This window comes from Plantactinospora sp. CA-290183 (genome assembly GCF_050936375.1).
Taxonomy (GTDB): Bacteria; Actinomycetota; Actinomycetes; order Mycobacteriales; family Micromonosporaceae; genus Plantactinospora.
This window is the reverse complement of sequence record NZ_JBNJMX010000021.1, coordinates 1-57,671: the sequence shown is the minus strand read 5'-3', so window position 1 is coordinate 57,671 and position 57,671 is coordinate 1. Positions and strand designations below refer to the sequence as shown.

Here is a 57,671-nt window from a genome sequence, read left to right as displayed (position 1 = left end):
TGGCCGCTTCGCTGGCCACCGGCTGCGTGACGAGCGGCGGCGACGACACACCAGCCGCCGCCAAGGGCGAGACCAGCCCGGAGAACCCGCTGGGCGCACCCGAGGCGCTGCTGGAGCCCGCCGAGGTCATCTTCGGCGCGGCATGCTGATGCCGGTACGCCAGGCACGCCGAGACGCTCTACCAGCAGCGCTTCCCCGGCTCGAAGATCGACCACAAGGCGATCCAGAAGGTCGGTGAGGCGCTCCAGCCAAGGTTCGTGGCGGACAACCCGCCGGACGTCGTCGACAACACCGGCGCCGGCCGACTCGACCTCGCCACCCTGGTCGGCGCGGGCAAGCTCGGCGACCTGACCGAACTGCTCGACGCGCCGTCGCTGCACGACCCGGCCAAGCGGGTACGCGACACCCTCCTGCCCGGAGTCGTGGCGGACGCGTGGCACTTCCTTCGATCGGCGGCGGCGTGGTCACATCGCCCAACTTCACCTCCACACCGTCTGGGCGTCAGGCATTCGAAACCAAAGCCTTCGACCTGGGCACGGCCGACCTGGCCCCGACCACCTGGGACGCGATGCTGGCGCTCTGCGCCGAGATCAAGCGGGCCGGCGTCGCGCCCTGGACGTACCAGGGCAAGTATCCGGAGTACCTGAACGATCCGCTGCTCGCCATGGCGGCCAAGGCCGGCGGCGCCGACCTGGTCACGGCGGTGGACAACCTGGAACCGGGCGCCTGGAAGCAGCAACCGCTGCTGGACGCGGCCAGCGCCATCCACCAGCTCGCCGGCGAGGGCTACCTGCTGCCGGGCTCGGCGGCGCTGTCACACACCGAGGCACAGGCCGCCTGGTCGCGGGGGAAGGCGGCGCTGATCCCGTGCGGCTCCTGGCTGGAGGCGGAGCAGAAGGGGGTCACCCCGGACGGGTTCGACATGGTGATGGGGCCGGTGCCCTCCCTCGGCCCGGGCGACAAACTGCCGTACGGTGCGATCCAGGCCGCCAGCAGCGAGTCGTTCCTCGTACCGGCGAGAGCCCGCAACCCGCGCGGCGGCCTGGAGTTCCTGCGGGTGCTCTTCTCCCAACCCGCCGCCCGGCGGTTCGCCGAACTCAACAGCACGCTGCCCAGCGTCGTCGGGGCGACCGACGGACTGACCCTGAGCAGCGGACTCGGCTCGGTGCGGGCAGCGGTCACCGCCGCCGGCCCGAACACCTTCACCTACCGCTTCCGGACCTGGTACGCCCCGCTCGCCAAGGCGGTCGACGACGCCACCGGTGAACTCGGCACCGGCCGGATCAACCCCACGGTCTGGGCGGACCGGATCCAGAAGGCCGCCGACGCCCTCGCGACCGACTCCAGCGTCACAAAGTACCGCCGGTAACCGTCATGACGGCCCTGCGGCACGGCAAGTACGGCTTCCTCGCCGGCGCGATCCTGCCGGCGCTGCTGGTCTACGCGGTGTTCGTCCTCTCCCCCTACGCGCAGGCGTTCTACCTGTCGCTCACCGACTGGACCGGGGTGTCGGGCGACGTCACGTTCGTCGGGCTGGAGAACTACCAGCGGCTCGCCTCGGACGAGTCGTTCCGGGCGGCGCTGCGCAACAACGGCCTGATGCTGCTCGTCGTGCCGCTGGGCACCATCGTGATCGGGCTGCTGCTCGCGGCACTGGTCAACTTCGGTGGACGCCGGGACAGCACGATGCTCTCCGGGGTCCGTGGCGGCGAGTTCTACAAGGTCGCCTTCTTCTTCCCCCAACTGCTCTCGCTGCCGATCATCGCGGTGCTCTGGCAGTTCGTGTACCACCCCAACGAGGGGCTGCTCAACGGATTCCTCCGGACCCTGCGCCTGCACGCGCTGGCCCGCACCTGGCTCGGCGACCCGCACCTGGCGCTCTGGGCGGTGATGGCCGTCCTGGTCTGGTCGTCGGTCGGCTTCTACACGGTGCTCTTCTCGGCCGCGATGGAGTCCATCCCCCGGGAGCTGCTGGAGGCGGCGACCCTCGACGGCGCCGGTCGGCTCGCCACGCTGCGCCGGGTGATCCTGCCGCTGATGTGGGACAACGTGCAGGTCGCCTTCGTCTACCTGGGCGTACTCGCGCTCGACGGCTTCGCGGTCGTACAGATCATGACGGTGGGACCCGGCGGGCCGGACGGCGCGACCGAGGTGATCGGCCTCGGCCTCTACCGCAACGCGTTCACGTACGGCAGGTTCGGCTACGCCGCCGCGATGGGCGTGGCCCTGTTCTTCCTGACGCTGACCCTCGCGCTGCTCGCGCTGCGGATGAGCCGCCGGGAACGGGTGGAGCTGTCATGACGATCCTCGCCGACCCCCCGGTCACCCCCGCCGAGACCCCCCGCGCGGAGCCGGCGCCGCGCGGCGGACGCGGCGGTGACACCGTCGCCCACGCCTTCCTGGTCGGCTGGGCCGCGCTGGTCACCCTGCCGCTGCTCTGGGCGGTGCTCAGCTCACTCAAGACCGACCGGGAGATCCTCACCAGCCCGTGGAGCGTGCCGGCGACGCCCCGCTTCGACAACTGGGCCCGGGCCTGGGACCAGGCCTCGATCGGCCGCTACTTCCTCAACAGCGCGATCGTCGTGGGCTGCGCGCTCGTCCTGACCATGCTGCTCGGCGCGCTGGTCGCATACGCGCTGGCCCGCTATCCGTTCCCCGGCAACCGGCTGCTCTACTACGTCTTCGTCTCGGGTCTGCTCTTCCCGGTCTTCCTCGCGCTCGTGCCGCTCTTCTTCGTGGTCGAACAGCTCGGGCTGCTCGGCACCTATCCGGGACTGATCCTGGTCTACACGGCGTACGCGTTGCCGTTCACCGTCTTCTTCCTGCACGCGTTCTTCCGTACGCTGCCGGCGGCCGTCGCCGAGGCCGCCTTCCTCGACGGCTGCTCGCACTGGGGCGTCTGCTTCCGGGTGATGCTGCCGCTCGCCCGCCCCGGGCTGGTCAGCGTCGCCATCTTCAACTTCCTCGGTCTGTGGAACCAGTACCTGTTGCCCCTCGTACTCAATCCCGACCCCGACCGCTACGTCCTCGCCCAGGGCCTCGCCGCGCTCTCGGTCAGCCAGGGCTACCGCAGCGACTGGAGCGGGCTGTTCGCCGGGATGACCATCGCGATGCTTCCCGTCCTCGCCGCCTACGTGCTCTTCCAGCGTCAGATCCGCTCCGGCCTCACCGCCGGCGCGGTGCGCTGACACACCACCCCGGCACCACCTGCGACCGACCACCGTCGGCCGGTCGTACCCGTCTTACGTCCTGTCGTGAGGAGACCCTGTGTCAACCAAACCCACCGCGAGAGGTCTCGCGGCCGGCGCCGCGGCCGTACTGGCCGCCGGAACCCTCGCCGGCTTCACCGTCACCGCCTCGGCCGGCACCGGCACCGCTGCCGTCCCCGCCGCGACCTGCGGCGTACTCTTCGACGACTTCGCCTACGCGTCGTCGTCCGACCCCTCGATCCCGGCCCGCAACTGGACCGTGCGCACGAACGCCGGCGGTCCCGGCGTACCCGGGGCGGCCTGGCCCGCCGCGAACGTCAGCTTTCCCACCGAGGGCGGGCAGAAGGTGCTCCAACTGACCGCCAGGACCGACGGTACGGCCGGCGGCACCAGCCACGCCGAGTTCCTCCACCAGCGGAAGTTCTTCGAGGGCACCTACGCTGCCCGGGTGCGGTTCACCGATGCGCCCACGTCTGGCCCGGACGGTGACCACCTGGTCGAGACGTTCTTCACCATCACGCCGCTGGACCGCCCGCTCGATCCCAACTATGGCGAGATCGACTTCGAGTACCTGCCGAACGGCGGCTGGGGCGAGCAGGGTCCGATCTTCTACCAGACGACCTGGGAGACGTACCAGAACGAGCCGTGGCAGGCGGACAACACCCACACCGCCCAGCGGACCAGCTTCAACGGGTGGCACGACCTGACCTTCACCGTCTCGGGCGGCAGGGTCAGGTACTACGTGGACGGGGTGCAGGTCGCCGACCATGGGGACCGGTACTACCCGGAGACGCCAATGTCGATCAACTTCAACCTCTGGTTCATCGACCTGACCGGTCGTACCGGCTCCGGCCTGGCCACGTACATCCAGCAGGTGGACTGGCTCTACCACACCGACCGCGAGGTCATCACGCCCGCCGAGGCCCGCAGCCGGGTCGACGCGTACCGGACGGCGGGCACGGCGCACGTCGACACGGTCGGCACGGGCGGACCGTGCACCACGACCCCGCCGACCACCGGGCCACCGACCACCTCACCCACGACGCCCCCGGCGACCCGTCCGCCGACCACCGGGCCCCCGTCGAACTGCGCCAACGCGACGGCCTGGGACCGGGGCGCGGTCTACCTGGAGGGCGACCGCGTCACGCACAACGGCCGGCTCTGGCAGGCCAACTGGTGGACCCAGGGCTCCGAGCCGGGCCTCACCGCGCAGTGGCGTGACCTCGGCCGCTGCTGAGCACGACGTCCGTTGCCGACAGATCCCACCGACCACGGCCGACCGTTCGCGCACCGGCAAGCCCCTGGTGTGGGCGGGCCGATGCCTACCGCCGATCACTGACCGCACCGCACCGTACCGACCGGCGCCGCCCGCGCCGGTCGGTACGGCGATGGCGACCTGCCGCCACGGCCCGCGCTCTGCGATGCTCCTCTACCGTGACCTCCTTTCGTCGCCTGGTGACTTCAGGCTCACCGCTGGAACCCGAGATCGGCTTCTCCCGCGCCGTGCGGATTGGGCCGTACGTATCAGTGGCCGGCACCGCGCCGATCGCGGACGACGGTGCCACGACCGGTCCGGGAGACGTGTACGCGCAGTCCGTGCGCTGCCTGGACATCGTCGAGCAGGCGCTGCACGAGGCGGGGGCAACCCTGGCGGACGTCATCAGGACCAGGGTCATGCTTGTCGACATCGCCGGTTGGCGAGAGGCCGCGCGCGCACATGGCGAACGTTTCTCTCAGCTACGACCGGCGTGCACCTTCGTGGAAGTGTCGCGTTTCATCGATCCGGAGTGGTTGGTGGAGTTCGAGGTCGACGCCGTCGTGGGAGCAGACCGCACCGGGTGAAGCAGCCGACCGCCCGCCACCGCCCGCCGTACCGCTGCGCAGCCCGACGGCCGAGAGACGCGGCTTCAGCGCACCCGCACGGGCACCCTGGTGCGCGGTTCGATCGTTCGACGCAACGCGTCGGCCTGGTCAGTCCTTCCGGCAGCATCTCCGATGGCCCGGTCCATCTCTTCAGCTTCTATCCCAGCGAGCAGGTCTGCGAGGATCAGCGCTGGTGGGTCACGACGCAGGGCTGGTGGACCTGGGACGACTCGGCGTGCGCGACCAACGGCAACGACCGGGCGTCGTTCAGCTACTTCGACGGCCTGGCTGGCGGTTCCCGCCGCGCCGCAGGGTAGACAGCTTCCGGCCGGCGGTGGCGTTCGCGCAGGATCTGCTGTCGGCCGCCCTGGGTGTCGGCAGCAGTGAGGTGCGAATATCCGCTGAAGATCATTGAGTAGCTGGGCGAGCGGGTGCTTACACTCGCCCGATGGAGATCGGTGTCCGTCCGGCGTCCCGGGCCGACGTGCCCACGCTGCTCGACCTGTACGCCGAACTGCATCCGGGTGATCGGCCACCCTCAGCGGAGACCGCGCGCGATGTCTGGCGTGCCATTGCGGCACAGGCGGGGCGAACGGTCCTCGTCGCGGAGTCCGCCGGGACGGTGGTCGGTACGGTCGACTGCGCTGTGCTGCCGAACCTCACCCGGGGCGCCCGGCCGTTCATGCTGGTCGAGAACGTTGTGGTCACCGCTGGCCATCGGCGTTCGGGCGTCGGGTCCGCGCTCCTGGCGGCCACCGTGTCCCTGGCCCGGCAGACGGGCTGCTACAAAGTCCAGCTGCTGTCACGGGCTGAGCGCCACGCCGCGCACGCCTTCTACGAGTCGCACGGCTTCCGGGCAGTCGCCCAGGGATACCGCCGCTACCTCGATTGAGGAGGGCGCCGGCCGCTCCCCTGGACGTCGGCTGGCCACCGCAGCAGACACGGCGTGGATCACGTCGACCCGGGCACCCAGAAGGGTGCCTCCTGGCTTCCAATGCCTGAACATCGTCGGGACGGACTCACGACCCGCCACGTGTCGACCGGTCAGCGCGGTCCCCAACCGGCACCCTTCACCGATGACCCGGAACAGGCGGTCGCCTCACTCCACCGGCTGGAAGGGCTGGACGCGACCTGGGTACCTCCCGGGCACGGCACACCGTGGAACGGTGGCGTCAAGGAGGCGGTGCGCCAGGTCAATGCCGCGGCAACGGCGGCGTGGACGCCCCCGAAGTCAAGGTGAACCGGTGGTCTTCGAAAGGTCGAGGACGAGGCCGGCGGTGGCGACGCCGACCTCACCGTCGTACCCCTCAGCGGCCGCGGCCCGCGCAGCCGCCGGATCCGTGCCCGGCCACAGGTGGGTGAGTAGCAGGCGTCTGGCGCCGGCGTCCGCGGCCTGCCGACCTACCTGGCGCGCGCTCGACAGGTGGCGCCGCACGTCCTCCGGCACCCGATCCACATAGGTCGCCTCGGCCAGTAGCAGGTCAGCGTCGCGCGCCAGTTCCACCACCTCGGAACTCGGGCCGGCGTCACCGGTGTACGCGAGAACCCGGCCGGCCGCGGTCAGCCGTACGCCGGCATTCGGCACCGAGTGCGGCAGCAGGCGGGTCTGGGCGCGCAACGGGCCGATGTCGAAGCCACTGCCGCCGGTAATCTCCCGCAGAACGTAGGCGCTGGCCAGCATCCCGGGCCGGTCCAGCGCTAGCACCGCGTCCAGCGCGCCGGGCAGCGCGTACACCGGTAGCGGTGCCGGCGGATCATCGCGCCACGCCCGCGCCCGCAACAGCGGGTTCAGGTCGGCGCAGTGATCGGGATGTCCGTGGCTGATGAAAACCGCGTCGACCTGGTCCGCGGCGACCCGTTCCAGCAGCCGCGGCACGGTCGCATAACCGAGGTCGACGAGCAGCCGGAACCCCTCGTGCTCCACGAGGTAGCCACTGCATGCCTGCCCGGCTCCCGGCCACGCACCGCACCCACCGAGAACGGTGAACCGCATCCGAGCCCCCCATTCTGCCGGGTCGTCCCTCGACGCCGACCCGACGGTGGGCCGGCCCGCTCCGGCCCCGGCGCCGGGTGCGGTAGCCGGATCATGCGGAGCCGCGCAGTACCAGTCTGGTGGGAAGGATGAGGGACGCGCTTTCCCGCCCCGCGATCAATTCGATGAGTACCCGGGTCATCTCCTTTCCCAGGGACTGAATCGATTGATGGATCGTTGTCAGAGGCGGGTTGGTCCGTTCGGCTATTCCTAGATCGTCGAAGCCCACGACCGCCACGTCCGCCGGTACGGACCGGCCGGCCGCACTCAGCGTGCGCAGGGCCCCGGCCGCCATGTTGTCGCTGGCAGCGAAGACGGCATCAAGATCTGGGTGGTCGTCGAGCAGCGCTGTCATCGCCGCGGCGCCGCTGGCCTCGGTGAAGTCACCTTCCGCCACGCCGTACGGGGTCAGGCCCGCCATGATCATCGCCTCGCGGTAACCCCGGTAGCGGGCCGCGCCGACCTCGGTGCCCAGCTCGCCGGTGACCGTGACGATACGGGTGCGACCGAGGCTGATGAGATGCTCGGTAGCGAGCCGCGCCCCACCGAGGTTGTCGGAGTCGACGTACCACTGCGGCTCGAAGTGCAACGGCCGACCGCCGTACACGGCCGGCAGGCCGGCTCGGCGCACAATGTGGGTCAGCGGGTCGTCCCCACGCAGCGCCATCAACATGATGCCGTCGACGCCCCGCGTGTTCAGCAGGTTCGTGAGCCGGGACCGGCCCCGACCGGAGCTGGCCAGACACAACAACAGGTGTAGGTCGGTGTTTTCGAGCGCCGAGGAGACACCGACGATGACCTGACCGAAGAACGGATCGGCGAACAACTCAGGATCGTCGTGGGAGATGGCGAGGGCGACGATTCCGGTCTGCTGGGTGGCCAGGGCACGGGCAGTGCGGTTGGGCAGGTACCCCAGTTCCTTGATGGCCCTCTCGACGGCGTCGCGCGTGGCGCGACTGACGTGCGGCGCGTTGTTGAGGACCCGGGACGCGGCAGAGCGTGACACACCGGCGCGCGCGGCCACCTCGTCGAGCGTGGGCTGGCGCCGGGTTGTTCCTGTTGCCATCGTGGTGCCGCGTCCTTCCTGCCTGAGGTGGGGGACAGGTCGGCGACGAGGGCACCCGGCGCAGCTCGGTCGGCGCCGACCCGGCTACCGGCGGTGCTGACGTCGCTGATCGATCGTATCGGCCGCCGACGGGTACGTGCCCAACAGACGATGCGCTGCCAGGGCCATGGGCGATCGACCTGCTGGCGTAAACCAGGGCCTCAGCCTGGAAGCGGTTCCAGGATTGTCCAGGCGGCGACGATGCGTCAGAACTGGTGACCTAGGCAGCTGCCTTGACTTTTACTCGTCATATGTCCAACATTAGATCGACGTCGCTAGATGGAATTCTGCTGGAAGCGCTTCCAGTATAGATCACACGTTTGGGCCTGTAGGAGTTCGCGAGCGCCTCAACGCGGGACGGCACACAGCACCCGACTGATGGCCGACGCGGTAGGGAGCGGGACGGGGCGACCGTGCCCTGGCCACCACGCCACCCTCGTTGCTGGCCCCGAGCCTGGATCAACCGCGGCTCCAGGCACTCAGCACCGGTTCATGTCCATGCCACTTCTCAACGCTCTGGGAGACTCGCAATGAAACGACCCGCCCGTCCGCTGCTCGCGCTCGCAGCCGCGCTGGCAGTGGCGGTCCCGACGGTCCTGTTCGGCTCGTCCGCCGCCTATGCCGATCCGATCAGCCAGACCAGCGGCTTCTACGTCAATCCCAACTCCAGCCCCGCGTCATGGGTCGCCGCCAACCCTGGCGACGAACGCGCCAACGCGATCAGAACCGAGATCGCCCAGAAACCGATGGCCTCCTGGTTCGGCAACTGGAGTGGCGACATCACCGCCGCAGTCGGCGGGTACGTCGCCGCTGCGGACGCCGTCGACAAACTCCCCCTCCTCGTGGCCTACAACATCCCCGGCAGAGACGCCTGCGGCGGGCACTCCGGTGGTGGTGCCGGAAGCGTCGCCGCCTACGACGCATGGATCGCGGCCTTCGCCAGCGCCATCGGCAACCGGCCCGCTGTGGTGGTCCTCGAACCGGACTCGCTGGGCGACTTCAGCTGCATGGCCCAGGCGCAGATCAACGACCGGGTCGGCACGCTCGCCCGCGCCGCCGACCAGTTCCGGTCCAAAGCACCCAACGCCTGGGCCTACCTCGACGCGGGCAACCCCGGCTGGGTCGACGCTCGGACGATGGCGCAACGCCTCAACATGGCCGGTGTCGCCAACGCCCACGGTTTCGCGCTGAACGTATCCAACTACTTCACCACCGGCGAGAACACCAACTACGGCAACGCGGTCGCCTCCGCGCTGCGTAGCGACTTCGGATACACCAAGCCCTACGTGATCGACACCAGCCGCAACCGCAACGGCTCCAACGGCGAGTGGTGCAACCCGGCCGGCCGCCGCATCGGCACACCGACCCAGATCGGCGGCGGTGCCGAAATGCTGCTGTGGCTCAAGACACCGGGAGAGTCCGACGGCAACTGCGGGGTCGGGGCCGGATCCAGCGCCGGGCAGTTCCTGCCCGAGGTGGCCTATAACCTGATCTTCGGGTACTGAGCTGGGTGATTCACGACGACTGCCGAATGAGCCGGTTCGCCGGCGTGTCGACAAGCGGAAGCGCCCCTCCGGCAAGAGCAACCGAGGGCCCGGACTCATCGGAGACTCTTGCCGGAGGGGCACTCCCCGGGTGGGGCACTGACAGCCGAGCCGATACGGGCGTCGAGCAGAGTCTCCTCCGCTCGACGCCGCCCGGGGCCCAGGGCCGCCGCAGCCACGACGGAGCTGCGACCGGGGCGCACGGTCGCGCAGGTGGGCTGGCAGTCTTGAGGATCCACGGTGTGGTCCCGCGGCAGGAGCCCGTATGCCAGACTCAGCGCTGTACGTCGTCGTCCGGCGGGGACGGCACGAGTTCCGGCTCCACCGGTCCGGGGCGTTGAGCCTGCCGGAGTCGCTGTTCGATGGCCCGGACGCGTGGGTGGATCCCCACGGTCGGGTCGAGGCCGAGCCGTACGACGAGGTGTGGGCCTCCGGCGGCGTGTTGCTCGACCACGACCGGCGCCTCCTGCGCTGGTACAACCACCTGAGCGTCGCCAACGACAGCGTCGGGCTGCGCCGAGCCGTGCTGCCGCTGCTCAGCTGGTGTTGGCCCGGCTGGACCGTCGAACACGCCGGCCGCGGATACGTGGACGTCATCGACGGCCTGCCGGTTGACCGGACTGCGTTGCTGGCGCCCGACCGGCCGCCACGTGAGGTCACCATCGCGGACCTGGTCGCCGGCATGAACGCGCCGAGCAGTGTCCTGGGCCGCCCACTCAGCCTCGACGAGTACATGGCCGCGGTCGACCCGTTCGCGCACCTGTTGCACCTGCGCGGGTACGGGCTGACGGTCCTGAGTGTGCGCGACGTCGACGGGACCGTCCGCGACCACGTCGGTGGGATGTCGCTGCCGGCGGTACTGGCAACCGGCCCGAAGCTGCTGACGATGCTGCGCGACCTGCCGACCGCGGCCGTGCCCGGCGAGCAGTACGTCGGCGATGGGGCCCTTGTCGATGTCGCCAGCCGGACCGTCGCCGCCTGGCAGGGTCACAGCGGCCGTCTCGCGGCGGCGCGGTTCGCCGAGCGGTGGCCGGGCTGGCGGCTGAGCGTCCACCCCGAGGGGCTACCCGGGCATCTGCGCCGTTCCGGCCGGGACGACGCGCCGTTGCGGCTGCCGTGGCGGACCGTCCTGGCCGAAGCGTGCCTGCTGTTCACCCACGACGCCGCACGGGCCGAGAAGGACTTCGCGGCATTGCTACGTGATGGCGACACCTGGCCCGGCCGGCCGGGACTGACCGGCCGACCGCTGGCGGCGCTGCACCGGCTGTGCGCCACCCGTCCCGGCGCCGGCTCACAGTCCTGCCACGGGTAGTGCGTCGCCCATATACCGGACGGTGCCGCAGGGGCACCGGCGGGAGACGATCCGGATGAGTCCCCGACGACGGACATCGGCCCGCCGGCGCTCGATAGATTGACCGCCATGTCCGCACTGGGGAGGCTCGACGGGTGGGAGTCGCTGTCGCCGGAGTTGCGGGAGCGGCTGGCCGTGGCCGACCTGCCGGAATCGCTGCGACTCGACGGGTACGACCTGTTCCTGCCCGGCCCGGATCTGGTCTTTCGGGATGGCCTGTTGCGATTCGGCTACGGCACGGACGCGTGCGGCGGCGAATTCTGCCTTGATCCGGACTCGGGCGCCGTGCAGGTCATCGATGACAGCCAGACACGGACGTTCGTGAACTCGTCGCTCGAGCTGTACGCCCGCTCGCTACGCCTGGTCGCCGGTCTTGCGCCCGCGATCGTCGGGGGCGACCCGGACGGCTGGGAAGACGCCAAGAACGAGATGCAGCGGGTCATCGCGGAGTGGGATGCGTCGGCGATGATCTCGGACAACTACTGGGACGCCCTCTCGTGGGACATCGCTACCGGTAACTACGCCGACCAGTCAGACCTCTAACTCTCCTTCGAGTTGTAACGCACGCCCCATCTGAAGGACCTACGGCACCGCGTCCATCTCGACCTGGTGCCGTATCCCGGTGCCGGTCAAGCGGCGGAGGTGGCCCGGCTGCGGGCCCTCGGCGCGACGCCGGCCGATGTCGGCCAGAGGGATGTCCCGTGGGTCGTCCTCGCCGACCCGGAGGGCAACGAGTTCTGCGTCCTCGCTCCGGTCTGACCCGGAGCCGCCCCCGCCCTCGGGCCTGACCGCTTCATCACGTTCTGTCCAGCCCGGATACGACGCCTCTGTTGAGGGCGGGACGATCGATGCAACTCAGACCGGAGCGAGGTCCGATGCTCAGAATGGTGACAATCGGCGTCTATGGCTTCGACGGCGAGTCCTTCCTGCGACGACTGCGGCGCGCGGACGTCCACCTGCTGCTCGACGTACGCCAGCGCCGCGGTGTGCGCGGACCCGACCACTCCTGGGCGAACTCGGCGCGGCTCCAGCGCGCGCTGGCTGCGGCGGACATCCGCTACCGGCACGTGAAGGAGCTGGCGCCGACGACCGAGCTGCGCCAGCTCCAGTACCGCGAGGACGACCGCCGGGGCGTGGGCAAGCGCAACCGCATCGCGCTGGCGCCCGAGTACGCCGAGCGCTACACGAGTGAGATCCTCGACCCGTTCGACCTCGGCGCGCTCGTGGCGGAGCTTCGGAGCGACTCGGTGACCGCCCTCCTCTGCGTCGAGCGCGACCCGGAGGCGTGCCACCGCTCGCTTGTAGCCGAGCGCCTGCGCGCCGAGTACGGCCTGCCGGTCACGGACCTCCGCCCGGGTCGCGCCACGCCCTCCGGTTAGGGCCGTGGCGGATACGCAGTCCCCGTACGTCGTGCCGGTCACCGCCTCCCCGGAGGACAGCGCCTTTTCCGCACAGCGCCGGAGCTCGCGGTACACGAAGACCGGTATCGACGGTGCTGCCCAGGTGGTTGCTTGACTCCACCGCCGCGACCGCGCGACCATGGCGCATGGCCTCATCTCTCGAGAATAGAAAAGCGGCTTTCCTCGACGGGGCCCGGCGACTTCGCGCGACGCTTCGCAAGCGTGGTGCCGAGGACCTCTTACCCTCCGGCTCCGACTGGTATGTCTGTCCAGTGTGCCTACGCCACGTGTTTACGATCGAGGCACTGGTTGAACAGCCCACTCCACTCCTCCTGGAAGCGCATTCGCGGCTTGGCGGCGAGGCCACCAGTGTCGTGCTGGTGTGCTGGCGCTGCAACGGAACCCCCTCCTCCGACGCGGACGAACGGGACTCGGACAGCCTCCGGAGGTTGCCCGCTGACGCACTGGTCGGCGCTCTGCACAGGCACGACGCGATTGAGGAGGTAGGCGAGTACCGAGAGATGCAGAGCCGGCAACTCACGGCTGATTCGGTCGCCGGTCTACCAGCCATCTATCTGAGCACGGGGACCATGCGGGGCGCTCGCGGGAAACGCCACTTTCCGATTGGAGACCCCGAGACCTTTAACATCAAAATTGAATCACGGGTACGACTGAATTACGGACCGCCAACAGTAGAGCCCGCCCGGACGGCGTACATAGTCGCCTTCGCTGCCTTTGGCTGGAGGTACATCTGTCAGCCCGCGTTGGATCCATTGCGCGACCTGTTCCGTGGCCGCACCGTGGACCGGGTCCCGGTTCTGAGGATGACGGACCGTGACGCCCACCTGACTCGCCGTCAGGTGTGGGTGGTCAGGGAGCCGTTCGGACACCGATGCGTCGTTGTCGGGTATGGCAAGGAGCAGGTCGTCCTACCGATACTCAACGATCCACGCACGCTGGAGCACCTGTGGCGCACCTTTGTCTGGAACGCGTCCACGGCAGAGGTGACGGGTGCCACGTTGGTGAGCGACCTGTATCCGTGGCCGGCGCGGCCCCTGTACTCGCTGGACCCGTCATCTGGTTCCCAGCGAGCGGATGCGTAGGCGTCTCGCGACGTGGTACCGGCCGGTCGCTCGGGTATCAGCGTTCACGCCGGTGGTCGGCAGCGGCCTCCGCGTCCGCGCGACTCCCCCGTCCACGGGCCGCAGGTCCGGGTGGACCCAGACCGGAGGACCATGAGGTCCCGCTACCGGTAACCCTTCGCCTGCAGGTTGTAGAGGCGCGCGTATCGGCCGCCGCGCGCCATCAGCTCATCGTGGCGTCCCAGCTCTGTGACCCGACCACCGTCGAGGACAATTACGAGGTCGACGTCACGTACCGTCGAGTATCGGTGCGTGACAAGCACGGTGATCGTCCCGGACCGCTTCGCGGCCTCGTCGGCCAGGCGCATGAACTGTTCAAACAGCGTGTGCTCGGCGTCCGGGTCCATCGCCGCCGTCGGCTCGTCGAGCAGCAACAAGAGCGGGTCAGGGCGCATGCATGCCCGCGCCAGGGCAAGCCGTTGCCATTGACCGCCGGAGAGGTCCACGCCGCCGTGCGCCACGCCGAGTTGGGTCTGGTACCCGTCGGGCAGATTCTCGATGATCTTCGTGACGCCCGCTCGCTCCGCCGCCGCCACCACCACGCGACGATCGAGTTGGCGCAGGTCGCCGATGCGGATGGCGTCTTCCACGCGGACCTGGAAGCGCACCGCGTCCTGGAAGGCGGCGGTGAGCCGAGACCGCCAGGACGCGGGATCGAGCTGGTCGAGCGGCACGCCGTCAACCTCGACGCGGCCGGACCTCGGCTGGTACATGCCGGAAAGAAGCTTCACGAACGTGCTCTTGCCCGCGCCGTTGGCGCCGACCACGGCCACCGTGGCGCCGGCCGGTAGGTGGACGTCGACGTTCCGCAGCGCGAGGTGTGAGCCGTCGCCGTAGCTGAAGGACACGTCGCGCATGGTGATTCCGTGCCGCAGCGCCGAGGGCGCGGGCTGGTCACCGGGGTTCGGCCGATGCGCCCGCTCGCGGAGCGCTCCGTAGTATGTCGCCACGTTGCCGACCCGGGACATCCGGAATGCCGCGACGATAGCGGTGTTGATCTGGGCCAGGAGCTGGGTGCCCAGGAACAGCACCAGCGTCGCGTCGCCAAGGCTCGCCTGGCCGCGAACGACCTGCCGGCTCACGATCAGCAACGACGCGATCATCCCGCCGAGATACACCATCCAGCCCAGCAACTGCCAGACCGCGGCGAGCAGGTTGGCTTTCGCCTCCGTGACCCAGGCATCGCGCCACAACCCGGCCGCCCGCACCTGCAGCAACGACTGGGCATCCGAAACCAGGACCTCCTTCGCCGGCTCCGGGCGCACGACCAGTTCGTGCAGTCGCTGCTCCAGACGGACGGAGCCGATCGCGCGCTCCCGGGCCCCGCGTACCCGGCGCTGGCCGGCACTGTTCGCCAGGACTGGCGGGATGGCCAGCAGCATCAGGAGACCCAGTGCCGGATGGATGTCGACGAGCAGCCACGCGCTGAGGAGGATCCCGAAGGCGACGCTGGTCAGCTCGGAGGTGGCGCTGAGTCCGTCGGCCAGATAGATCGAGTTCTGCCGGAGGAGGGCCGATCGGTCGAGGAAGGCGGGATCGTCCAGATGTTCAACGGTGGGGACCCGAGCCGACCACGCCACGACCTGACGGTTCAGCAGGATTCCGGACCGTTCGATGAGATAGAGCCGCAGGTTGGATTCGATGCGGCCGCACGCGGCGGTCAACGTGTACGACACGGCGCCAAGGGCGACCGCTACGATCAGCCCGACGATCACGTGTTGTCCGGCCGAGTCGACCAGCCAGCGTTGACTGAGCCCGATCGCCGCCGCCGTACCGGCGAGTGCCAGCGACATGGCTGTCACTCCGGCCGCGTACCACCGGTCGGCCGTCGACATGAGCCGGAACAGGTCGGCCGTCATCTGCCACCGGCTGCCGATGGCGCCGCCCGCCGCCTTCATTTGCCACCCGCAGACCCGACGAAGCGCTCTGCCTGCAACCGGTACAGGCGGGCGTACTCGCACTGCAGCGCCATCAGTTGCTCATGGTCTCCGGCCTCGGTGATCTTGCCGTCCGACAGCAACAGGATGTTGTGCGCGTGCCGGACCGTGGACAGCCGGTGCGAGATCAGCACGACGGTCGTTCCCGGCATGGCCGCGACGATCTGCTGGTGGAACTCCGCCTCCACAGCCGGTTCAAGATGCGCGGTGGGCTCGTCGAGTATCACGATGCGCCGGCCATGCTGTACCGCGAACAACACTCTGGCCAGCGCCAGTCGCTGCCATTGCCCACCGGACAGGTCGACACCGCCCGGGACTCCGGACCACAGCGGCGTATCCAGCCCATTCGGCAGCTTCTCTACAAGCTCGGCCAGGCCCGCGCGGCTGATCGCGGTGAGTGCGCCGGAGGTGTCGTCGCGCGCCTCCGGCGCACCGGCCACCACGTTCATGTGGACCGATTCGGGATACTGCACGAAGTCCTGGAACAGCACGGCGAGGTTGCGACGCCACGCACGTGGGTCGAGATCCGCGAGGGAAGCGCCGTCCACCGTGATCTGTCCGGCGCTCGGCCGGTACAGGCCGGCCAGCAGCTTGATCAACGTGGTTTTGCCCGCTCCGTTGTGCCCCACGAGCGCGGTGACCGCGCCGGGTCGCAGGTCCAGGGTGAGCCCATCGAGCACCGGACGGGAACCACCCGGATATCGGAAGGTCACGTTCTCGAATCGGACCACGGGCGGGCGTTCGCCAGCGGCGGGTTGGGCTACGACGGGCGAGGCGATCTGGCCGTGGCGGTGTCGGCGGACGAGCTGATCGTGGGCGCGCACGGTGATCCCGCCGTACTCGATGTCGAACACCTCGCTGCCAAGAGTGCCCAGCCCGAATATCGCCCAGGCCGCGAACACGCAGGTGACCAGGGTGCTGCTCGAGATCTGCCCATACACGGCGGCATACCCCGGCACGCCGAGCGCGAGAGTCGCCGCGAGCGCCGACAGGATGATGACCGGCGTCTGCAGGCGCAGCGTTCGGAACACCATGCGCCAGGTGGGGGCGATGCCGGCGATCTCGTCGCGCTGGTACCGGCGCATGAGCCAGTAGCCGAGGTCGAACACGCGAAGTTCCTTTGCCGCCGGTGGCTCGGTCGCCAGGCTCGTCCAGTACAGCGCCCGCCGTCGGCGACCGTCACCGAGATGGTTGATCTCGGCCAGACGCATCCAGTGCCTTCGCAGGAGGACCCGGACCATCAAGATGATCGTCAATAGCGCAACGGCAAGCGGTACCGAGAACCTGGCGACTATCGCCGCCGCGGTCAAGCCACCGATCATGCGCAGGAGCAGGCCGACCTGGCCCACCGCTGCCGCGCCCGGCGACCGGAACCGTCCGTTGTGCATCCCGAGATCGCCGGCCTGCCCAGCGTCATCCTGGAACGCCGGATCCTCGATGACCCGAAGGTCACCAGACGCCATTGCCAGCGTCCGGAGACGATGCCGGAGTGCACCGTTCACGGTCTGCGTGATCACCGTCGTGAAGAAGGCTTGCAGAGCCTCCGCCGCCTGGCCGATCAGCAGTATGCCGCCCAAAATCAGCACGGCCAGCAATGCGCGGGTATCGCTTCGAGGGCCGGCCAGAGTGGCCACCACATGGCCGCTGGCGAGCGCCACACCGGCGGGGCTGAGTTCGGTGACCGTCCGCAGAAGGATCGAGGTGGCCACCGCCCACGCGGGTGCGAGTCGCAGCAACCGGAGCAGGCGCAGAGCTCGTTGCACAGCTCTGACGACGGAATCGCGCGCCGCCACGAATGAGCTTTTCAGGCGACTCACGTTAGTCGGTCGGGGTGCTCGCCGGGGATACGCCGGCGTCAGCTGTGAAAACCAGCGTCGTCAGCGAGCGCGGCGGGAGCTCCACCGTCCAGACGGGACCTGTAACCGAGGACTCGTCAGTCTTCGCCAGCGAGTGCCCGGCGTCGGTGCGGTAGGTGGTCAGGCAACCGCTCGTCGGCTTGCCCCCCAGCGCCAGCTCGAGCGAGACTTCTGACTTGCGATTGTTGATGAGCTGGACTACGCGGCTGCCGTCACGGTTGCGGTAGGCGGACATCTTCAGCAACGTGCCAGCGGTCTGGGCAGACACCCGAAACGCGCCGTCCCGGATAAAGCGGCTGTAGGCGGCCATCGCCCAAAATCGCTGTGACACGTAGAAGTCAGGGCCGTCGACCTGTATCAGCGCCGCCGTCTGATTCCCACTGGACGCGGCGTACCAGTGCAGGTACGCACTCACGTTGGCCAGCGTCAGAGCGTGGTGAATGTCGTTGGCGAGCGCCAGACCGCAACTCGGCCCGTCGTCCCACGCCTCCACCCATACCCCCGACGGCACCGAGAATTCGGACATCCACACCGGCGCCCTCGTGGGCAGCAGGCCGCGGGCCCGGGATTCGTAGCTATGCCCGGAGTGGATGTCCACCCATCGCGCGGCCTCCGGATCAGCCTCGATCGCCTCGGTATAGGCGATCGACCTCTCCCATCCGGCCGCCTCGCTGCACACCAGGTTGAGGTTCAGGCCCGAAGCCTGGATCATCGGACCGATGACCTTGATGAAGTCGACCATCTGCGCGTCGTCGAACCGCATGGTGGCCCACGCGTCCGACCAGTCGGGTTCGTTGACGAACCCGAGATCGGTGATTGGGATCCCCTCGTCGGCGTAGAACCTCACGTACTGCAGGAGGTAGTCCGCGAACGCCCGACGCCAGTCATCGGCGCAGGTGGTGCCCGGCAACCCGCACAGCTCCGCGCCCTCGTTCTCGCTCCCGCTCGTCTTCATGTAGCCAGGAGCACTCCACGCGCAGGCGAAGAACCGGGTCACCCCGTACTCCTGGGCCCGCTTGGCCAACCACACCTGACCGCCGTCGTAGCCGTCCCATTCATACCGCGGCTCGGCGTCCGGCCCACCCGGGTCTGTCGGCTGAATCGATTTCATGTGGTCGAACTCGTCGTCGGGTGAGGCGCCGATGCCCAACCGCAGGATGTTGAATCCGGCCCCGATCGTCGGATCGAACAGCAGGTCCAGCACCTTGCGCTGGTTCTCCGGAGTGAGGCCGAACTTCCCATTGATGATCGCGGCTCGCTGGAAGGCCTGCGAAAAGCCGAAGCCGTCAATATGTTGCAGGTCCCCGTCGAAGTCGACGCGGCCCGTCTCGTGCCGCGGAAGCTCCACGGCCGGCGGGGCATCGACCATGGTGACCGTGATGTCGTCCACGTAGTACGAGACGGTCGGGTGGGAACTCCCAATGAACAGCTCAAGCTCGTAGCCGTGCTCGGGCGGCGTGAACACCCCGCGCAACGTGCTCCAGGCCGCGTCCGTCACGGCAGGTTCAACGGCGATCTGTTGCCAGGCGCGCTGATCGTCGCTCTCCGTCACGAATTGCATCATCAATTCGAGCTGCGCCACGCCGCTGCCCTCGATCAACCGAACGCGCGCCTCGATCTCGTACGAGGCGCCCGCTTGCAGCATGCCGAGCAGGGAGACACCTGGGCCATACCTGGATTCGATGCGGCCGGTGGTCAGTAGGCTATATAAACCGCTGGCCGCCTGGGCGGTGCTGACCGCCGGCGTCTCATTACCTCGGCCGTACCAGCCCTGGGTCGTGCCGTCCTCGAAATCGCTGGCGAATACCACCGGTGCCTGTGTCGACAAGCCGCCGTTGCGTCCAGACACCAAGCCGACCCCCATGTCATCACCGGCGTTCACGGCACGCGCTCCGCCCGCACCGGCGACTGTGGAGCGCTCCCGCAACGTCCGGCCAGAATATGCATGTCGACCGATTTGGGCAAGACCACCAGCCGGCGGCGCCGCGCGGGCTCGCCCTCACCCACCTGCCCTCGGCCGGCACGGACATCGCGATGTATGAGTCCCGGCCTCCTGCCCCACCCGAGGAGGCGCCTCACGCCGGACAACCCGACTGACGTGCGGAGCGTCGCGGCACCGCGTGTCGGCTCGTTCGACCGGCCCGAACTGGTGGAGATCTTCTCGGAACTCGCCAACCGCTGAACCCGGCAGAGCCAGGAAGCGGTGTCCCCACTGCCGGCCAGGAGTTACGACCAGCGGGAAGGCGTCAAAAACGGTGTCGGCGATGGGCGGATCCGCAAGTCGACATACGTGTCACACGACAGCCGTCCGTCCCCGATCCTGTAGGTGAGCCGGCACAGGGCCGGACACCGACAGAGGACGGTCATGAATCCGATCGACACGCCAAAGGCCCTGGACGACGTACTGAAGGCTCCCACCCTCGACTACGCATCACTGCCGGGGCAACTGTTCCTGAATGCCGAGTTGTGCCACCTCCTTGAGGAATTGGAGTCCGTCGCGCACAGGGCGAACACCGCCGGCGGTACGGACGACGACGAGACGGAGGCCGGCACGCTGCTCGGGTTCACCTCCGCCTCCGGGGGGTTGAGCGGGCTGGACGTCAGCGTTCACCAGGGCTCCGCGTTCGACCCCAAGACGTTCACCGGTGGTGAGATCTTCGACCCGAGCACGCTGTCCCTGGGCTTTCGGTATCAGGGCACCGTGCACAGCCACCCGCGACGGGCCACCACCGATCCGATGCGGTCATTTTCGGCCATCGACATGATCACCGTGATGCTCCGCTCCTACCGGGAGCGGGTCAGCATCATGGTCAGCGGCACCGAGGTGCACCTGCTGCTCTGCGCGGACCAGGTCACGGTACGGCTGCCCGGCCGGGAGAGCAGCCGCATCGTCGTACGGAGCCTCGAGGACCTCACCAGCGGCACCCCCGGGACGCTGGAACTGGATCCTGCCGAGATCGCTCCGTTGAGCATGGGACCGCAGACGGTCGGGGCCATCACGGAATCAGCGAGCCGGCTCCGATTCGGCTACTACACCGGGACGATCGGAGGCCCGCTCACCCGGCGGAGCTGACGTCCGGCATGCGGTCCGGGCGGCAGCATCCACTCCGGCGGATGACTCCGGTTCGACAGACCGGAGTGGACTGCCCGGCCCCGTCGTGGGTCGGGCAGTCCACTCCGGTCGATAGGTCGGTCAGTGCCGGTTGCGGACGGCGAGCGTGAAGGTGCCCTCACCGACGCCGGTGAGCGTCCGGGTGTACTGCGTCAGGTACGTGTCGAGGAACGGCGACCGGTCGCCCTGGGTCGGCACGTCGAACCGGGGGTTCTGCAGCGCCAGACCCAGCCGCGCTCGAGTGACCCGGACCGTGTTGCCGCTCGGGGTGTCGCGCCAGCTCCCGCTGCCGATCGTCCCGACCTGAACCCCGAGCTGGTGACCCACCTCAAGGGTCCAGTCGGTGGACTTCAGGTCGAACGCGACCCGGCCCGCGCGTTCGATCAGCGCCACGTTCTCGTCGAACATCACCGCGGTCCCGTCCGGGGCGACGTCCCACAGCCGCACCATGACGTTGCCGGGCGCGCTGGCGTGCATCGTGATCCGCGGTGTGCCGGTGATCCGCAGCCGGGACGTGGTCGGCGTGGACCAGCTGAAATAGCTGGGCGCGTCGCCGGCCGCCGGCATCGGCGCGAGGCTTCTCGTCGCGGGCGGGGCGGGATCCGTGGCGTGCTCCATGTCCCACTTCTGGTCGGCCGGAGCGGCCGGTGCGGCCAGCGTCGAGGCGGCGCCGTCGTCAACGTACTGTCCGTCCGGCAGACTCGCCATCGTGTACGACGACGGCGTCGGCCAGGTCGGCTGCGCGCGCCACGCGCCGGTGTTGTCCTCGATGGCGAAGGCGGGGTCGTGGACCGGCGGCCTGTGGCCCTTCAGGTAGCGGTCGTAGAAGCGCATCACCTCGTCGAAGAAACCGGCGCGGCCCATCAGCAGCTGACCCTGCTCGTTGGTCTCGTTGCCCCGGACGTGCTCCCACTGCCCCAGCCAGCCCCGCTGGACGCCGTGGTGGTTGTCGAGGTACTCCTCGACGTCCTCCGGTTTGGTGTTGTTCTCGATGAAGCCCTGGGTGATGAACAGCGGGGTGCTCGTGCCCTTTGCGCTCGCCGCGAGGTTGCGGGCGCGCCAGTACGGCGAGTCGAGGTCAGGGTTGTTGTTCTTCGCGAGGTTGTCGGCGAGGCACTCGGGGTGGCTCTCCTCGTAGGTCGCGTTGGCCCTGTAGCGGTCTGTGTCGTCCGGCAGCGGCTCGATCGTGGCGATGCCGTTGTACGCGTTCGGTGTGCCGGTCACGTTGGGTCGGGGGACGCCGTTGCTGAACAGGTAGTTGTACATGTTCCACACCGGCTCCTGGGCGACGACGGCCTTCAGCGCTGGCAGGCGCAGGTTGTTGCCGACGAGGCCGGTGACGGCGTCGTACGACTTGCCGTACATGGCCACTTTGCCTGTCGACCACGGCTGGGTCGCCGCCCACTGGATTGCGGCCTTCACGTCCGCCTGCTCGCCGGGGCCCACCCAGTCGAGGCAGCCGGTGCTCCCGCCGAAGCCGCGCAGGTCGACCATGACATAGGTGTAGCCGCGGGCGAAGAGGTTGGTACCGCTGGTGAAGTCCTCGAACCGGTTGGACGGGCCGGTCCGGGTCCACCCCTCCGGCCCCGTCTGGCCCGCGTGACCGAAGTAGGGGCCGACGGCGAGGATCACCGGCGTCCTTGCGCGGGGCGGCAGGTTCACTGGCCGGAGGACGTCGGCGTGGAGTTCGACGCCGCTGTGGTCGGCGGACGGGAAGTATGCCTCCGTCCACACCGCGCCCTCCGGGACGCGGGGGTTGTCCTCGTGGGTGATGCCCTCTTGGGCCGGCGCGGGCGCCCGCAACGGGGTGGCGGCGGTCGCCGTGCCACTTACCGCGAGAGTCGCAATCGTGATCAGCGCGCCGGCCGCGGCGGCTGTCGTCCGCCTGCGTATGTTCATCTGACCTCCCCGAGCGATAGGGCAGTGTCCCTGCGAACGTTGACGCTAGCGTGTCAGCATCCGGCTCGGCCGCTCGCGAGGATGCCTTTTCGCAGCACGACGTCCGAGACGGCGTCCGTTGTCGGAGTGCCTCACCCCAGTCATCGCGTGGCCCTGTGTGACGTCGGGTCAGCTCGGCCAGGGCGAGTTGAGGACGCGCCGGCTCCGGATCCGGTCCCACGCCGAGCTTGTGAGCGTGAATCAGGCCGAAGAGGAGGACCCTGCGTCGGCAGGGCTGTGTCACATCAGGGGGCGGCACGTCGTCCCTGAGGCATGAGATTGCGACACGACCGATGAACATCCTGGTCACGGGTGCGACGGGACGACTCGGCCGGGCGTTGACGCCCGCTCTGGTCCAGGCCGGCCATCCGGTACGGGCGACGAGCCGCACCGCGCGGCGGGGCGGCGGCGTCGACTGGGTCCGCGCCGACCTGACCAGCGGCGAGGGTGTCGACGCGGCGGTCGACGGAATGGACGCGGTGATCCACCTGGCTGCGGCGCCGTACCGGCGCGGGTACACCCGTCTGGTCGAGGTGGACGGCACCCGGCGGCTGGTCGAGTCCGCGACCCGGGCCCGGGTCACGCACCTGGTGTACCTCTCGATCGTCGGCGTCGACCGGGTGCCGTGGGGGTACTACCGGACGAAGGTCGAGGCGGAAGCGATCGTGACGGCCGGCGCGGTGCCCTGGACCGTGCTCCGGGTCACCCAGTTCCACGACCTGCTCGACGAGATCATGACGAAGCTGGCCCGACTGCCCGTACTCGTGACCGACCCGGGGATCCCTGCCCAGCCGGTCGACGTACGCGACGTCGCCAGGTATCTGGTGGGGCGGCTGGCCGGGCCGCCGGCCCGCGCCGTGGAGGAGTTCGGCGGGCCGGAGGTGCTGGATCCGCGGGAGGCCGCCCGCGACTGGTTGGCCGCCCGCGGGGTGCGGCGACCGCTGCTTCCGCTGGCGGTGCCGGGGCGGCTCGGCCGGGCCTTCCGCTCCGGAGCACTCACCACGGGCACGCCGGGCCGGGGGCGGATCACCTGGCGGCAGTATCTCGGCGGCTGAGCCCTGCGGCGTCTGTCCGCAGAAGTTCCCACCACCAGTTCATCCAGACGGCCCGCCCAGCTCGTCCTGGTCACCTGCCGGAGCGCGCGTACTCGACGGCGCAACACTCCCCCGGCTTTGTCGCGGCGAGCTGGTCGCGGTGCCGGCGCTCGTTGCGGTTTCCCTTGACCCGGGTGGGCTTCCATGCGGACGTGAAGCCGATCTGAAACCGTCCCCTGGCAGGTTGTCCAGCAGATCATCGCGAAGTACCGGTCGCGTCAGGGGGCGTGCGACTTCGCTTTCATCGCTGCTCGAGGGCTCGGTCCTCGGGGCAACCAGTCAACCAGGTACAACAGACGGAGGTCACATGTACGTCCGACGAGTCAGAGCCGGCCTCACACTGGTTCTGACGCTGTTTACAACGATCTTTCTGATGTCATCCGCCGCCATCGCGGGACCGAAGGCGGCCCCATCAGACTCACAACAACCACTCACGGCCAACAGCACGGAAGGGCAGCCGGGCATAATGGCCGACGGCTGTAGCAACTATGTTTGCATCGAGGCCGGGCCAAACAGTTCGACAACCGGCATGGTTCGGGCGAACTTCAGGTCGGTGGGTTGTCTACCAGATTCACACTTCCACTTCTGGGGGCCGGGGTTCAACTTCAACACACCTGAACAGACGAACTGCGTCCTGAAACCGACCCCTTGGTACGGGCCGTACCCGCGGGGAACCTATTGCGTTGAAGGCTGGTTCAGGGACGTTCTTGGCGTGTGGCACACCATGGGATTGCCATGCGTCACCATTTGAACGAGTAGGACGAAAGTAGCTCAGGCGCGGAAGCCTTCGGCGCCCTTACGAGCACTGACGGGCCTCGGGGCCTGCCCAACGCCTCGGCGGGGGTTGGTCCAGGAGCACCGGGGCGACGGCGGAACCTGGCCGCCTACACACCCTCGCCGGCTATCCGACAAACGGATAGCTGGCGATTGGTGAGTCCGCGAGACCTCGGCGGATTTCAGCCGCGGAGTCACATCGTTTCCTGGGTGAGTCAGTACCAGTCGTGGTCGAAGCTCTGGACGCGGCCCCCGTACCCCGGGCATTCCGCCTTTGCGTATCCTGGCCACCGGCGCCCGAGGCCGGCTTCCGGGACGACCACGGCCGTCCCGCACCCTGGCCCGATGACACCGACCAATGGAGACCCACCACCAGCACATGAAGCGTTCGGGTGACCGCCGCCGCGGGGTCGCACGGATGGGGTGAATGCGGCGGCCGGGTCGGTCTCCAGGGCGCAGGACGGATCGTGTCGACCGGTACTCCTTCTCCGACCGGAAGGGCGGCAAGACGGCGGGTTGATCATTGGCAGGGGTCGATGTATTGTGGGAACGCTCCCAGATTGCGTCCTCCACACCACCTGCTCGAGGAGCTGAAACATGTCGCGACGGCGTTCTCGCCCGGCCACCATGCTGGCCGGGCTGCTCGTTCTGGCCCTGTCTGCGGTCCTGTCGCCACCGGCATCGGTGGCCGGCACCGCCGCGGCCGACACATCCCACACCCGCGCGGTGCCACTCGCTGAGCTGACCGTGGTATCCGAACAGGTGGCTTCCGGTCTGCGGCGTCCGATCGCGATCACCGGGCTGCCGGACGGTCGGATGCTGATCGGGGAGAAGAACGGCACCGTCCGCGCCTACCACCCCGACACCGGCTTGGCGGCCGAGCCGGTGCTCGACCTGACCGCCCGGATCGACACGTCGGACAACGAGCGCGGCCTTCTCGGCATCACGCCTGCGCCGAACTTCGCGCGGACCGGGATCCTCTACGTGGCCTACACGAGCCTGCCGGCCGGCGCGCTGACCCTGGCGCGAGTGCCCATCGGCGCCCCTGAACGGGTGCAGGTGCTGCTCACCCAGGAGCACGCCGAGTACGGCAACCACAACGGCGGACAGGTGGCGTTCGGCCGCGACGGCTACCTCTACTGGTCCCTCGGGGACGGCGGCCACGCGAACGACCCGTTCAAGGCCGGTCAGAGCCTCGGCACCCTGCTCGGCAAGATCGTGCGGATCGACGTCAACCGCACCTGCGGGGCGAAGCCCTACTGCGTGCCCTCCGACAACCCGTTCATCCGGGTGCCGGGCGCGCGGCCGGAGACCTGGGTCTACGGGCTGCGCAACCCGTGGCGGTTCTCCGTCGACCCGGTCGACGGCTCGCTGTGGATCGGCGACGTCGGCCAGGGCCTGGTCGAGGAGATCAACCACATCCGCCCGTGGCAGGGTGGGGCGAACCTCGGCTGGTCCTGCCGGGAGGGCACCCCGGTGTTCGACCCGGAGCAGTGCCGGCCGGGCGTGCGGTACACCGACCCGGTCTTCGAGTACGAACACTTCCTTACGGAGAACTGCTCGGTGACCGGCGGCGTGGTGTACCGAGGCTCCGCCACCCCGGAGGCATGGGGGACCTACGTCGCGAGCGATTACTGCTCGACCCTCGCGTTCGCCGTGCGTCCCAAGCCCGAGGGCGGCTACGAGTCCGCCACGATCGGCAACTTCCCCACCCAGCCGACCGCGATCGACGCCGACGTGCACGGCGAACTGTACGTGCTCAGTGACCTCCCGGGATGGCTGAGCCGGGTAAGGTTCGAGCGGATCCAGCCAGCCTCTGGCGGCGGGGCCGCGAACCGCTGAACCCCGGGGCAATCCCCTCCGCATCCGCAAGACCCCTGGGGGACGGCCGCGTCCGGGCGGCCGTCCCCGGCTCACTCCGATGCAGGCCCCGGGTGCGTTTCTTCTTGAACGACCCGCGTGATGCGTTGACAGGTTGTCGGTGGGGCAGGCGTGTCAACGATTCCGCTTTTTTTCGCGACGCGCCCAGCACGCCATTCACGGCCTCGGATGCCACGGTCGAGGCCGCTGGACCCGACACGGCCTCCGGGCAATCGATGAATGAGTGTCCTCCGTCACCACGGGCAATTTCGTTTGGGTCCTAACAGTGCGGGCACTAACCTCGGCTCGTGGACGTCAACGAACGCCGGGGCGAGTGGACCGAGCTGCGGACCGCCCCCCTGGGTCGGCTGGTCACGGTGGCCGGTCATGTCACCGGGCAGTTCTGGGCCCGGCACCTCGCCGCCCATCACGGGCTCACCCCCGCCGGCATGACCGTGCTCTTCGTACTGCTCCGGCGCGGGGAGTCGACCCACCGGGAAATGGCCGAGCGCTGCTTCGTACGGCCCGCTACCCTCACCGGCGTCGTCGACACCCTGGAGCGCGACGGCCTCGTCGAACGTCGGCGGGATCCGACCGACCGGCGGACGGTCCGGCTCGGACTCACCGCCAAGGGCGAAGAGCAGGCCCGCACGCTCGTCGACCTCATCGATCGCAATCCGCCGCTCACCTCGGTCGACGCCGACCCGGCGAAGGCGGCGGTGGTCCGTGCGTTTCTGCTCGAACTCATTCAGAGAATGTCCAACGGGGAGGACGGCAGGTTGACCGAGCAACGCCAGCAACCACAGCAGGACGGCGAGCACGAGGACCCGGAGGCCACCGCGTGCTGACCCGAATGCTCCGTGACCATCTGCGCCCCTACACCCGGCCGCTCGCCGGGGTGGTGCTCCTGCAACTCGTCGGCACCCTGGCCTCGCTGTACCTGCCGAGCCTCAACGCCGACATCATCGACAACGGCATCGCTCGCGGCGACACGGGCTACATCATGCGTACCGGCGGGTGGATGCTCCTGGTCAGCGCACTACAGATCGTCTGCTCGATCGTCGCGGTCTACCTCGGTGCCCGCACCGCGATGGGCTTCGGGCGGGATGTTCGCAAGGCCCTCTTCCAGCGCGTCGCGCAGTTCTCCGCGCGTGAGGTGACCCACTTCGGCGCACCGTCACTGATCACCCGCAACACCAACGACGTGCAACAGGTGCAGATGCTCGTGCTGATGACCTGCACCATGCTGGTTGCGGCGCCCATCATGTGCGTGGGCGGTGTGATCATGGCGCTCCGCGAGGACATCGGCCTCTCCTGGCTGATGCTGGTCAGCGTGCCGGTGCTGGTGCTGGCGCTCGGCGCGATCATCCGTCGGATGGTTCCCCAGTTCCGGCTGATGCAGACGCGCATCGACACCGTCAACCGGGTACTGCGCGAGCAGATCACCGGCATCCGGGTGGTCCGGGCGTTCGTCCGCGAACCGTACGAGATCAAGCGGTTCGGAGTGGCCAACGCGGACCTGACGGCGACCGCGCTGCGCACCGGCCGACTGCTCGCGCTGGTCTTTCCGGTGGTGATGCTGGTGCTGAACCTCTCCAGCGTCGCCGTGCTGTGGTTCGGCGCGTCCCGGATCGAGGCCGGCCAGATCCAGATCGGTGCGCTGACCGCGTTCCTGAGCTACCTGATGCAGATCCTGATGGCGGTCATGATGGCCACGTTCATGCTGATGATGGTGCCGCGGGCGGCGGTCTGCGCCGAGCGGATCGTCGAGGTGCTGGACACCGAGTCGTCCGTCGTCCCGCCCCGGCAGCCGGTCACCGAGGTCAGCACGCGGGGCGAGTTGGAGCTGCGCGACGTGCGGTTCCAGTACCCGGGCGCGGCCGCACCGGTGCTGCGGGACATCTCCCTGAGCGCCCGGGCCGGCCGTACCACGGCGATCATCGGCAGCACCGGTGCCGGCAAGACCACCCTGCTCTCCCTGGTGCCCCGGTTGTTCGACGCGACCGCCGGGACGGTGCTGGTCGACGGCGTCGATGTCCGCGACCTCGACCCGGAACTGCTCTGGAAACGGATCGGCCTGGTACCGCAGCGGCCGTACCTGTTCACCGGAACGGTGGCGAGCAACCTGCGCTACGGCAACCCGGACGCCACCGACGAGGAGCTGTGGACCGCGCTGGAGATCGCCCAGGGCCGTGACTTCGTCGCGGAGATGCCGGGCGGGCTGGAGGCACCGATCGCCCAGGGCGGCACGAACGTCTCCGGCGGCCAGCGGCAGCGGCTCGCCATCGCCCGCGCACTCGTGCGGCGGCCGGAGATCTACCTCTTCGACGACTCCTTCTCGGCACTCGACCTCGGTACCGACGCGCGGCTCCGCGCGGCGCTGCGGCCGGTGACCGCGGATGCGGCGGTGGTCATCGTGGCCCAGCGGGTCGGCACCATCGTCGACGCGGACGAGATCATCGTGCTGGAGGACGGCGCGATCGTCGGACGGGGGCGGCACGCCGAACTGCTGAAGACCAGCCCGACGTACGCCGAGATCGTGGCCTCCCAGGCGAGCGCGGCGGCGATGGCATGAGCGACGGACAGACACAGGAACGAACCCGGGGTGCGGACGTGAGCCAGCAGACGAAGGACGCGGCGCCGGCGCGACTGCCCGCCGCCCGCAACGCCGGCCGGGGCGGCCCGGGGTGGATGAGCGCGGGCATGCCCGCGGAGAAGTCGATGAACTTCGTGCCCTCGGCCCGACGACTGCTCAACCGGCTCCGCCCGCAACGCCTGCACCTGCTGGGCGTCATCGCGCTCGCGGTGGTCAGCGTGACGTTCAGCGTGATCGGTCCGACGGTCCTCGGACACGCCACCGACGTCATCTTCAACGGCGTGGTCGGCCGGCAGCTGCCCGCCGGGGCGACCAAGGAACAGGCCGTCGAGGCGGCCCGGGCCGCCGGCAACAACGGCTTCGCCGACATGCTGGCCCGGATGGACGTGGTACCCGGCGCGGGAATCGACTTCACCCGGCTGCGGGACGTGCTGCTGCTGGCGTTGGCCCTCTTCCTGGCGGCCAGCCTGCTCTCCTGGTGGCAGGGCTACCTGCTCAACGACGTGGTGCAGCGCACCGTGCTGCGGCTGCGGGCCGACGTCGAGGACAAGCTCAACCGGCTGCCGCTGCCCTACTTCGACCGGCAGCCGCGCGGCGAGTTGCTGAGCCGGGTCACCAACGACATCGACAACATCTCCACGAGCCTGCAACAGACCCTGAGCCAACTGCTCAGCTCGCTGCTCACCGTGGTCGGCGTACTGGTGATGATGTTCGTGATCTCGCCGCTGCTGGCGCTGATCGCGCTGGTCGCGATCCCGCTCTCGGTCGCGGTCACCAAGCAGGTCGCGAAGCGGTCGCAGAAGCAGTTCATCGCTCAGTGGACGCACACCGGCGCGCTGAACGGGCAGATCGAGGAGGCGTTCAGCGGACACGAGCTGGTCAAGGTCTTCGGCCGGCAGCGCGAGGTGGAGGCCGCCTTCACCGCCAAGAACGAGGAGCTGTTCGAGGCGAGCTTCAAGGCCCAGTTCGTCTCGGGCATCATCATGCCGGCGATGATGTTCATCGGAAACCTGAGCTACGTGGCGATCGCGGTGATCGGCGGGTTGCGGGTCGCGTCCGGCGCGATGACCCTCGGCGACGTGCAGGCGTTCATCCAGTACTCGCGCCAGTTCACCCAGCCGCTGACCCAGGTGGCGTCGATGGCGAACCTGCTCCAGTCCGGGGTGGCCTCGGCGGAACGGGTCTTCGCCGTGCTCGACGCACCGGAGCAGACCCCCGACCCGGTGACGCCGGTACCGCTGCGCAACCCGCACGGCCGGGTCGAGTTCGAGCACGTCTCGTTCCGGTACGAGCCGGACCAGCCGCTGATCGAGGATCTGTCGCTGGTGGCCGAGCCGGGGCACACGGTGGCGATCGTCGGCCCGACCGGAGCGGGGAAGACCACCCTGGTCAACCTGGTGCTGCGCTTCTACGAGCTGGACGCCGGCCGGATCACCCTGGACGGCGTGGACATCACCGAGCTGCGCCGGGACGCGCTACGCGGTGAGATTGGCATGGTGCTCCAGGACACCTGGCTCTTCGGCGGGACGATCCGCGACAACATCGCGTACGGCAACCCGGACGCCACCGAGGAGCAGATCCACGCGGCGGCGCAGGCCACCTTCGTCGACCGGTTCGTGCGGAGCCTGCCCGATGGGTACGACACCGTCATCGACGAGGAGGGCAGCAACATCAGCGCGGGCGAGAAGCAGCTGATAACGATCGCCCGGGCCTTCCTCGCCGACCCGTCGCTGCTGATCCTGGACGAGGCGACCAGCTCGGTGGACACCCGCACCGAGGTGCTGTTGCAGCGGGCGATGGCGGCGCTGCGTTCGGACCGGACCAGCTTCGTGATCGCCCATCGGCTGTCGACCATCCGGGATGCCGACCTCATCCTGGTGATGGAGAGCGGCCGGATCGTCGAGCAAGGCACCCACGCCCAGTTGCTCGCCGCCGAGGGCGCATACCACCGGCTCTACCACGCCCAGTTCTCGGAGCCCGTCGCCGAGCAGGTCTGAAGGGAGTCTCCCCGACCGATCACCGCGACCACCGACGCCCAGTGGCGCTCGGCGCTCGGCGCCACCCTCGGCACGGCGTTCGCGGTCAGCCGTGCGGCGCTGCCGCTGCTGGCTGCGGCAGCCCGGCGCGACCACCCTCGGCTGTACGGCCCCGCGACGTGGCGGTGAGCTCGGTCAACGCCACCCTCGCGGGCCAGATGGCTGGCCCCCGGCCGGGCGACGTCGGGCTGATACCGCACCCGACGCCGGCACCGCTCCTCGGCCACCTCGGCCCTGCCACAGACACGACGAGTGGGAAACGTGGTGGGCACCGCCCCCGACGACTGGACGCCGTGCCCAGTCCCGGGCTGGTCAGTCGCCGCCGTCGCTGGTGACCTTGACGGCGGCTCCGAGGGTCGGTGCCGCCGTCCTGGCGAGTTCGCCGGCACGGTCCAGATCCGCGCTGTCCGCCACGACGATGCTCACCACCGATCCTGTCGCACGATCACGTCGCAGAGTCGCGCCGACGACGCGGTACCGAGCGACCACCGCGTCGTACGCGGCGATCGCCTCGGCGGGGAAACCGTCGTTGAAGTCGGTCTCGACGCGGAGCGAGGGCCGCACGCCGCGCTCGGTGCTGACCTCCAGCGAGGTCACTCTCGAGAGTGGCTGGTGCTGGTCGCCGTCTGCCATCATGTCCTTGAACACCGCCATCGCGGCAGGCTGGTTGACCGCGGTGACCTTGATCTCCCAGCGGTCGGTCTTCTCTTTCCAGGGCGCGTCCTTGATGTCGCCGTTCACTACCCGGTGGTCGTCCGTGAGAGAGTGCCACAGCGCCAGTGCCTTGCCGGCGCGGGTCCTGTCCGCGACAACGGTGAAGGTGATGCCGTCCGCCGTGATCCGGCCGGTGGTGTTGTCGTGACCGGCGACGTACTCCCCCAGCTTGTTCGCCAGCTCGGTCACGCGGTCGGCCGAGGTGCCGTCCTTGAGGATCAGCACGCCGCTCGCCGTTCCGAGGAAGGGCAGCGTGTTGTTGCGAGTGGTGTCGATTTTGACGACGTCCGGGGTGCCGGCCCAGTCTTCCTCGAAATCCGCGGCGAGTGCCGAGCCCTTGTCGATGGCGCAGCCCGTCAACGAGGTCAGGCCCAGTACGAACGCGATGATCGGTATCGACCACCGCAGGCCGTTTCTTCCCAACGTCGTCTCCTTCAAGGGGGTAACCGGCCCGGGCAGATCAGGCCCAGACCCGGGCTGTAGGGGTCGCGACCATCCGAAGCCTGCGGCGCTGTTCGTCGACGGTAGGCAGGTTAACCTCCTTGATCAATGCGAGGGCGCACCGGGGCCTCGCGGTGTGCTGCCGAGTGGGCCCTCGCCCGGTCACGCTCCGGAGCTGACGCACACCATGCCGACGACACGACGGGAGAGTGCTGTGACAGTCCACGGAACAGGCCGGCCGGTGATCCGACCGGAGATCGCCGAGGAGGCCGACGGCCGGGCCGGAAGGCGGAACCCGACCGTGGTCGACCGCGTTCGACGGGCCATGGCGATCGGCCGGATGGCGACCCGGATCGGGGTGGTGGTTCTGCTCGCCGTCCCGATGCTGGCAGTCGATCCCGCGACGTCCGGCGCCTGCGCCTGCGGGGCGTTCGTCGCCAACGACAAGCTGCGTGCGCAGCAGGAGACCGCGCTGGTGGAGCTGACCGGACGCACCGAGTCGATCACCCTCTCGGTGCAGGCGCGTTCCGAGGCGACCCAGGCGGCGTTCCTGATGCCGGTTCCCGCCCGCGCCCGGTTCGAGGTGGCTGACGGCGCACTGTTCAGCGAACTCGACCGGATCAGCCGCCCGGACGTCGAGGTGCGGCGCGTGAGGGTGGACGGGGACGGCGCGGGTGCACCCCCGCAGGCCGATCGGGGCGCCACCGTCGTCGACCACATCGAGATCGGGCCCTACGAGGTCGCCCAACTCGCCGGCACCGACGCCACCGCCGTGACGCGCTGGCTGGGCGACAACGACTTCACCCTGCCCGCCGCCCTCGAAGGCGCGCTCGGACCATACCTCGCGGAGGGCTGGCTCGTCGTCGCGGTGCGCCTGGCCCCGTCCTCCGGCAGCCTCTCCGCCGGACTACCGCCGATGCGGCTGGAGTTCGAGACCGACACACCGGTCTACCCGATGCGACTCTCGGCCACGGCCGAGGGCAGTCAGCCGCTGCGCCTGTACGTGCTGGCCGACCACCGGATGGATATCAGCAATCCGGCGCCCAAGGGCAACGCGCCCGAGCTGACGTTCGCGGGCGAGGTGAAGCCGGACCCGCAGTACCCGAGGCTGTCCGCGGCGTTGCTCGGCCCGCGTTTCCTGACCCGCTACGACGGGGAGTTCAGACCGGCGCAGATCACCGACGACATCCGGTTCACCCGCTCCGCGACCGACGAGCCCCACCGAGCTGTCGTGGTCGTCAGGGAATACGTCCACTCGCCGTGGCCGATGCCCGCAGTGCCGCTGATCCTGCTGGGCCTGGCGCTGGTGGCCGGCGCCGTCGTGATCGTACGCCGCCGGTCGTCCAGGGCCTGACGGTGCACTCCGCCGCTGCAACGGCGTCGGTCCGGATCGACCAGCGTCCCGACCCCCTCGCGATCCGAGTCGATGACGACGGCAAGGCCACGCCGGATACCGCGCCGGTGTCCGGCGTCGGGCTGCTCGGGATGCGCGAACGGGTCACCGCCCTCGGCGGTCACCTTCGCGCAGAACCGCGTAGCGAGGGCGGCTCACCGTCCACGCCGAACTTCCCGTGGATCAAACGTCATGATCCGCGGCCTGCTGGTCGACGACCAGCCACTCATCCGCAGCGGATTCCGCGCGCTCCTCGACATCGGGGACGACATCGAGGTGGTGGCCGAGGCAGCTGACGGCAGCGAAGCCCTGGCGCTGGCCGAAGAACATCTGCCCGACATCGCGCTCATCGACATCCAGATGCCCGTCATCGACGGCATCGAAGCGACCCGGCGCATCGCCGCAGACCCGACCCTGGCCCGAGTGCACGTCGTCATCCTCACCAATGGCGTAGGAACCTTGATGATCTTCCGAAAGGCCGTGCCCGTCCTGCTGCCACCAACAGCGGCGCTTCTACCTGCCCACCCCGACCGGACATCACGGCCCTCCGAACGAGGTGACCGTTCACCTCGTGGCGTCCACCACCTGATCGCGTCTGCCCGCTGATCAAGGGACTCAACGACGCTCCTCCGCACGTTCAGGTGGAGTTGTCAGCCCTTGTTACGATCTTGGCCGTGCATCCCGAACCCACACCACCGGACCGGATCCAGCCCGCCCACGGGTGGCCAGCCGACCAGCGATTCACCGGAAAGACTTCCGCCGGGTTCGGTTCAAACGGATTCGGCCCGGCCGGGGCGCCGCCGACCGGTTCCGCCCCGTGGGCGGGAGCCTGGACAGCGGGCAAGTCGGTCAGAAGGACGGCGCTGGTGGTGCTGCTCGGCCTGGCGTTCATCGGGCTGAACACCGCCATCGCGTACGCCACGGTCGGGTCGAGGGCCGTTTCAATCGTGACGGGACTCGCCTTCTGCCTGGTCTTCATGGTCGTCGTACGTGTGCTGCACCGAGCGATGTGGCTGTCCTTGCTCTCGTTCCTTCCCGCCCTGTTCGTACTCGTGGGATCGGTGGGACTCGCCCCCGACCTGGCGCTGGAGCAGCGCGGCGTCCGCCAGGAGGTAACCATCGTCGACGCCGAGGTCGCCGGTAAGCGGCACACTTTCACGCTCCGGGGCGACGATGGTCCGCTCGACGAGCCACTGACCTATCAGGGCAGCAACCCCGGCTACCAGATCGGCGACACCCTGACCGTACTCACCGACCCGGACGGGGTGATCGCGCTCGAGGAGGCCGATCGGGTCGACTCCAGCGGCACCCTGGGGTCGCTGGTCCTCGGTGGCATCGGCTGGACCTTCATCGCACTGCTCGCGGGATGGCGTGGACACGTCCGCCGTCGGGAAGGCCGGTTCGACACCCTGGTGATATAGCCCGTCCTGCGGGTCGCCCGCCACTACATCAAATGTGCGGTGTCGCTGTCGCTCCCGGTGCGGGTGGTCGAAGGAGTGTCGGCGCCGGCGTGCGAGCCCCCGCCGCCTCTGGGCATCGGCGCCCTACCGCCCCTCAATTGCTCCCATTGGTAACGGCTATATAGATGAGGCGCCGGGCGTCGTCGTACCGGCGGTGGTAGGCCGGCTGACCGTCGCCGGACAACGGTCCTTCCGGCCTGGCCTACCGAGCGTGGGGCCCGGTCAGCCTCTGGTCGCCTCAGGGTCGGCGACGATGAGCCCGGCCGGCGGCGGCAGCGGTTGGTGACTGACGAACCGCCAGCCGGTGGCGGTTAGCCAGTCCGCCACCTCGTCCGGCCGGTAGGTGTCGCCGCCGCTGATCATCAGGAACTCGCCGGCGGCGAACCGGGCCGACGGGTGGGGAGTCGGGCCGTCCCGCCACCAGTCGACCAGCAGTAGCCGGCCGTCCGGTGGGGCGACCTCGCGCAGCCGGGTCAGCAGGGCGAGGTTGCGTTCCGGGGAGAACAGGTGCAGGAAGTTGGCCACCAGGATTGCGTCGTGGTCGTTCGGTAACGGGTCGGTGAAGACGTCCGCGCCGTACACGTCGAGCCGGTCGGCGAACTCGCCGGATGAGATCTCCACGTCGAGCATCGACGCCACCTCGGGCAACTCCAGCAGGGTACCGGTCAGCCGTGGGTAACCGCGCAGGATGGGCCGTGCGAAGGTGCCGATCCCACCTCCCACGTCGAGCAACCGGCGGTGGCGGCTGAAGTCGTAGGTTCGGGCGAGGTCGGCCGCCGTCTCGGCGGTCACCGCCGCCACCGCCGACTCGTACGCCTGAGTCTGTTCGCTGGTCAGATCGCCGCGTACGGCCTGGCGGGTGCGGAACGCTGTGCCTGCCCGGCCCCAACTGGCATAGCTCACCGTGTCCCAGTAGCGCAGGATCGGGCGCAGGTCGAGCGGGCCGCGACCGCTGAGGAAGGCCTCGGTGTCGGGCGCGTTGCGGTAGCGGTCGCCGTCGCGTTCGAGTAGACCTGCGGCCGCGAGCAGGTAAGGCAGGGTCGCCGCACTGCGCTCCGGGAGTTGGCAGCGCTCGGCGATCGTCTGCGGGGTCGCGCCCTCTGGTGGGATGGCGGCGAACAGGTCCACCTCGGTGGCGACGAACAGCAGCTTCGACAGCATGAAACCCGCCGCGGCCTCGGTGATCCGGGCTGGCGTCGGCGGTCCGGCCGTGGGTGGGCCCGGCCCGTCACCGGGAGCCGGGCCGGCGTCGGCGGGCGGTTGCCCAGGTACGGCGAACACTCGGGGTACGGGCTGCTCGGTCATCGAACCACCGCCGATCGCCTGGCGTCATCCGCGTCGATGTGATCCTACGTCCGTGGCACCGTGTCAGGTCATCGTGCGCGCGTTCCGTCCACAGTGAAGGACGTCGACCACAGCCTCCGGCGACATTACTGCTCCGTTGGCGGCGCGGCCGACGACGGAACCGGGTTACGGACGGTGATGAGCATGCGGCCGGCTCGCGCACACGGTCGGCGGCGGTTCCCGAATGCCGGCCGGGCTGATGCGTTATGCGAGGCGGTCTTGCTCTGCGGCCGGTCGGCTGTAGGGGCCGTGAGCGGCACTACAGCCGTTGACGGCTGTCAGGTCGCTGCGGACTGGAGCGTGTCCACGACCGGGCGTCGTGTGGCAACCATCGCGGGGATGGCGGCGAGTGCGGCGATGGCGAGTAGGACTGCGAGTGCGGTGGCGAGCAGCCAGGAATTGGGTGGGTACTGGACCTCGCCGGTGCTGACGAACGCAAGGAGCCCGATGCCGGCCGGGATCCCCGCGACGACGCCAGGTATGGCGGGGAGCAGTTGCGCTACCGCCAGGCCCACGCCGGCCTGCGCCGGCGTGGCGCCGAGCGTCCGCGCGACGGCCAGCGGCTGCCGGGCGTCGAGGAGTGCGGTCCAGGTGCTCACGACGGCGTTGATGAGCGCAAGGATGCACAGCACGACGCTTACGACGAGCAGGGCTTGGTCCATTCGCTCGCTGCGGGGGTTGGCAAGCTCCGTGTAGCCGAGGTCGAAGTGCTCCACACGGGTATTGACCATGAGTATGGCGACGAGTGCGGTCGTGGTGATCAGGGTGTTCACCGTGACCAGCCGGGCGCGGCGCGGCCGGCGGGCGTTGATACGCACCCCGATCAGCAGGGCGGTGGGCAGCCGCCGCGACAGCCAGATGCGCCACCGTCGGCGACTGGAAGACGAACCCGACGCCGTCGCGCCGCAGCCGGGCCAGGGCCCGTTCGGTCATCATGTCGATCCGGTGCTCGGCCAGCCACACCTGCCCGCCGGTCGGGCGTTGCAGCCCGCCGAGCAGGTGCAGCAGGGTGGACTTGCCGCAGCCGCTCGGGCCCATGATCGCCAACGTCTGTCCGGCGAGCACGTCCAGGTCGATTTCGTCGACCGCGCGTACCAGCGTGTTGTTCGAGCCGTACCGTTTGGTCAGTCCACGGGCCCGCAGCGTCATCGATCCGGTCATGCCTCCGCCTTCCGCCCACTCCGATCACGCTCGGCCCAGATGCGCTCGCATGCCTCCAGCCACTCCAGGTCGGCCCGCAGCCGCAGCACCACACCCTCCAGTAGCACCGCGGCAACCGGATCCACCGACCGGTCCAGCGCCGCGCGCTGGGCATCGCGCCGCCGACGCAGCACCTCGCGCCGGGGTAGATCACGTCGTACGGTGATCTTCGAGAAGTGGAGACCCCGTGGCCCGCCATGAGAAGCCTTTAGATCCCGCAGCGGGGCCGCTGCAGCTGATGGCACACGACCTGAGACGGGCACGCAAGGCAGCGGGCAACCCGACCTACCGCGCGCTGGCGAAGACCGCGGGATACAGCGCGACAACCCTGTCCGAAGCGGCCGGTGGGACCCGCACGCCGAGCCTGGAGGTGGTGCTGGCGTACGTCGGCGCCTGCGGTGGCGACGTCGAAGCCTGGCGAGAACGTTGGCTAGCCCTCAGCCAGCAGACGGGCGCGGGTAGCCCTCCCCTGCCGCCGCCAGAGCACGAGTCAGAGGTAACCGGGCCCGAGACTGATCCAAGGGTGCCGACGCCCCTACGTCGGTCAAGGCGACGCAACAGGTTCCTGGTTACGGCCGCGGCCGCTGCCAGCCTGCTCACTGCCGGTGCCATGGTGCCCCAGATGCTAGATACCGCAGCCCCTTCCGCCGACGGACCCGTAACACCATGCCCACCGCTTCCGGCTGACCCGAGATTCGTCGGATCCACCTACGGCGGCGGAGCGCATGTCCGCAGCGGCGCCGGACGGGACCAGCCGATCCTGCGCACCATCCCACCCAACTGCCAGGTCGGATTCGCCGGCATGTGCATCGGGCAGAAGGTTTACGACAGCACCAGCGGCACGCCGGACGTCCGGTGGTTCATCGTGGAGGACGGCGTTGTCGCCTCGGCCGTCGTGCACGGCAACCCGCCACAAACGCTGAAGGTCTCCACCGGCCCGCACGGCCACCCAGCCCCGCGAACCCTAGCCCTCTCGATCACCAACGTCGGCGCCACGAGCGAAGAAGTTCAACTGACCGCTGTTGGACCGAACGTCGACCTCGTCGGATTCGCAGTCGCGTCTGGATCCCACGCCAGTACCCGTACCTGGCGGCAGATCGCCCTCGCTGACGTGCGGGTCCCCGCGGCCGGAGCAACGACGACCATCGCCAAACCAGCACCGGCGCGCCCTGTGCTCGTGCTGGCCGCTGCCTGTCTCGGCGGAGACGGCCCCACAGACATCGTGCAGGCGAGACGAATGGACCCAGCCTCACCAGCCAGGGTCACCACCCTCGAAATAAGCGAAGGCGAACTCACCGCCGCTGCTCGATCCGCATGCCAGTATCCCCGCCGGGGATGACGGTCCGATCCGAGCAACCGGTGGTCCACTCGGCGTCGGTCAGGTCGAACCGCCCCCTCACCGCTAGGGTGTCCACGAGGTCTCCGGTTCCAGGTTCTGCTTCGTCGCTGAACCATCTACCGGAGACCTCGCCACATCACGGCCTCCGACCCGCGAAGATCCTCAAGCCAGCCCAAACCCTGGCACCGACTTCGACACGGGCCCTAGCGCCGGCTCAGGCCCCGTCGATGAGAGCGTTGCCGTCGGTGCTCGGAAAGCCAAGCGCGTCCTCTGGGCCCGAGAAGATCGACAGGTCGTCGAAGTCACTCCGGGAATGGACCACGACATAGGTTTCGGTAGCACTACCGATCGTCACGTCGACGCCGACACCGGTGCCCACCGCGGGGAACTCTCGCAGCGTCCAAATCTTGCCGGCCAGCGCCCGTTTGTAGTCGTCGCGGTGTTCTTCGAGGTAGGCCCTGACCCGCTGCTGCGTCGGGGGCATGTCGGCGGACATGCCGTCATTGTCATTCCAGTACGTGAGGGCGCGGTCGACGTCGCCGTCCTTGAGCGCACGGAGGTAGGCATCGACGAGCCCAGCCGGCGTATTGGGTTCGGTGTCGCGGGAGACGAGGAACGCGGTCACGCCGCCGCCAGTCAGCGCCAGGCCGAGGAGTCCTGCGAGGGCGAACATCAGGGTGCGTCGCCGGAACCGGGGCTTTGGCGGGTCGGGCTGGGCCATGCAGCAAAGGCTATCGAAGTACGGCAATGGTGACCGGCCGGTACCGATCCACCAGCGATCTGAACCTATGGGACGGTCTCATCCCGTGAGTCGCCCACGGGCCATGGCTGGCACGCTCGTCGATGTCACGTCGTCCGTGGGTCGTTGGGAAGCTGTGGTGGTGACACGAAGCCAGGTGAACGCTTCCTGGCATGACCGTGCGCCACGCGCCTGCCGGAACCGTCACGCTGCGTTGGCTTGCGCGAACGGCCTGTCGCCGCGCGCGCTCTGCGGCATGACCGGTCACGCTATACCGACCGACCAGCGCCGGAATGACAGTCCGTTTGCGCCGCGACGCAGCCACTTCCGCATGCGGCAATCATGCTCACTCGGGGAGCGGCGGGCGCGAAGAGGCTGGCGCGCATAAGGTCGGCTCGACACGGCGACCTTCGCGAGACTAGGACGGGGCAGGACATGGACCAAGGCACCGGGGCGGCTTGCCATGGCGCTGGCTCACCGCGCGCCTGGACCACTACACCGGTGACAAGCCGCAAAGCGGCGCGGCGATCGAGCCACCCTCGACGGCGGCCAATCACCCCGCGATCGTCACGGCTTTCCTCGTACGAGGAGGACTGTAATCATCCCGGCGGGGTCGTGAGCACGGCATGATCCCTTCGTGGATCTGGAGGAGCTTCTACTGCTGTCCTGATCTGATGATCTTCGGAGTGTCCCCCGGCAGGATTCGAACCTGCGACACACGGTTACCAATCGTCACCGTACCGACCTTGTCGTCGCTCGTCGCACTTTGGGGTTGAGCTGCACAAACGCCGCCCGCGTTGATCGCGACTTGTCACTGATAGTCAACTCTGGGGAGGGGTTTCGGGGGGTGAACGGGGGCACCTCGCTCGGTGCCATCAGCGAACGGCCGTCAGTGCGGGCTTATTGTTGGGGTGACAACAGCCTTGTCAGCTTCGCGAGGAGTTCTTCGGCGGCTGGATGGCCGACCGCGCGGAGGAGCGCAAGCGCCTGGCCCCAGGCGTGACGAGCGGCATCCGTGTCGCCCATTGCCTCGTATGCGTCGCCGAGGCCCTCAAGAGAGTGTGCCTTGTAGCAATTGTCGTCGACCTGATCGAAGAGGCGCAGAGCATGGCTGTAGCCGGCAATGGCTTCGGCGTGTTGTGCCAGATGGCGGTGGATGTAACCGAGGCTGTCCCAGGTCACGGCCTCTCCGAGGCGGTCCTTCAGCTCTTGAAACTGGATCAGGGCCTGCGCGCAGTATTCGAACGATTTTCTATAATCGCCTTGCTGGGCGTGATGCCAGCCGACGCCGTTGAGAGCCATTGCCTGTCCCCGGCGATGGCCAGCGGCGCGAAACAGGGCGAGTGCCGACTGGGAATGATAGATGGCATCGTCGTTGCGGCCCTGCTCGTTCGATACTTGGCTGAGCAGGTGATGTGTGTATGCCTGACCGCTTGGGTCACTGCAACGCCGGTACAGCTCAAGGGCTTCGCGGAGGTTTTCGTCCGCGTCGTCGTAGCGGCCGAGACGGAAGTTCGCGGTCGCGAGGTGGCGGCGGGCCAGGGCACGGACCGCGGGATCGTTGCAGTGAGCGGCGGCGGCTACGCCAGTGCGGTGGATGGTTTCGAGATCGTGCCATTGTCCGAGCCGATCGAGGAAGTATGTGAGAGTGTGTGCCAGCTGCCAGGCAGGAGTGTGCAGGCCGGTCTCCGCCGCCTGGTGTACGACCGCCACCAGGACTCGGTGTTCAGCGGTGAGCCAGGCCATTGCCTCCTGGGTGTCGTACAGCCGTTCAGGACTGGCTGCCGGACGTAGAGGAGCGAGGACGCCCGGGATCGGGTCCCGGTGTGGATCGATCAGACCCGCAGCGGTGTGCGCGGTATGTAGGTAGTGATCGACCAGACGGCCGATCGCCGCGGAGCGCTCGTCCTCAGTCTCGTGAGTGCGTGCAAGTTCTGTGGCATAGGCATGCAGTAGATCGTGGAAGGTGTACCGGCCGGGCGCGTGCTCGGCGAGCAGGTTCGTGCGAGTCAACTCGGCTAGGAGCGGACCCACCTGCGCCCGGGGCAGTGCGCTGAGGCAACTCGCTGCCGAGGTGCTGATGTCCGTGTGAGGATGCAAACCAAGATGTCGGAACAACCGAGCCGCAGCCTGGCTCAGTCCCCGGTAGGACCAGGAAAAGACGGCACGGACGTCGGCACCAGGGCCGTCGGCGACTAACGCGTCCAACCTGTCGCTGGTATGCGCCAGTTGGGCGGCTAGCGTTGTCAACGGGATCTGCGGCCGGGTGACGGCGTGTGCAGCGGCGACGGCCAGGGCCAACGGCAAGTGGGCACATGCGGCGAGGACACGCTCAACTGCCTGCGGCTCCGCGCCGGGTCGCCGCGAGCGGAGCTTTTGTGCCAGGAACCGCCGGGCCTCGGCATCAGTGAACAGGCCCAGGGTGAGTGGGTACGCTCCGCCGGTGGCGACGAGGCCGGTGAGAACATTCCGGCTGGTCACCAGCGTCCTGCAATTGGTTCCGGCCGGCAGCAGGAGACGGACGTGCTCACTGTCGCGCGCATTGTCCAAGACCACCAGCATCTGTCGGTCAGAAAGCATGCTCCGGTACAGGGCAGCCTGCGCGTCCAGATGGGACGGGCGTCGCTTCGGGTCCACTCCCAGCGCGTCCAGCAGGTACGCGATCGCCTCGGCCGGTTCCATCACTCGTCCACCAGGATCGGCACCACGGAGATTCAGGTACAGCTGACCGTCTGGAAATCGGTCGGCCACCCGGTGGGCCCAGTGAACGGCCAGGGTCGTCTTGCCCACTCCCGCCGTACCCACAACGGTTGCGATGAGTGCTGCGGCGGGTCGTACCTCCTCTCGCCCCGCCGGCTCCGGTCGAGCGCCGAGAGCCAGGACATGGTCGAGGTCGGCAAGGATTTCTACTCGACCGGTAAATCCGGCCAGATCCGTGGGCAGCTGAGCCGGCCTGACTGCCGCTGGTGGCCCAGGCTCCGCCTTGTTGCCGTCAGATCCCTCCAGCACACGCCTCGCCCGCTGAGCGGGCCTGTTGTTGAGGGCGTGGTAGTCAGAGTGCCAACGGCCGAGGTCCAACAGGTCGGCGGGCACGGCGATTTGACGGGCGGCAGCGTGCCGGGCGCATAGACGAATGTACGTCTCCACCGTCTGCCACCGCGGGGCAACCGGGCCGTTCAGCAGGTTGCTGATCGTCGAGATCGGCAGAGTCATGCCCGCCTGGTCGGCCTGTCTTTGCAGGGTACGGTAAGTCGGCTGACGTAGTGCGAGGTACAGCTGCCGCAACCTGGTCCGGAAAGCTGCGATCGCGTTGCTGCCATCACGGTCCATCACGTGTCGTAGACGTGATTGCTGGCTGTGAGGTTGAACCACAGCGCGGACCACCTCCCCAGGTGAGCCCCCGCTTGAGGGAGCGGGTGGTTAGCTGCTACAGGCTGGTGCAGGGATGGTGATAGGTGGCTCGGTCGGGTCGTTCTGGTGGGTGTGCCAGGCGGTCTCGTACTCGTCGGGGCTGAGGTAGCCCGGCTCCTTCTAGCCTCCATCAGCACGTTGTCGTACGAGTCACCGACAAACCCATCCGTCGACAGGATGCCATGGTTGGTCAAGCGGTTCGCGAACCGGAAGGCGAGGTTCCACCGGGATGTGAACACGGATTATGTCGCGATCTGGTGCAGCACAGTGGGTGTGAGGGTCTGCTGCTGAGGCGTGTTTCACAGGTCCGTTACAGCCATTCGTAGGTCTCGGGGTCGAAGGCCGGTGGCCGGCCGCCCTTCGGCCCCTTCCTACGCCGGCTCGCCGCCTGGTCGGCCTTGATCGGAATGGTGGCGCGGATTCCGCGTCTGGCCGGGTGGTCCCGGTTGGCCTTGCCCGCGTACGCCTTGTCCGCGAGCACCCGGCCCGGTCGAGTACGCGCCCGGCCCATCCCCGAGCGGGGAACACGGATGCCCGCCAGGACCGGTACGAATTGCGGGCTGTCGCCGCGCTGCCCGGCCGTCACCACCATCGACAGCGGCTTTTGCAGTTTCGTGGTCAGCCCGCCACGGGAACGCCCCAACGCGTGGTCAGCGGGCTCAGCCTGAACCCCGCCCGGCGGCTCCGCCTGCTCGTGCCGCGTAGTGCGGGCACCGGCCGCGTGCTGATGCGCTCGGGCGATGGTGGAATCCACGCTGACATCCCAGGTGATCAGTCCAGCGGCGTCCGACCGGGCTTGCAGCCCGGTCATGATCCGCGCCCGGGTCCCATCACGCTGCTCGGGTGTTCGTTGTCCCGTAGAAGTGGGTTAGCGCGGAACTGGCGGTTGGGCGGTGAGGTGCTTCCAGGTCGGAACCAGTCCCGGCTGCCGTGGTTGTGGAGCAACGTCGCATGGATGGCACCTGCTGCGGACAGGGTGGGGCGTGGGCGCCGAAGGAGGGCCAGCCGGTGGCGATCGGCTGCATGTTGTGCCCGCAGTCGGCGACGTACTGGCGGGCCACCCGCGTGGCCTGATTCGGCGATCAAGCACCTTTCGCCCGTGCGCGCCCGATGATCGGGGCGTGTGGGAGCAGATTGAGGTCCCGGCCGTCGGCGGAGCCCACACCCAAGAGCAGCGCGACTCCGCGCATCAGGCCGGTTCGGGCAATCCGCGCATTGACGGAGAAGGCGATTCGGCGAAACGCCGTACCGACGACCCCCGATGATCCTAGGGGTCGTCGGCATGATTGGCGCGACTCTGCGCTAGCACCGCTGCCCGAGCGAACTCATCGCCGTGGAGTACGAAGGTCCGCTACTACCAGACCTTAAACGTCATCAAGGCACGTCATGTAGGTGTACCCGTACTGGTTCAAGACCCAGATTTCCAGCCACCCGTTGGCGTTTGTCACCCCGCACGCCGTGTAGGTGTCACCCAGCGCATAATAACCCGTACAGTTGTATTGGTAGCCGCGCTGGGCAGTGCTGATCGCGGGAGCGCTGTGGTACGGCGCAGTGCGGATCGGCAGGTTGTTCGCCGTGGACTCAACGCGTCCGGTCGTGCAGTTTGCACTGTCAACGGCCAGGTTGGCGCTGGCCGCCGGGGCACGAGTAGGGGCCTCATTCGGGGAGGCAGAGGCTACCGCAGGCGCGGCGAGCACCAACCCGAATGCGAGAACAAGTGCTTTGACATGTCTGACGGAATTCATGATCTCCCTGTCCTGACAACGTGACATCTGCAGACTGAGCAAACCGACGGAGACCCTCCACGAATGCCTCCTGGGTGCATCCGGCTCCTCAGATAGATAGGAGTTAGGCGCGCGAGATTACAGCGCTGCGTCAATGAACGGATCACTTCCTGTCCCGGGTAATTGGCCCCGGTGGGTTCTGTTCTGCGGCTCGCTAGCGATCCTCCTCGAGTTGGGTACTTGGAAGTACACCTTCGGTCAGGAACTGTTCGATGTGGATCGAAGTCGAACGCTATCGAACAACCGGCATAGCGGACACGATGACGGTCCAGCTTCAGACCGGAACGTCCGTTCCTGCGAACCGGGCGAGGCGAGCTTTCTCGCCCGTTATCCGCGTGTGTACGACACGGCCAGGGCATAGCTAGGCGGCGTCTTCAAAGGGTCGTAGCCATTGCAGTAGCGCGGCGACGGTGACTGTGGCCTGGTAGGAGGTGGCGGTCTTGTCGTAGCGGGTGGCGACGCTGCGGCACTGCTTGAGCCGGTTGAAGCAGCGTTCGACGACGTTGCGGCGTTTGTAGAGCTGCTTGTCGAACGCCGGTGGCCGTCCTGCGCGGCTGCCGCGTCGGCGGCGGTTGGCCTGCTGGTCGGTCCGTTCGGGGATCGTGTGCGCGATGCCTCGCCGGCGTAGCTCGGTGCGGATGGCCTTGGAGCTGTAGCCCTCGTCGGCGATGATGCGGTCCGGGCGGACACGAGGTCGACCGGGTCCGCGACGGACGAGGCGGTTGGCGAATTGCCGCAGGGCGGCGTTGTAGTTGGCGCCGCGGGCGAACCATCGCAACGCCCGTCGGGAGCGGGTTCGTGTTGGCCGCGGTGGGGTGTTACCGCTTGTTCCCGGCGCGGAGCCAGGCGATGTAGTCGGCGGCGCCGGCTGCGGTGTCGTATTGGGGTTCGAATCCGGTGTCTTCGCGCAGGCGGGTGATGTCGAGCCAGGTCTGCGGGCGGTCCCCGGCCGAGGGGAGTTCGAGCTGGAAATTGGGCTCGACGGATCGGATCGCGGTGATGACCTCGGCGTTGCTGGTGGCACGACCGGAGGCGACGTTGTATGTCGTGCGGTGCAGTTCATCGGCGAGCTGCAGGAGGGCGAGCGCGCGACCGGCGTCCTTGGCGTAGAGGAGGTCGAGGGCGTCCTCGGCGTGCGGGGGCGCCATGAATCCGGACAGGTCGGGGTCGGTGTGGTGCGCTGCGGCGTGCACGAGCGTCGAGGTGGCGAAGAACGGGTCGGGTAGGTGCCCGCCGGGTCCCCAGATGCCGGAGATCCGCGCGTTGACGATCGTGACGTCGGTGACGGCCGACAGGTGCCCGGCGAGCAGCTCGAAGATCTTTTTGAAGGTGGGGATGGCGTGGGTGTAGCCCAGGGAGAGCGGCGTGTCCTCGGTGAGTGCACCCACGTTGCCGAAGCCGTAGACGCCGATGGTGCTCGCGGCCACGATGCGGCTCACGCCCCAGGCCTGCGCGGCGCGGACGATGTTGAGGTATCCCTCAAGTGTCCGCGCGGAGGCGTCGATCGGGTCGGTGTCGTCGTCCGAGCCCGGCAGGGTGACGGCGAGGTGCACGATCCCCTTGACCGGGTACTGCTTGCCGACCGCGAGCAGCGCGTCGAGGTCGGCGATGTCGGCCCGCACGGCGTGCACGGGCAGGTCGGCCAGGTGTGCGGGGACCTCGGGGGCCCGGCGCTGCAGCAGAACGCATTCCTGGCCGGCTTCGGCGAGTGCGCGGATGGTGTGGGAACCGATGAAGCCGGCTCCTCCGGTAACAAGGATCATGACTCGACTCCTGTGGTAGTGCTGATCGTCAGCAGGACTGACGATCAGGTTACACATTAGTATGGGGTCATGTCCACCGAGCCGAGCGCTACTGCGGATCCCCACGACCTTCTGGGTTATCTCCTCAAGCATGCGAACCTGCAGCTCACTGCACTGACAGATGCAGGACTGGAACGTCTCGGGATCGACAGCAAGGACTTCGGGACGCTCAGGGTCCTGGCCCACCGCGAACCGGCCTCACAACTGCAGGTAGCGCAACGGCTCGGCATCGACCGCACCACGATGGTCGCGATACTGGACGCCCTCGAACGCAAGGGCATCGTCATCCGACGACCGGATCCGGCAGACCGGCGCCGCAACGTCGTCGGACTCACCGACCAAGGGCTGCGGACCTACCACGCCGCGGAAGCGGCGTACCGGGAAGCCGAAAACGCGTTCCTCGCAGCAATCAGCTCGAATGCGGCAGACCAGTTCCGCCGCACGCTTCGGACCCTGTTGGGACACTGAACGCTTCGACCGCAACAATGCAGGTCACGGTACCGCGCAGGCCAGTCCAGACAAGATGAGACGTTCAAGACGGCGGCTGACCAGTCAGCGCCTCAAGCGTCCCGGTAAGCCCAGAACGCGGCGAACCAGGCCGCGGGCATTGGCATAACACTGACCGTGCGCCGGCACCGAGGAGCGCCGGCTGGGGGCGAACCCGACCTCCTCGACGACGTGCTGGCGCCCGACTGGGAAGACATCCCCCCGTATCCCTGGCCAGCCGCTCGGCTGGCTGCACAGGATCAGGCCGAGGCCGGCGCGTCGCGGTCGATGCCGATCGTCGCCTGGCGGGGAGCGGGCGTGTTTGGCCCGTCCGAGCGGGCGGTAGTGCTCTGCGTGGGCGAGCCAGGTGGCGGCCCTTCGCACGAGAGGGCGCCCCCGGTCAGTTTGCGCCGCGGTCCACGAAGCTGAACGAGCCCTGGACGGCGGCGTCGCCGACCTGCTGGACGTAGAGGCGCTGCTCGCTGTCGCTCCACTGCACGAAGCCGTGCTTGTCGTTCTTGATGTGGTAAGTCGTCCGGCCCTTGTCGTCCTTCTTCCCGGTCGCGGCGACCAGGAAGAGGCTCTGCTCGGTCGGCTCGCACTTGGCCGTGGACAGCGTGGCGGGCTCCGTGTCCGCCTTGACGACGACGCAGAAGGGGCCTTCGAACTCCACCGGCCGCAATGTCTCGATCAGGTACGCGTCGCCACTGGGCACGAGCCGGAACCTCGCGCCGTCGTCAGTGCCGGGCCCCGTCGTGATCGGCCCCTCGAACGTCGCCGACAGATCCTTGTCCTCCTCGACGAGATGGATCAGTATCTGCCGTTCGCCCTTGAGGATCGCCTCGTCCGAGGCCGGTGCGACGGCCTTGGAACCGGTGCCTGCCGAGCCGGTCGCCTCGGCGGCGGACTCCGACGGGGAGACCGGAGCCGATGTCCCGGCTGGCGTGCCCCCGGTACCCGCGGTCGTGCATGCCTGCTGAGTCAGCATCAGGCCGCTGACCGCCGCGGCGACGATCGCAAGGCGGGTGCTCCGACGCGTCACAGTCATGTCGTCTCTCCTCTGTAGGCAACTGCGGGCACCAGCCCCGTACCCGTTCGCGGCTGTTCACGCACCTCTGCTCCTGACGCGACGCTTAGGAAGCAGCCTCCCCGGCTACGGCGTGGCGGACCGCGCAGCGGCTTGTGCCAGGCCGTGAACCATCCGGCGCATGGTCCGCGTCAGCATGGGGCGAAAGGCGAAGTGCAGGCCGAATGCCACGTCGTAGGAGCCGCGCCACGAGATCGCCGTTCCTCCGCCCGCACCTCCGGTCAGCGAGATCTCCGCCCGATAGTCATTCATGAACGGATTATCCGCACCCTCATAGACGAGGCGCTCGTTCCCGTACATCTCGACGATTTTCTCACGCGTGACGACGCGTCCGGTTCGGAAGGCGCGCACGGCACCCACCCCGTCGTGGCCGTCCGGTGAAATCTGCTCCGACTGCTCCGGTAGGAGAGCATCGACGGTTCCCCAGCGTGGCCAGCTGTACGCATTTATCAGGAGTGACCAGACCTGCGCCGGGGCAGCGCTCGTCTCCGCTGCAACCTGGTAGGAACTCCTCACCATTGCCACGTCCGCCGGACGACCAGCCTCCCGAGCGCGGTGAACACGGCGACCTCCTCCACGGTCCGGTCGATCCGGACGCCTGCCGATGAAGTCTGGAGACGGCGGGCGCCGATGTCCTCGGAGTCGAGTGCCGTTACCGGCCCCTCCTCAGGCCGGAAGGTCGCCATCCGCTCCTTCTCCGGTAGGAGGTGCTGCGGCACCGTGGTCGGAGCCGACGGCGCCGGTGCTGCCCTATATTCCTGGCATGCCCTCACTGCTGCGCGACCGCGACGAGTTCGTGATCGGGGCGGCTGTCCTCGGCACCGGCCTGGGGGTGCTGAATCTGTTCTACACGTCGGACTGGGGCTGGATTCTGGCGGTTCTGATGCTTCCGGCGCTGATCGTGCGCGCGGTCTGGCGGTCGATGCCGGGGTGGCTTCTGCTGTCGTGGGTCACGATCCCGACGCTCGTCGGCGACGCGGCGGTCGTCACCCAGAGCGCCTACCTCGTGGTCGTCACCGCACTGGCGGTGGTCGCGGCGAGCCGCACGCGACGGCTCGACACGGTCGTGATGGTTCTCTGCCTGTTGTCGCCGTTCCTGATCTGGCTTCTCGAGACCAACAACTGGCACCGGGGGTTGGGCGCGTGGCTCTGGTTCGGCGGCCTGCTGATCGGATGGGGTTTCGGCCATGTCGTCGGCCGGCAGTTCACGCTGATCGACGAGTTGGAACGTACCCCCACCAGGCTGACCGAGGCCGCGTTGGCCGAGGATCGGCAGCGCATCGCCCGGGACCTGCACGATCTGGTGGGGCACAGCTTCAGCGTCGTGTTGCTGCACCTGTCCGGGGCGCGGATGCTGCTGGCCTCCTCCCCCACGGCGCTCGGAGAAGCCGCGGAGGCCCTGCGGCAGGCCGAGGATCTGGGCCGTAAGGGCATGGACGAGCTGCGCCAGGCATTGATGCTCATGCACGGAGGCTCCGATTCGCTCACCCCGATCGGACCCGGGCAGCTCGAGCATCTTCTGGGCACGTACCGCGACGCCGGGATGCGCATCCACATCGAGGTCGCCGGCGACATCGAAGGCGTGTCGGCGGCGCCACGGATCGTGCTGCACGACGTGCTCCGCGAGGCTCTCACCAACGTCGCCAAACACGCCCGATCCGCCGAGGCGACCATCCGCATCGACGTCGACCACGACCGGGTCGAGGTACAGATCGAGAGCGCGCTCGGTCCGCGTCGCCGGCGCGCCGGCGGCGGCATGGGGCTGGCCGGCCTCGACCACCGGGTGGCAGCCATCGGTGGGACCTTCCGGGCCCGGCCGGACCACGAACGCTGGGTGGTCCAGGCACACCTGCCCCGCCGTCTCGCCGGAGCACCCGCATGATCCGCGTGATGCTGGTCGACGACCAGCCGATGGTACGAGCCGGGCTCGGACTGATCCTGCGAAGCCAGCCGGACATCGAGGTCGTGGGCGAATGCGGCGACGGCAGCGAAGTCGTGCCCGCCGTCTCCCGCCACGCCCCCGACCTCATCTGCATGGACGTGCGAATGCCCGGCACCGACGGGGTCGAAGCAACCCGGCGGGTACGGGCCACCGGCGGACCACCGGTCTGCATCCTCACCACCTTCGATGACCAGGACGTCCTCTGGTCCGCGGTCGACGCCGGCGCCGCAGGATTCGAACTGAAGTCCGCCACACCCGAGAACCTCATCGAAGCGGTGCGCACCGTCGCCTCCGGCGGCACCTGGATCGACGGCACCCTGCTGGGCCCGATCCTCGCCTCCTACCGGCAATTCGCACGGCCCGCGACACCCTTCGACAACCGGATCGACGCGCTCTCCGAACGCGAACTCGACGTCCTGCGCCTCATGGCCCGCGGGGCGTCCAACCGGGAAATCGCCGACCACCTGCACCTCGCCGAAACCACGATCAAAACGCACATAGGCACGATCTTCACCAAACTCGGCGCCCGCGACCGAGCCGCGGCCATCGTCTTCGCCTACGACGCAGGACTCGTCCGCCCACGTGGATGAGCGGGCATCCGCCGAGTCCCACCACGCGCTCAGTCCCAAGCACGACCTCTCGGGATATCGTCCCTCGACGAACTCACTGTCTTCGTCCCTCGACTTCCCGCGCGACCCGCGACCCGCACCGGATTCCTCGCGCAGCACATGAGTCGACGCACCGGTACCGGGCCACGTACGCGATGAGTTCCGACCAGGGTGCCAGCCGGACCGCTACCGGGAGATGGTGCGGACGAGCTCTTCCGACCAGGGTCGGATTGGCTACGGCACCTGGGTCCGAGGACTTCCGCGTCCGCAGTCTGCAAACTTGATCGACAGGCGTACAGATCGCTTTCGATTGAGAGGCAACGGCCTTGACCGATCCATATGAGGCCGATGTCATCGTCGTCGGCAGCGGGTTCGGCGGTGCGGTGGCCGCGGCCCGCCTCGCGCAGGCGGGGTTCTCCGTCATCGTCGTCGAACGTGGCCGGCGGTGGCGACCCGGTGACTTCCCCCGCCGGCCACGTCTGGAGGACGGCTGGTTGTGGGAGGTCGGCCAAGGGCTCTACGACATCCGCTGGCTCGGCCGCATGGGCAGTGTCCACGGTGCCGGCTGGGGAGGCGGCTCGCTGGTCTACGCGAATGTGTTCGCCCGGCCGTACGAGGGGGCGCTGGACGAGCGCTGGCCGGCCCATCTGCGACGCGAGGCGCTCGACCCGTACTACGACCTGGCGGCGTACATGATGGGTGTCGCGCCGGTAGGCGATGATCCGCGCACCGGTCAGCCTCCGGCCCGCACGACACTCGTCGAACAACTCATTCAGGAAATGACCATGTCCGAAGCCACCGTCCGCCCCAATCTGGCGGTGACGTTCGGCGACCCGCAAACATGGCGACTCAATGCACACGGCGTGCCACGGCGTGGTTGCGCCTTCGTCGGGGAATGCGTCATCGGCTGCAACCACGGCGCAAAGAACACCCTGGACAACACCTACCTCGCCGTGGCGGAGCGCTGCGGCGCCCGCGCCGTGACCGACGCGGAGGTGCGCCGGATCGAACCGCGCGACGGCGGCTACACGGTCATCGCCTCGACCCCGTCCGATTCCGACGCACCCCAGCGTGAGTGGTTCGCCCGCCGGGTCGTGCTGGCCGCCGGGGCGGTCGCGACCACCGAGCTCCTGCTCCGGTCCCGGGACGTGCACCGCACCCTGCCCAATCTCTCCCGTCAGCTCGGCCAAGGATTCTCCGGCAACGGGGACTTCCTCACCCTGGCCGAACTCCGGGACAACCAGGACGACATGACGACCGGACCCACCATCACGACCAGCACCGTGCTGGACGTGCCCGAGGGGCGACGGTCGGTCTGGTTCCAGGTGCAGGACGGCGCCTTCCCACCGCCGCTGCACGCCCTGTTCGACACCATCCTGCCGGCTCGGGCGGCACGCGCATGGTGGCGGCAGAGGGTCAGGCGCACGACCCCGCGACACATCTTCACCGTTCTCGCGATGGGCAGGGACTCCGGCAACGGGACACTGCGGCTGGATCGGTCAGGCAAGGCCAGCCTGTCGTGGCGCAATCACTGGCAAGGCCACCTCTACCGGTCCCAGCTCCGGGTAGGTCCGCGCTGCTCGCGCGACTCCTCCACGCACGCCTCTACCTCCCTGTCACCTGGTCTCTGCTGCGCCGCACCATCACGGTGCACGCCCTCGGCGGTGTACGCCCCAGCCGTGACACCACCACCGGCGTCGTCGACGAGGCCGGCGAGGTGCACGGCTACCCGGGCCTGATCGTCATGGATGGTTCGGTGCTCCCCGCAGCGACCGGGGTGAACCCCTCCGCCACGATCCTGGCAGCAGCGGAACGTTCGATCGAAACAGTGATCCGCCGCTCGGGGCGTCCCGGATGGCGTGCCCCTGAATGGCATTCGATTTCGCGCACCGAAGTTCCCGAGGACGCGGCGTTTGCGTTCATGTCCGAACGCCATGCCCTGACCAGAGGCGACGGCATCGTCTTCACGGAACGCATGAGCACCCGCGGGAACGAGCATCCGAGGGTGGTGATGACCTTGAGAGCGGAGATTCCCGGCATGAACCGGTTCCTCGCCGATCCGGCACATCCGGTATCGATGCGGGGCGTCATCGAGGTCGAGGGCGTCACCTCGCAGGCGGACGTCACCGGAACGCTGTCGCTGTTCCCTCAGGGCAGTCGGGTGGCGATGTCGTACGCACTGCGCTTCCACGACGTCGATGGACGTCCGTGGCAGGTGCGGGGAGTGAAGACCGTACGTTCGCGCGCGCCGATGGCACTGCTGGCCGGATTGACCAACCTCCATACCGAGATCGCCCCGGCCGACAGCGTAACCGGCGAAGGCCAGCGCTGCGTTCTCTCCATCGGTTCCCGCGACCTGTTACGGCTGGGATCCTCCCTCACCGGAACCGGGTTCACCCGAGCACGCCGCCTGCGTGTGGTTCTCCGTTTCGCCTCCTTCTTCGCGGCCTCCGCGCTACGGCAGTAGCAGCAGGCCCGTTCGCTCCTACCAGGGTGCCAACCGGAACAGCACCGGCGTCCGAAGACACCGAATCCGGCCGGTCATAGCGTGTTGACCAGCCGAGCGGTGAGCATCGGCGGTTCGTTCAGCGCCCGCATCGCCTGGTGATTCTGAAAGGTTGCCCGTGCCTCTCGATTTACGGACCGCCCACCGAGTGAGTCCTCAGGAGTGCGGTGGCACGACGGAAGCGCCGAACCGCCGGGGACCCGGCCGCGTCGCGCGCGGAACGATTCTCGCCGCGGCGACGCTGACGATCATGGCGCCCGCCATCATCGCCCCCAGCCTCCCGGCGATGGAGCAGGTTTTCGCCGACCAGCCCGGGGTGTCCCTGCTGGTCCGTCTCGCGATGACGATCACCTCGCTGACCGTCGCGTTCAGCGCCCCGCTGTCCGGACTGGCCGCCGACCGCGTCGGCCGCCGACCGCTGCTCCTGTCCAGCCTCGTGCTCTACGCGGTCAGCGGCACCGCCGGCTATTTCCTGACCGACCTGTGGATGTTGCTGTCGAGCAGGGCGCTGCTCGGCATCGCCGTCGGCGGTGTCATGACCGCCGTCAACGCCACCATCACAGACTGGTTCGACGGCCCCGAACGGGCGTCGTTCCTGGGACTGCAGCAGGTGTTCGCGAGTCTCAGTGGCGTGCTGTTCCTGCCCCTGGCCGGCGTGCTCGCCACGATCGGTTGGCGGGTGCCGTTCTGGCTCTACAGCTTGGCGGCGGTGGTCGCGCTGGTCGCCGCTTTCGCCGTACGGGACCGGCCGCCGGTCGCTTCCGCACCGGTCGACGGCAGCGGCCGTACGGTGACCGGCAGCGTGCTCGGGATCTACGCCCTGGCCCTGGTCGCCACGATGGTCTTCTACATGGCGCCGACGCAGGTGCCGTTCCTGCTGGCGCGCCAGGGCATCGGCCCCGTTCTCATCGGTGTCATCGTCGCCAGCAGCACCCTGGCCAGCACGATCGGCGGCTTTGCCTTCCCAGCCTTGCGCCGGCGCCTGCGGTCCGCGGCCATCACCGTGGTCTGCATCGCGCTACTCGGCGCGGGCTGGTTGCTCGCCGGCGGCACCGGCACGGTTCCGGGCACCGCGGCGGGTCTGCTCGTCGGGGGTCTCGGTGTCGGGTTTGCCATCCCCAACCTCACCCTGCGCCTGTCCGAGCTGGCTCTACCAGCGTGGCGCGGCCGGATCTTCAGTGGACTCGTCGCCGCGATCTTCCTCGGTCAGTTCCTCTCACCGCTGGTCGTCCAGCCCGTCGTCCAGGCGTTCGGCGTCGGTGACTCGTTCACCTGGGCCGGAATCGCCATGCTCGCTGGCGCGGCCGTCGCCGCCGTTGGCGCGCGCAAACACAACCCCGTCAAGGAAAGGACCCTTCCATGATCTACCACGGCATTCGTTTCTCCCTCCGGCCCGGCGTCACGGCGGAGCAGGTGACGGCCGGCCTCCAGGCCATGCACGACGCGTCCAACGCAATCCCGTCGATCACGTCGTTCGTTGTCGGCCGCGACTTCGGCGGAGAGTACGAGTACGGCGCCGTCTCCGTCATCGCGGACCTCGCCGGCTACGAGTTGATGATGAACCACCCGGCACACCTGGAGATCGACCGCGCCGGCCTGCCGCTGATCGACAAGTTCGTGTCGTTCGACGTCTCCGACGACCCTGACCCGGAGCTGGGTACGAAGATCGCCGAGATCCACCGGCGCAGGTACGCCGGCAATCCCGACGTAGCTGACCTGGTTGCCGACCTGGGCGAGTACAGCGGCAGTGCCGCGCCCGGCAGGCACGGGGACTGACGAACCCGCGGCGATCGCCATCGGCGGGCGTGCTCGCGGAACCGACGGCACGCCCGCCGAAACGCCGTTGCGGCGAACAGCTCCGCACTTCCGACCTGAGTCCACGCGTGAACGCCGAAGAGGTACCTGATGGCTGGATCTGTCACCACACATGTCACCGAGATCGTCCTGCCGGGCCCGGTTGAGTCCGACGGCCTGGAGGTCCGGATCCGTGAGCTCCCGGCTCCCGGCAAGGGACAGGTGGTTCTGCGGATGGAGGCGACCGGGGTGTCCTACGCCGAGCAGCAGATGCGCCTGGGAAAGTACTACGACCAACCGAGCTTCCCGTTCGTACCCGGCTATGACGTGGTGGGAACGGTAGCGGCCACCGGCGCCGGGGTGGACCCGGCACTACAGGGCCGCCGATTCGCCGCGGTGACCAAGATCGGCGGGTGGGCCAGCCACCTGCACGTCGCGGCCGCGGACCTCGTTCCGGTGCCAGACGGAGTCGACGCGGCCGCCGCTGAAACCGTGGTCTTGAACGGTGTCACCGCGTGGCAGATGCTGCACCGTTCGGCCTCCGTCCGCGAAGGCGGGTTGATCGTGGTGCTGGGCGCGAACGGTGGGGTGGGCTCCACCCTGGTGCAGCTGGCCCGCCACGCCGGGATCGGGGTGATCGGCACTGCCGCCCAGCGCCACCACGACACGGTGCGCCAGCTGGGGGCGACCCCGGTCGACTACCGCGACTCGGATATGTACCGCCAGATCCGCGCGCTTGCCCCCGACGGCGTGGACGCGGTCTTCGACCACGTCGGCGGCACCGGTCTGACGCAGTCCTGGCGGCTGCTCCGCAAGGGCGGAACTCTGGTCAACTACGGCACGGCGTCGGCGAAGGGCGAGGCGGGCAACGCGGCCCTGCCGTTTCTGAAACTCATTGCCCGCCTGTCCGCGTGGAACCACCTGCCCAACGGCAGAAGCGCGACGTTCTACAACTTCTGGGCCGGCAGGCGCCGCCTCGCCACCTTCCGGGCCCGCCTGAGCGAGGACCTCACCCAGGTGCTGCGCCTGGTCGCCGACGGCGCGCTGACCCCGCAGATCGCCGCACAGATCCCACTCGGTCGCGCCGCCGACGCACTCACGCTCGCCGAGTCGCGCACCGTGCTCGGCAAGGTCGTCATCATCGCGGACTCCTGAGCCACCGACATGCCTACCTCAAAGGACACGATCACCGTGAACACTCGCTCGATACCGGCCCCGGCCGTCGCAGTCCCCGCGGGCGAGGTCGACAGCCGCGCCGCCTACCTCAGCTTCACGTTGGCCTACGTGATCGGACACGGCACAGCCGCGCTCTTTAAGGGCGCCGATCCGGTACTCAGCCTGCCCGCGTGGCTGCCCATCACCCTGTTCGTCGCCGGCCTGATACCCGCCCTGGTGCTGGGCGTGCGCGCAGGCATCCGCTCACAGCAGGGCGCGGGCGGGTCCCGCAAACATGCCGAACAGCTTCTCGGGATCGCCTGGTGCACCGCATTCACCGCCCTGTTCCTGGCCATCACCGGCCTGACCAGAGCATTCGACCAGCCCGGCCTGCAGGACATGCTCTGGGCCGCCGGTTCGGTACTCGTCGTCGGCCTCATGAACATCGCCGAGGGCACCGCACGCCGCAACAATCTGCACTACACCCTCGGCTCCTGGCTCGCACTCGTCGCGGCCACCTCCCTTTTCACCACTGACATCCTGGGCGTCTACACCGTCCTCGCCATCGCCGCCGGCGGCGGCTACGCCGTCGCCACCGTCCTCGAACACCGCCGCCTCGCCGCACTCAGCACGGCAGCTACCCTTCGGACCGGCAAGGACCCCGCCAACGAGCGGCAGCCAGATCAGTTGCACCTGCGGTGACTTCAACACCCCGCTGGCCGCGACATCGCCTCAGCCATCCCCGGCCGGCACCCCGGCGACAACACCGCCGACCGCCCGGCGCGGTGCCCGGCCCGGGGGTACTTGCCCACCGGCCCGGGCTGCCCTACGCGCTCTGGGCCGGCATCCCGGGACGCTGGGGCGAGAACGATGAGCTCGGCGCGGTCAACCTGATCGCCGGCGTGGCTCGGGCCCGGGGCCTGGCCGCGGCGGGTACCGGCACACCCGCGCATCCGAGTGCGGTTCCTCGGTGACTATCGGTCCGGTCGCCTGTCGTGCGCCCGCAACTGGTGGAGTTCCGGCGCTATCGCCGCGGTAGGCTGAGCGCGGTGATCGAGATCGGAATCCGTCGGCGAGCCCAGCCGGCCCCCGCGCATGTCGTCTGGCGGTCCCTGGCGCAGCCGCACGATCCGACCGCCCGTCAATGGCTGGTTCTCCTCGACGATGAGATCGGTCCGCAGATCGTCGACAGCGTCGAACCCACACTCGTGGTCTGGTCATCGCTGTGGCCGGATCTGCCCACCGCGACGGTACGATTCGACATCGAGCCCAGCGACCAGGGATCCTGGCTACGTTGGACACTACTGACCACCGCACCAGCGCCGAGCGAGAGCAAGGTCGGCCACCTGCGATTCCGGCTCAACGTCCTGATCAACGAGCGGTTGCGCTTGTCGTACGGTCAATAGACCCGTGCACTTTCATGGCACCCATGAGCGCGCACCGGTGCCGACAGTGGACGTCTACGGAGCGTGACGAGTGGGTGCCGCCGGGTCGTGCCTGCTCGGCGGCAGATCCGGACGCACGACGGTGCGCCCGGTTCCGGTGGCTCGAGCCGGCCGATGTCGCCGGAACGGGCGTTTCAGTTCCTGGCGCTGACCTGTAGAAAAGCCTTCCGGC

At 68.7% G+C, this 57,671-nt stretch carries 51 protein-coding genes and 2 pseudogenes (1 of these 53 running past the window's edge); 34 read left to right on the top strand and 19 right to left on the bottom strand.

Going from position 1 to position 57,671, the window contains the following annotated elements:
• The 8 genes from ACQEUR_RS21555 to ACQEUR_RS21520 form a co-directional block, all read left to right on the top strand.
• Window positions 1-149: the 3' portion of a hypothetical protein gene (locus ACQEUR_RS21555; RefSeq protein WP_433034147.1), read on the top strand. Its footprint begins 64 nt before the window's first position; only the last 149 of its 213 coding nucleotides appear in the window; its start codon lies beyond the left edge, outside the window; the stop codon is at window positions 147-149.
• 284 nt (window positions 150-433) lie between these two features.
• Window positions 434-1,369 carry an extracellular solute-binding protein gene (locus ACQEUR_RS21550; RefSeq protein WP_433034144.1) on the top strand — a complete coding sequence of 312 codons (936 nt, stop codon included), beginning with the start codon at window positions 434-436 and terminating at the stop codon, window positions 1,367-1,369.
• A gap of 5 nt (window positions 1,370-1,374) precedes the next feature.
• Window positions 1,375-2,301 (top strand): carbohydrate ABC transporter permease, encoded by a 927-nt coding sequence (locus ACQEUR_RS21545; RefSeq protein WP_433034141.1) that lies wholly within the window; start codon window positions 1,375-1,377, stop codon window positions 2,299-2,301.
• Complete coding sequence (locus ACQEUR_RS21540; RefSeq protein WP_433034138.1) at window positions 2,298-3,188, top strand: carbohydrate ABC transporter permease; 891 nt, start codon at window positions 2,298-2,300, stop codon at window positions 3,186-3,188. Before ACQEUR_RS21545 ends, ACQEUR_RS21540 begins: the two co-directional genes overlap by 4 nt.
• A 79-nt stretch (window positions 3,189-3,267) precedes the next feature.
• Window positions 3,268-4,446 (top strand): carbohydrate-binding protein, encoded by a 1,179-nt coding sequence (locus ACQEUR_RS21535; RefSeq protein WP_433034135.1) that lies wholly within the window; start codon window positions 3,268-3,270, stop codon window positions 4,444-4,446.
• A 197-nt stretch (window positions 4,447-4,643) separates the two neighbouring features.
• Window positions 4,644-5,051, top strand: a complete 408-nt coding sequence (locus tag ACQEUR_RS21530; protein WP_433034132.1) for a RidA family protein — start codon at window positions 4,644-4,646, stop codon at window positions 5,049-5,051.
• Window positions 5,048-5,389, top strand: a complete 342-nt coding sequence (locus ACQEUR_RS21525) for a hypothetical protein (protein ID WP_433034129.1) — start codon at window positions 5,048-5,050, stop codon at window positions 5,387-5,389. The genes ACQEUR_RS21530 and ACQEUR_RS21525 overlap by 4 nt, the downstream gene beginning before the upstream one ends.
• 131 nt (window positions 5,390-5,520) lie before the next feature.
• The gene (locus ACQEUR_RS21520) at window positions 5,521-5,964 is read left to right on the top strand and encodes an N-acetyltransferase family protein (protein ID WP_433034126.1); all 444 of its coding nucleotides are present in this window, start codon (window positions 5,521-5,523) and stop codon (window positions 5,962-5,964) included.
• Window positions 5,965-6,303: 339 nt separating this feature from the next.
• Here the strand turns inward: ACQEUR_RS21520 and ACQEUR_RS21515 are convergent, their stop codons facing one another.
• The gene (locus ACQEUR_RS21515) at window positions 6,304-7,065 is read right to left on the bottom strand and encodes an MBL fold metallo-hydrolase (RefSeq protein WP_433034123.1); all 762 of its coding nucleotides are present in this window, start codon (window positions 7,063-7,065) and stop codon (window positions 6,304-6,306) included.
• Between the two features lie 91 nt (window positions 7,066-7,156).
• Window positions 7,157-8,170 carry a LacI family DNA-binding transcriptional regulator gene (locus ACQEUR_RS21510; RefSeq protein ID WP_433034120.1) on the bottom strand — a complete coding sequence of 338 codons (1,014 nt, stop codon included), beginning with the start codon at window positions 8,168-8,170 and terminating at the stop codon, window positions 7,157-7,159.
• Between the two features lie 569 nt (window positions 8,171-8,739).
• On the opposite strand from ACQEUR_RS21510, the gene ACQEUR_RS21505 reads away from it, so the two are divergent.
• The 5 genes from ACQEUR_RS21505 (at window position 8,740) to ACQEUR_RS21485 (ending at window position 12,483) form a co-directional block, all read left to right on the top strand.
• Window positions 8,740-9,714, top strand: coding sequence for a glycoside hydrolase family 6 protein (locus ACQEUR_RS21505; RefSeq protein WP_433034117.1), 975 nt, complete (start codon window positions 8,740-8,742; stop codon window positions 9,712-9,714).
• Window positions 9,715-10,018: 304 nt separating this feature from the next.
• On the top strand, window positions 10,019-11,065 hold the full coding sequence (locus tag ACQEUR_RS21500; RefSeq protein WP_433034114.1) for a hypothetical protein: 1,047 nt from the start codon (window positions 10,019-10,021) through the stop codon (window positions 11,063-11,065).
• 108 nt (window positions 11,066-11,173) lie between these two features.
• Entirely contained in the window at window positions 11,174-11,647 is a 474-nt protein-coding gene (locus tag ACQEUR_RS21495) for an SUKH-4 family immunity protein (RefSeq protein WP_433034111.1), read from the top strand.
• 30 nt (window positions 11,648-11,677) lie between these two features.
• Entirely contained in the window at window positions 11,678-11,863 is a 186-nt protein-coding gene (locus tag ACQEUR_RS21490) for a VOC family protein (protein ID WP_433034162.1), read from the top strand.
• A 125-nt stretch (window positions 11,864-11,988) separates the two neighbouring features.
• Entirely contained in the window at window positions 11,989-12,483 is a 495-nt protein-coding gene (locus ACQEUR_RS21485) for a DUF488 family protein, N3 subclade (RefSeq protein WP_433034109.1), read from the top strand.
• Window positions 12,484-13,750: 1,267 nt separating this feature from the next.
• Here the strand turns inward: ACQEUR_RS21485 and ACQEUR_RS21480 are convergent.
• The 3 genes from ACQEUR_RS21480 to ACQEUR_RS21470 form a co-directional block, all read right to left on the bottom strand.
• Window positions 13,751-15,544, bottom strand: coding sequence for an ABC transporter ATP-binding protein (locus ACQEUR_RS21480; protein ID WP_433034106.1), 1,794 nt, complete (start codon window positions 15,542-15,544; stop codon window positions 13,751-13,753).
• Window positions 15,541-17,292, bottom strand: coding sequence for an ABC transporter ATP-binding protein (locus ACQEUR_RS21475; protein WP_433034103.1), 1,752 nt, complete (start codon window positions 17,290-17,292; stop codon window positions 15,541-15,543). The genes ACQEUR_RS21480 and ACQEUR_RS21475 overlap by 4 nt, the downstream gene beginning before the upstream one ends.
• A gap of 109 nt (window positions 17,293-17,401) precedes the next feature.
• Complete coding sequence (locus ACQEUR_RS21470; RefSeq protein WP_433034101.1) at window positions 17,402-19,321, bottom strand: carbohydrate binding domain-containing protein; 1,920 nt, start codon at window positions 19,319-19,321, stop codon at window positions 17,402-17,404.
• A gap of 156 nt (window positions 19,322-19,477) precedes the next feature.
• On the opposite strand from ACQEUR_RS21470, the gene ACQEUR_RS21465 reads away from it, so the two are divergent.
• Together ACQEUR_RS21465 and ACQEUR_RS21460 are read left to right on the top strand one after the other, a co-directional pair.
• Entirely contained in the window at window positions 19,478-19,621 is a 144-nt protein-coding gene (locus tag ACQEUR_RS21465) for a hypothetical protein (protein WP_433034098.1), read from the top strand.
• 183 nt (window positions 19,622-19,804) lie between these two features.
• On the top strand, window positions 19,805-20,512 hold the full coding sequence (locus ACQEUR_RS21460) for a hypothetical protein (protein ID WP_433034095.1): 708 nt from the start codon (window positions 19,805-19,807) through the stop codon (window positions 20,510-20,512).
• Window positions 20,513-20,632: 120 nt separating this feature from the next.
• Here ACQEUR_RS21460 and ACQEUR_RS21455 read toward each other — a convergent pair whose 3' ends face one another.
• Window positions 20,633-22,450: a CocE/NonD family hydrolase gene (locus ACQEUR_RS21455; RefSeq protein ID WP_433034092.1), complete on the bottom strand. Its 1,818-nt coding sequence runs from the start codon at window positions 22,448-22,450 to the stop codon at window positions 20,633-20,635.
• Between the two features lie 332 nt (window positions 22,451-22,782).
• On the opposite strand from ACQEUR_RS21455, the gene ACQEUR_RS21450 reads away from it, so the two are divergent.
• From ACQEUR_RS21450 to ACQEUR_RS21430, 5 genes are all read left to right on the top strand, one after another.
• Entirely contained in the window at window positions 22,783-23,544 is a 762-nt protein-coding gene (locus ACQEUR_RS21450; protein WP_433034089.1) for an SDR family oxidoreductase, read from the top strand.
• Between the two features lie 1,410 nt (window positions 23,545-24,954).
• Window positions 24,955-26,199 carry a PQQ-dependent sugar dehydrogenase gene (locus tag ACQEUR_RS21445; RefSeq protein ID WP_433034086.1) on the top strand — a complete coding sequence of 415 codons (1,245 nt, stop codon included), beginning with the start codon at window positions 24,955-24,957 and terminating at the stop codon, window positions 26,197-26,199.
• 326 nt (window positions 26,200-26,525) lie between these two features.
• The gene (locus tag ACQEUR_RS21440) at window positions 26,526-27,065 is read left to right on the top strand and encodes a MarR family winged helix-turn-helix transcriptional regulator (RefSeq protein ID WP_433034083.1); all 540 of its coding nucleotides are present in this window, start codon (window positions 26,526-26,528) and stop codon (window positions 27,063-27,065) included.
• Window positions 27,066-27,070: 5 nt separating this feature from the next.
• The gene (locus ACQEUR_RS21435) at window positions 27,071-28,792 is read left to right on the top strand and encodes an ABC transporter ATP-binding protein (RefSeq protein WP_433034159.1); all 1,722 of its coding nucleotides are present in this window, start codon (window positions 27,071-27,073) and stop codon (window positions 28,790-28,792) included.
• A gap of 116 nt (window positions 28,793-28,908) precedes the next feature.
• The gene (locus tag ACQEUR_RS21430; protein ID WP_433034155.1) at window positions 28,909-30,810 is read left to right on the top strand and encodes an ABC transporter ATP-binding protein; all 1,902 of its coding nucleotides are present in this window, start codon (window positions 28,909-28,911) and stop codon (window positions 30,808-30,810) included.
• A gap of 351 nt (window positions 30,811-31,161) precedes the next feature.
• Here the strand turns inward: ACQEUR_RS21430 and ACQEUR_RS21425 are convergent, their stop codons facing one another.
• On the bottom strand, window positions 31,162-32,001 hold the full coding sequence (locus tag ACQEUR_RS21425; RefSeq protein WP_433034080.1) for a hypothetical protein: 840 nt from the start codon (window positions 31,999-32,001) through the stop codon (window positions 31,162-31,164).
• Between the two features lie 244 nt (window positions 32,002-32,245).
• Between ACQEUR_RS21425 and ACQEUR_RS21420 the strand changes: the two genes are divergently transcribed.
• The 3 genes from ACQEUR_RS21420 to ACQEUR_RS21410 all read left to right on the top strand — a co-directional run bounded on the left by ACQEUR_RS21420 (window position 32,246) and on the right by ACQEUR_RS21410 (window position 34,818).
• Complete coding sequence (locus tag ACQEUR_RS21420; protein ID WP_433034077.1) at window positions 32,246-33,358, top strand: DUF2330 domain-containing protein; 1,113 nt, start codon at window positions 32,246-32,248, stop codon at window positions 33,356-33,358.
• 231 nt (window positions 33,359-33,589) lie between these two features.
• Window positions 33,590-34,003, top strand: coding sequence for a response regulator (locus tag ACQEUR_RS21415; RefSeq protein ID WP_433034074.1), 414 nt, complete (start codon window positions 33,590-33,592; stop codon window positions 34,001-34,003).
• A gap of 260 nt (window positions 34,004-34,263) precedes the next feature.
• Window positions 34,264-34,818, top strand: coding sequence for a hypothetical protein (locus tag ACQEUR_RS21410; RefSeq protein ID WP_433034071.1), 555 nt, complete (start codon window positions 34,264-34,266; stop codon window positions 34,816-34,818).
• Between the two features lie 261 nt (window positions 34,819-35,079).
• On the opposite strand, the gene ACQEUR_RS21405 is transcribed toward ACQEUR_RS21410, so the two are convergent.
• From ACQEUR_RS21405 to ACQEUR_RS21390, 4 genes and pseudogenes are all read right to left on the bottom strand, one after another.
• Entirely contained in the window at window positions 35,080-36,162 is a 1,083-nt protein-coding gene (locus ACQEUR_RS21405; protein ID WP_433034068.1) for a methyltransferase, read from the bottom strand.
• A 317-nt stretch (window positions 36,163-36,479) separates the two neighbouring features.
• Entirely contained in the window at window positions 36,480-37,019 is a 540-nt protein-coding gene (locus tag ACQEUR_RS21400) for an FtsX-like permease family protein (RefSeq protein WP_433034065.1), read from the bottom strand.
• A gap of 58 nt (window positions 37,020-37,077) precedes the next feature.
• Window positions 37,078-37,350 (bottom strand): annotated as a pseudogene (locus ACQEUR_RS21395) (ATP-binding cassette domain-containing protein); the annotation flags it as partial.
• A gap of 8 nt (window positions 37,351-37,358) precedes the next feature.
• Window positions 37,359-37,535, bottom strand: coding sequence for a hypothetical protein (locus tag ACQEUR_RS21390; RefSeq protein ID WP_433034062.1), 177 nt, complete (start codon window positions 37,533-37,535; stop codon window positions 37,359-37,361).
• 668 nt (window positions 37,536-38,203) lie between these two features.
• Between ACQEUR_RS21390 and ACQEUR_RS21385 the strand changes: the two genes are divergently transcribed.
• Window positions 38,204-38,740: a hypothetical protein gene (locus tag ACQEUR_RS21385; protein WP_433034059.1), complete on the top strand. Its 537-nt coding sequence runs from the start codon at window positions 38,204-38,206 to the stop codon at window positions 38,738-38,740.
• Between the two features lie 214 nt (window positions 38,741-38,954).
• Here ACQEUR_RS21385 and ACQEUR_RS21380 read toward each other — a convergent pair whose 3' ends face one another.
• The 5 genes and pseudogenes from ACQEUR_RS21380 to ACQEUR_RS21360 all read right to left on the bottom strand — a co-directional run bounded on the left by ACQEUR_RS21380 (window position 38,955) and on the right by ACQEUR_RS21360 (window position 46,437).
• Complete coding sequence (locus tag ACQEUR_RS21380) at window positions 38,955-39,461, bottom strand: hypothetical protein (protein ID WP_433034056.1); 507 nt, start codon at window positions 39,459-39,461, stop codon at window positions 38,955-38,957.
• Between the two features lie 918 nt (window positions 39,462-40,379).
• Complete coding sequence (locus ACQEUR_RS21375; RefSeq protein ID WP_433034053.1) at window positions 40,380-42,809, bottom strand: tetratricopeptide repeat protein; 2,430 nt, start codon at window positions 42,807-42,809, stop codon at window positions 40,380-40,382.
• A 403-nt stretch (window positions 42,810-43,212) separates the two neighbouring features.
• A pseudogene (locus ACQEUR_RS21370) lies at window positions 43,213-43,728 on the bottom strand (transposase); the annotation flags it as partial.
• Between the two features lie 1,307 nt (window positions 43,729-45,035).
• Window positions 45,036-45,452, bottom strand: coding sequence for a transposase (locus ACQEUR_RS21365; protein ID WP_433034050.1), 417 nt, complete (start codon window positions 45,450-45,452; stop codon window positions 45,036-45,038).
• Between the two features lie 40 nt (window positions 45,453-45,492).
• Entirely contained in the window at window positions 45,493-46,437 is a 945-nt protein-coding gene (locus ACQEUR_RS21360) for an NAD-dependent epimerase/dehydratase family protein (RefSeq protein ID WP_433034047.1), read from the bottom strand.
• A 69-nt stretch (window positions 46,438-46,506) separates the two neighbouring features.
• Between ACQEUR_RS21360 and ACQEUR_RS21355 the strand changes: the two genes are divergently transcribed.
• Window positions 46,507-46,944 carry a MarR family winged helix-turn-helix transcriptional regulator gene (locus ACQEUR_RS21355; protein ID WP_433034044.1) on the top strand — a complete coding sequence of 146 codons (438 nt, stop codon included), beginning with the start codon at window positions 46,507-46,509 and terminating at the stop codon, window positions 46,942-46,944.
• Between the two features lie 418 nt (window positions 46,945-47,362).
• Here the strand turns inward: ACQEUR_RS21355 and ACQEUR_RS21350 are convergent, their stop codons facing one another.
• The 3 genes from ACQEUR_RS21350 to ACQEUR_RS21340 all read right to left on the bottom strand — a co-directional run bounded on the left by ACQEUR_RS21350 (window position 47,363) and on the right by ACQEUR_RS21340 (window position 48,735).
• Window positions 47,363-48,004 (bottom strand): hypothetical protein, encoded by a 642-nt coding sequence (locus tag ACQEUR_RS21350; protein WP_433034041.1) that lies wholly within the window; start codon window positions 48,002-48,004, stop codon window positions 47,363-47,365.
• A gap of 111 nt (window positions 48,005-48,115) precedes the next feature.
• The gene (locus ACQEUR_RS21345) at window positions 48,116-48,568 is read right to left on the bottom strand and encodes an SRPBCC family protein (RefSeq protein ID WP_433034038.1); all 453 of its coding nucleotides are present in this window, start codon (window positions 48,566-48,568) and stop codon (window positions 48,116-48,118) included.
• A complete protein-coding gene (locus ACQEUR_RS21340; protein ID WP_433034035.1) occupies window positions 48,562-48,735 on the bottom strand; it encodes a hypothetical protein in 174 nt (57 codons plus the stop codon). The genes ACQEUR_RS21345 and ACQEUR_RS21340 overlap by 7 nt, the downstream gene beginning before the upstream one ends.
• Window positions 48,736-48,812: 77 nt before the next feature.
• On the opposite strand from ACQEUR_RS21340, the gene ACQEUR_RS21335 reads away from it, so the two are divergent.
• The 9 genes from ACQEUR_RS21335 to ACQEUR_RS21295 all read left to right on the top strand — a co-directional run bounded on the left by ACQEUR_RS21335 (window position 48,813) and on the right by ACQEUR_RS21295 (window position 57,460).
• A complete protein-coding gene (locus tag ACQEUR_RS21335) occupies window positions 48,813-49,931 on the top strand; it encodes a sensor histidine kinase (RefSeq protein WP_433034032.1) in 1,119 nt (372 codons plus the stop codon).
• On the top strand, window positions 49,928-50,581 hold the full coding sequence (locus ACQEUR_RS21330; protein WP_433034029.1) for a response regulator: 654 nt from the start codon (window positions 49,928-49,930) through the stop codon (window positions 50,579-50,581). The genes ACQEUR_RS21335 and ACQEUR_RS21330 overlap by 4 nt, the downstream gene beginning before the upstream one ends.
• 344 nt (window positions 50,582-50,925) lie before the next feature.
• Window positions 50,926-52,338, top strand: coding sequence for a GMC family oxidoreductase N-terminal domain-containing protein (locus ACQEUR_RS21325; RefSeq protein WP_433034027.1), 1,413 nt, complete (start codon window positions 50,926-50,928; stop codon window positions 52,336-52,338).
• Complete coding sequence (locus ACQEUR_RS21320; protein WP_433034025.1) at window positions 52,248-53,066, top strand: GMC oxidoreductase; 819 nt, start codon at window positions 52,248-52,250, stop codon at window positions 53,064-53,066. The genes ACQEUR_RS21325 and ACQEUR_RS21320 overlap by 91 nt, the downstream gene beginning before the upstream one ends.
• A gap of 157 nt (window positions 53,067-53,223) precedes the next feature.
• Window positions 53,224-54,468, top strand: a complete 1,245-nt coding sequence (locus tag ACQEUR_RS21315) for an MFS transporter (protein ID WP_433034022.1) — start codon at window positions 53,224-53,226, stop codon at window positions 54,466-54,468.
• Entirely contained in the window at window positions 54,465-54,881 is a 417-nt protein-coding gene (locus ACQEUR_RS21310; protein ID WP_433034019.1) for a Dabb family protein, read from the top strand. Before ACQEUR_RS21315 ends, ACQEUR_RS21310 begins: the two co-directional genes overlap by 4 nt.
• A gap of 129 nt (window positions 54,882-55,010) precedes the next feature.
• Complete coding sequence (locus ACQEUR_RS21305) at window positions 55,011-56,054, top strand: medium chain dehydrogenase/reductase family protein (protein ID WP_433034016.1); 1,044 nt, start codon at window positions 55,011-55,013, stop codon at window positions 56,052-56,054.
• Between the two features lie 120 nt (window positions 56,055-56,174).
• The gene (locus ACQEUR_RS21300; RefSeq protein WP_433034013.1) at window positions 56,175-56,756 is read left to right on the top strand and encodes an ABC transporter permease; all 582 of its coding nucleotides are present in this window, start codon (window positions 56,175-56,177) and stop codon (window positions 56,754-56,756) included.
• A gap of 347 nt (window positions 56,757-57,103) precedes the next feature.
• Window positions 57,104-57,460: a hypothetical protein gene (locus ACQEUR_RS21295; RefSeq protein WP_433034011.1), complete on the top strand. Its 357-nt coding sequence runs from the start codon at window positions 57,104-57,106 to the stop codon at window positions 57,458-57,460.
• The last annotated feature ends 211 nt before the right edge of the window (window positions 57,461-57,671 follow it).

What these genes read in the sequence shown, in the direction of transcription:
- ACQEUR_RS21545 (WP_433034141.1), top strand. Translation starts at nt 1,375, where the DNA reads ATGACGGCCCTGCGGCACGGCAAGTACGGCTTCCTCGCCGGCGCGATC.
- ACQEUR_RS21540 (WP_433034138.1), top strand. Translation starts at nt 2,298, where the DNA reads ATGACGATCCTCGCCGACCCCCCGGTCACCCCCGCCGAGACCCCCCGC.
- ACQEUR_RS21520 (WP_433034126.1), top strand. Translation starts at nt 5,521, where the DNA reads ATGGAGATCGGTGTCCGTCCGGCGTCCCGGGCCGACGTGCCCACGCTG.
- ACQEUR_RS21515 (WP_433034123.1), bottom strand. Translation starts at nt 7,065, where the DNA reads ATGCGGTTCACCGTTCTCGGTGGGTGCGGTGCGTGGCCGGGAGCCGGG.
- ACQEUR_RS21510 (WP_433034120.1), bottom strand. Translation starts at nt 8,170, where the DNA reads ATGGCAACAGGAACAACCCGGCGCCAGCCCACGCTCGACGAGGTGGCC.
- ACQEUR_RS21505 (WP_433034117.1), top strand. Translation starts at nt 8,740, where the DNA reads ATGAAACGACCCGCCCGTCCGCTGCTCGCGCTCGCAGCCGCGCTGGCA.
- ACQEUR_RS21500 (WP_433034114.1), top strand. Translation starts at nt 10,019, where the DNA reads ATGCCAGACTCAGCGCTGTACGTCGTCGTCCGGCGGGGACGGCACGAG.
- ACQEUR_RS21495 (WP_433034111.1), top strand. Translation starts at nt 11,174, where the DNA reads ATGTCCGCACTGGGGAGGCTCGACGGGTGGGAGTCGCTGTCGCCGGAG.
- ACQEUR_RS21485 (WP_433034109.1), top strand. Translation starts at nt 11,989, where the DNA reads ATGGTGACAATCGGCGTCTATGGCTTCGACGGCGAGTCCTTCCTGCGA.
- ACQEUR_RS21480 (WP_433034106.1), bottom strand. Translation starts at nt 15,544, where the DNA reads ATGAAGGCGGCGGGCGGCGCCATCGGCAGCCGGTGGCAGATGACGGCC.
- ACQEUR_RS21465 (WP_433034098.1), top strand. Translation starts at nt 19,478, where the DNA reads ATGAGTCCCGGCCTCCTGCCCCACCCGAGGAGGCGCCTCACGCCGGAC.
- ACQEUR_RS21460 (WP_433034095.1), top strand. Translation starts at nt 19,805, where the DNA reads ATGAATCCGATCGACACGCCAAAGGCCCTGGACGACGTACTGAAGGCT.
- ACQEUR_RS21455 (WP_433034092.1), bottom strand. Translation starts at nt 22,450, where the DNA reads ATGAACATACGCAGGCGGACGACAGCCGCCGCGGCCGGCGCGCTGATC.
- ACQEUR_RS21450 (WP_433034089.1), top strand. Translation starts at nt 22,783, where the DNA reads ATGAACATCCTGGTCACGGGTGCGACGGGACGACTCGGCCGGGCGTTG.
- ACQEUR_RS21445 (WP_433034086.1), top strand. Translation starts at nt 24,955, where the DNA reads ATGTCGCGACGGCGTTCTCGCCCGGCCACCATGCTGGCCGGGCTGCTC.
- ACQEUR_RS21435 (WP_433034159.1), top strand. Translation starts at nt 27,071, where the DNA reads ATGCTCCGTGACCATCTGCGCCCCTACACCCGGCCGCTCGCCGGGGTG.
- ACQEUR_RS21430 (WP_433034155.1), top strand. Translation starts at nt 28,909, where the DNA reads ATGAGCGCGGGCATGCCCGCGGAGAAGTCGATGAACTTCGTGCCCTCG.
- ACQEUR_RS21415 (WP_433034074.1), top strand. Translation starts at nt 33,590, where the DNA reads ATGATCCGCGGCCTGCTGGTCGACGACCAGCCACTCATCCGCAGCGGA.
- ACQEUR_RS21405 (WP_433034068.1), bottom strand. Translation starts at nt 36,162, where the DNA reads ATGACCGAGCAGCCCGTACCCCGAGTGTTCGCCGTACCTGGGCAACCG.
- ACQEUR_RS21385 (WP_433034059.1), top strand. Translation starts at nt 38,204, where the DNA reads ATGTGCATCGGGCAGAAGGTTTACGACAGCACCAGCGGCACGCCGGAC.
- ACQEUR_RS21380 (WP_433034056.1), bottom strand. Translation starts at nt 39,461, where the DNA reads ATGGCCCAGCCCGACCCGCCAAAGCCCCGGTTCCGGCGACGCACCCTG.
- ACQEUR_RS21375 (WP_433034053.1), bottom strand. Translation starts at nt 42,809, where the DNA reads ATGGACCGTGATGGCAGCAACGCGATCGCAGCTTTCCGGACCAGGTTG.
- ACQEUR_RS21360 (WP_433034047.1), bottom strand. Translation starts at nt 46,437, where the DNA reads ATGATCCTTGTTACCGGAGGAGCCGGCTTCATCGGTTCCCACACCATC.
- ACQEUR_RS21355 (WP_433034044.1), top strand. Translation starts at nt 46,507, where the DNA reads ATGTCCACCGAGCCGAGCGCTACTGCGGATCCCCACGACCTTCTGGGT.
- ACQEUR_RS21345 (WP_433034038.1), bottom strand. Translation starts at nt 48,568, where the DNA reads ATGGTGAGGAGTTCCTACCAGGTTGCAGCGGAGACGAGCGCTGCCCCG.
- ACQEUR_RS21340 (WP_433034035.1), bottom strand. Translation starts at nt 48,735, where the DNA reads ATGGCGACCTTCCGGCCTGAGGAGGGGCCGGTAACGGCACTCGACTCC.
- ACQEUR_RS21335 (WP_433034032.1), top strand. Translation starts at nt 48,813, where the DNA reads ATGCCCTCACTGCTGCGCGACCGCGACGAGTTCGTGATCGGGGCGGCT.
- ACQEUR_RS21330 (WP_433034029.1), top strand. Translation starts at nt 49,928, where the DNA reads ATGATCCGCGTGATGCTGGTCGACGACCAGCCGATGGTACGAGCCGGG.
- ACQEUR_RS21310 (WP_433034019.1), top strand. Translation starts at nt 54,465, where the DNA reads ATGATCTACCACGGCATTCGTTTCTCCCTCCGGCCCGGCGTCACGGCG.
- ACQEUR_RS21305 (WP_433034016.1), top strand. Translation starts at nt 55,011, where the DNA reads ATGGCTGGATCTGTCACCACACATGTCACCGAGATCGTCCTGCCGGGC.